This is a genomic window from Natrinema limicola JCM 13563 (assembly GCF_000337475.1).
Taxonomy (GTDB): domain Archaea; phylum Halobacteriota; class Halobacteria; order Halobacteriales; family Natrialbaceae; genus Natrinema; species Natrinema limicola.
The window spans coordinates 1-54,245 of record NZ_AOIT01000016.1 but is presented as its reverse complement, the minus strand read 5'-3'; the positions used below and the strand labels follow the sequence as shown (position 1 = coordinate 54,245).

Annotated in this window: 63 protein-coding genes and 1 tRNA gene (1 of these 64 running past the window's edge); 34 read left to right on the top strand and 30 right to left on the bottom strand. The window is 63.0% G+C overall.

Features of this window, described 5'->3' with window-relative positions; all coding sequences use genetic code 11:
• Together C476_RS02045 and C476_RS02040 are read right to left on the bottom strand one after the other, a co-directional pair.
• On the bottom strand, positions 1-7 hold the beginning of the coding sequence (locus C476_RS02045) for a hypothetical protein (protein ID WP_008009360.1). Its footprint begins 209 nt before the window's first position; the window shows 7 of its 216 coding nt (coding positions 1-7); its start codon is at positions 5-7; its stop codon lies off the left edge, out of view.
• Positions 8-65: 58 nt separating this feature from the next.
• Positions 66-1,166 (bottom strand): archaeosine biosynthesis radical SAM protein RaSEA, encoded by a 1,101-nt coding sequence (locus C476_RS02040; protein ID WP_008009357.1) that lies wholly within the window; start codon positions 1,164-1,166, stop codon positions 66-68.
• A 135-nt stretch (positions 1,167-1,301) separates the two neighbouring features.
• Between C476_RS02040 and tgtA the strand changes: the two genes are divergently transcribed.
• The 5 genes from tgtA to C476_RS02015 all read left to right on the top strand — a co-directional run bounded on the left by tgtA (position 1,302) and on the right by C476_RS02015 (position 6,832).
• The gene (gene tgtA / locus C476_RS02035) at positions 1,302-2,777 is read left to right on the top strand and encodes a tRNA guanosine(15) transglycosylase TgtA (protein ID WP_008009355.1); all 1,476 of its coding nucleotides are present in this window, start codon (positions 1,302-1,304) and stop codon (positions 2,775-2,777) included.
• A gap of 57 nt (positions 2,778-2,834) precedes the next feature.
• Positions 2,835-3,197 carry a TRAM domain-containing protein gene (locus C476_RS02030; RefSeq protein ID WP_008009353.1) on the top strand — a complete coding sequence of 121 codons (363 nt, stop codon included), beginning with the start codon at positions 2,835-2,837 and terminating at the stop codon, positions 3,195-3,197.
• A gap of 77 nt (positions 3,198-3,274) precedes the next feature.
• Positions 3,275-5,212 carry a NosD domain-containing protein gene (locus tag C476_RS02025; protein ID WP_008009351.1) on the top strand — a complete coding sequence of 646 codons (1,938 nt, stop codon included), beginning with the start codon at positions 3,275-3,277 and terminating at the stop codon, positions 5,210-5,212.
• Entirely contained in the window at positions 5,205-5,942 is a 738-nt protein-coding gene (locus C476_RS02020) for an ABC transporter ATP-binding protein (protein ID WP_008009349.1), read from the top strand. The genes C476_RS02025 and C476_RS02020 overlap by 8 nt, the downstream gene beginning before the upstream one ends.
• Positions 5,939-6,832 carry an ABC transporter permease gene (locus C476_RS02015; RefSeq protein WP_008009348.1) on the top strand — a complete coding sequence of 298 codons (894 nt, stop codon included), beginning with the start codon at positions 5,939-5,941 and terminating at the stop codon, positions 6,830-6,832. The genes C476_RS02020 and C476_RS02015 overlap by 4 nt, the downstream gene beginning before the upstream one ends.
• A 167-nt stretch (positions 6,833-6,999) precedes the next feature.
• Here the strand turns inward: C476_RS02015 and C476_RS02010 are convergent, their stop codons facing one another.
• Positions 7,000-7,620, bottom strand: a complete 621-nt coding sequence (locus C476_RS02010; RefSeq protein ID WP_008009346.1) for a nitrous oxide reductase accessory protein NosL — start codon at positions 7,618-7,620, stop codon at positions 7,000-7,002.
• A 311-nt stretch (positions 7,621-7,931) separates the two neighbouring features.
• Between C476_RS02010 and arcS the strand changes: the two genes are divergently transcribed.
• Together arcS and C476_RS02000 are read left to right on the top strand one after the other, a co-directional pair.
• Positions 7,932-9,683: an archaeosine synthase subunit alpha gene (arcS, locus tag C476_RS02005; protein WP_008009343.1), complete on the top strand. Its 1,752-nt coding sequence runs from the start codon at positions 7,932-7,934 to the stop codon at positions 9,681-9,683.
• Positions 9,684-10,012: 329 nt separating this feature from the next.
• Positions 10,013-10,615 carry an HdeD family acid-resistance protein gene (locus tag C476_RS02000; RefSeq protein WP_008009339.1) on the top strand — a complete coding sequence of 201 codons (603 nt, stop codon included), beginning with the start codon at positions 10,013-10,015 and terminating at the stop codon, positions 10,613-10,615.
• A 58-nt stretch (positions 10,616-10,673) separates the two neighbouring features.
• Here the strand turns inward: C476_RS02000 and C476_RS01995 are convergent, their stop codons facing one another.
• Together C476_RS01995 and C476_RS01990 are read right to left on the bottom strand one after the other, a co-directional pair.
• Entirely contained in the window at positions 10,674-12,362 is a 1,689-nt protein-coding gene (locus C476_RS01995; RefSeq protein ID WP_008009337.1) for a bacterio-opsin activator domain-containing protein, read from the bottom strand.
• Entirely contained in the window at positions 12,359-12,823 is a 465-nt protein-coding gene (locus C476_RS01990; protein WP_008009336.1) for a response regulator, read from the bottom strand. Before C476_RS01990 ends, C476_RS01995 begins: the two co-directional genes overlap by 4 nt.
• Positions 12,824-14,392: 1,569 nt before the next feature.
• Here C476_RS01990 and C476_RS01980 point away from each other — a divergent pair.
• From C476_RS01980 to C476_RS01930, 11 genes are all read left to right on the top strand, one after another.
• A complete protein-coding gene (locus C476_RS01980) occupies positions 14,393-15,262 on the top strand; it encodes a GNAT family N-acetyltransferase (RefSeq protein ID WP_008009334.1) in 870 nt (289 codons plus the stop codon).
• Between the two features lie 63 nt (positions 15,263-15,325).
• On the top strand, positions 15,326-15,712 hold the full coding sequence (locus tag C476_RS01975) for a hypothetical protein (protein WP_008009333.1): 387 nt from the start codon (positions 15,326-15,328) through the stop codon (positions 15,710-15,712).
• A gap of 175 nt (positions 15,713-15,887) precedes the next feature.
• Positions 15,888-16,370: a hypothetical protein gene (locus C476_RS01970; protein ID WP_008009332.1), complete on the top strand. Its 483-nt coding sequence runs from the start codon at positions 15,888-15,890 to the stop codon at positions 16,368-16,370.
• Between the two features lie 105 nt (positions 16,371-16,475).
• On the top strand, positions 16,476-16,826 hold the full coding sequence (locus C476_RS01965) for a hypothetical protein (protein ID WP_008009331.1): 351 nt from the start codon (positions 16,476-16,478) through the stop codon (positions 16,824-16,826).
• A 179-nt stretch (positions 16,827-17,005) separates the two neighbouring features.
• Positions 17,006-17,284 carry a ubiquitin-like small modifier protein 1 gene (locus C476_RS01960; protein WP_008009330.1) on the top strand — a complete coding sequence of 93 codons (279 nt, stop codon included), beginning with the start codon at positions 17,006-17,008 and terminating at the stop codon, positions 17,282-17,284.
• A 163-nt stretch (positions 17,285-17,447) separates the two neighbouring features.
• On the top strand, positions 17,448-17,744 hold the full coding sequence (locus C476_RS19290) for a hypothetical protein (protein WP_008009329.1): 297 nt from the start codon (positions 17,448-17,450) through the stop codon (positions 17,742-17,744).
• Positions 17,741-18,532 (top strand): AzlC family ABC transporter permease, encoded by a 792-nt coding sequence (locus C476_RS01950; RefSeq protein WP_008009328.1) that lies wholly within the window; start codon positions 17,741-17,743, stop codon positions 18,530-18,532. The genes C476_RS19290 and C476_RS01950 overlap by 4 nt, the downstream gene beginning before the upstream one ends.
• A complete protein-coding gene (locus tag C476_RS01945; RefSeq protein ID WP_008009326.1) occupies positions 18,522-18,842 on the top strand; it encodes an AzlD family protein in 321 nt (106 codons plus the stop codon). Before C476_RS01950 ends, C476_RS01945 begins: the two co-directional genes overlap by 11 nt.
• Positions 18,843-18,912: 70 nt before the next feature.
• Positions 18,913-19,173, top strand: coding sequence for a hypothetical protein (locus C476_RS01940; RefSeq protein WP_008009323.1), 261 nt, complete (start codon positions 18,913-18,915; stop codon positions 19,171-19,173).
• Positions 19,174-19,539, top strand: a complete 366-nt coding sequence (locus C476_RS01935; protein ID WP_008009321.1) for a hypothetical protein — start codon at positions 19,174-19,176, stop codon at positions 19,537-19,539.
• Positions 19,540-19,668: 129 nt separating this feature from the next.
• Positions 19,669-20,115 carry a pyridoxamine 5'-phosphate oxidase family protein gene (locus C476_RS01930; protein WP_008009319.1) on the top strand — a complete coding sequence of 149 codons (447 nt, stop codon included), beginning with the start codon at positions 19,669-19,671 and terminating at the stop codon, positions 20,113-20,115.
• 64 nt (positions 20,116-20,179) lie between these two features.
• On the opposite strand, the gene C476_RS01925 is transcribed toward C476_RS01930, so the two are convergent.
• Together C476_RS01925 and C476_RS01920 are read right to left on the bottom strand one after the other, a co-directional pair.
• Positions 20,180-20,332 (bottom strand): DUF7560 family zinc ribbon protein, encoded by a 153-nt coding sequence (locus C476_RS01925; RefSeq protein WP_008009317.1) that lies wholly within the window; start codon positions 20,330-20,332, stop codon positions 20,180-20,182.
• A gap of 153 nt (positions 20,333-20,485) precedes the next feature.
• Positions 20,486-21,145 carry a helix-turn-helix domain-containing protein gene (locus tag C476_RS01920; protein ID WP_008009316.1) on the bottom strand — a complete coding sequence of 220 codons (660 nt, stop codon included), beginning with the start codon at positions 21,143-21,145 and terminating at the stop codon, positions 20,486-20,488.
• 152 nt (positions 21,146-21,297) lie between these two features.
• Here C476_RS01920 and C476_RS01915 point away from each other — a divergent pair, with 152 nt between their 5' ends.
• Entirely contained in the window at positions 21,298-21,675 is a 378-nt protein-coding gene (locus tag C476_RS01915; protein ID WP_049911559.1) for a helix-turn-helix domain-containing protein, read from the top strand.
• A 180-nt stretch (positions 21,676-21,855) separates the two neighbouring features.
• Here the strand turns inward: C476_RS01915 and C476_RS01910 are convergent, their stop codons facing one another.
• The 4 genes from C476_RS01910 to C476_RS01895 form a co-directional block, all read right to left on the bottom strand.
• Positions 21,856-22,413, bottom strand: coding sequence for a YIP1 family protein (locus C476_RS01910; RefSeq protein WP_008009313.1), 558 nt, complete (start codon positions 22,411-22,413; stop codon positions 21,856-21,858).
• A 152-nt stretch (positions 22,414-22,565) separates the two neighbouring features.
• Positions 22,566-24,488, bottom strand: a complete 1,923-nt coding sequence (locus tag C476_RS01905) for an aldehyde ferredoxin oxidoreductase family protein (protein WP_008009312.1) — start codon at positions 24,486-24,488, stop codon at positions 22,566-22,568.
• 218 nt (positions 24,489-24,706) lie between these two features.
• The gene (locus C476_RS01900) at positions 24,707-24,892 is read right to left on the bottom strand and encodes a DUF1328 family protein (protein WP_008009309.1); all 186 of its coding nucleotides are present in this window, start codon (positions 24,890-24,892) and stop codon (positions 24,707-24,709) included.
• A gap of 108 nt (positions 24,893-25,000) precedes the next feature.
• The gene (locus tag C476_RS01895) at positions 25,001-26,902 is read right to left on the bottom strand and encodes a bacterio-opsin activator domain-containing protein (RefSeq protein WP_008009308.1); all 1,902 of its coding nucleotides are present in this window, start codon (positions 26,900-26,902) and stop codon (positions 25,001-25,003) included.
• Positions 26,903-27,009: 107 nt separating this feature from the next.
• Here C476_RS01895 and C476_RS01890 point away from each other — a divergent pair, with 107 nt between their 5' ends.
• Together C476_RS01890 and C476_RS01885 are read left to right on the top strand one after the other, a co-directional pair.
• Positions 27,010-27,201 carry an HVO_0649 family zinc finger protein gene (locus C476_RS01890; protein ID WP_008009306.1) on the top strand — a complete coding sequence of 64 codons (192 nt, stop codon included), beginning with the start codon at positions 27,010-27,012 and terminating at the stop codon, positions 27,199-27,201.
• 243 nt (positions 27,202-27,444) lie between these two features.
• Positions 27,445-28,695 (top strand): putative sodium/potassium/calcium exchanger, encoded by a 1,251-nt coding sequence (locus C476_RS01885; RefSeq protein ID WP_008009304.1) that lies wholly within the window; start codon positions 27,445-27,447, stop codon positions 28,693-28,695.
• 68 nt (positions 28,696-28,763) lie between these two features.
• Here C476_RS01885 and C476_RS01880 read toward each other — a convergent pair whose 3' ends face one another.
• Positions 28,764-29,333 carry an NUDIX hydrolase gene (locus tag C476_RS01880; protein ID WP_008009302.1) on the bottom strand — a complete coding sequence of 190 codons (570 nt, stop codon included), beginning with the start codon at positions 29,331-29,333 and terminating at the stop codon, positions 28,764-28,766.
• A gap of 197 nt (positions 29,334-29,530) precedes the next feature.
• Between C476_RS01880 and C476_RS01875 the strand changes: the two genes are divergently transcribed.
• On the top strand, positions 29,531-29,806 hold the full coding sequence (locus C476_RS01875; RefSeq protein ID WP_008009301.1) for a PadR family transcriptional regulator: 276 nt from the start codon (positions 29,531-29,533) through the stop codon (positions 29,804-29,806).
• 93 nt (positions 29,807-29,899) lie between these two features.
• Here the strand turns inward: C476_RS01875 and C476_RS01870 are convergent, their stop codons facing one another.
• The 3 genes from C476_RS01870 to C476_RS01860 form a co-directional block, all read right to left on the bottom strand.
• A complete protein-coding gene (locus C476_RS01870) occupies positions 29,900-30,130 on the bottom strand; it encodes a DUF7511 domain-containing protein (RefSeq protein ID WP_008009299.1) in 231 nt (76 codons plus the stop codon).
• 179 nt (positions 30,131-30,309) lie between these two features.
• A complete protein-coding gene (locus tag C476_RS01865; protein WP_008009297.1) occupies positions 30,310-31,038 on the bottom strand; it encodes a hypothetical protein in 729 nt (242 codons plus the stop codon).
• Between the two features lie 165 nt (positions 31,039-31,203).
• A complete protein-coding gene (locus C476_RS01860) occupies positions 31,204-31,443 on the bottom strand; it encodes a twin-arginine translocation signal domain-containing protein (protein WP_049911539.1) in 240 nt (79 codons plus the stop codon).
• Positions 31,444-31,624: 181 nt separating this feature from the next.
• Between C476_RS01860 and C476_RS01855 the strand changes: the two genes are divergently transcribed.
• Positions 31,625-32,014: a pyridoxamine 5'-phosphate oxidase family protein gene (locus tag C476_RS01855; protein ID WP_008009294.1), complete on the top strand. Its 390-nt coding sequence runs from the start codon at positions 31,625-31,627 to the stop codon at positions 32,012-32,014.
• Between the two features lie 266 nt (positions 32,015-32,280).
• Here the strand turns inward: C476_RS01855 and C476_RS01850 are convergent.
• From C476_RS01850 to C476_RS01840, 3 genes are all read right to left on the bottom strand, one after another.
• Positions 32,281-32,353: transfer RNA gene (locus C476_RS01850), tRNA-Pro, on the bottom strand.
• A 92-nt stretch (positions 32,354-32,445) separates the two neighbouring features.
• Positions 32,446-33,048, bottom strand: a complete 603-nt coding sequence (gene trmY / locus C476_RS01845) for a tRNA (pseudouridine(54)-N(1))-methyltransferase TrmY (RefSeq protein ID WP_008009292.1) — start codon at positions 33,046-33,048, stop codon at positions 32,446-32,448.
• Positions 33,049-33,120: 72 nt separating this feature from the next.
• Positions 33,121-33,678 carry a metal-dependent hydrolase gene (locus tag C476_RS01840; RefSeq protein WP_049911538.1) on the bottom strand — a complete coding sequence of 186 codons (558 nt, stop codon included), beginning with the start codon at positions 33,676-33,678 and terminating at the stop codon, positions 33,121-33,123.
• A 264-nt stretch (positions 33,679-33,942) separates the two neighbouring features.
• Here C476_RS01840 and C476_RS01835 point away from each other — a divergent pair, with 264 nt between their 5' ends.
• A complete protein-coding gene (locus tag C476_RS01835; protein WP_008009288.1) occupies positions 33,943-34,128 on the top strand; it encodes an HVO_A0556 family zinc finger protein in 186 nt (61 codons plus the stop codon).
• Positions 34,129-34,205: 77 nt separating this feature from the next.
• Here C476_RS01835 and C476_RS01830 read toward each other — a convergent pair whose 3' ends face one another.
• The 3 genes from C476_RS01830 to C476_RS01820 form a co-directional block, all read right to left on the bottom strand.
• Positions 34,206-34,394, bottom strand: a complete 189-nt coding sequence (locus tag C476_RS01830; protein WP_008009286.1) for a hypothetical protein — start codon at positions 34,392-34,394, stop codon at positions 34,206-34,208.
• Positions 34,395-34,396: 2 nt separating this feature from the next.
• On the bottom strand, positions 34,397-34,588 hold the full coding sequence (locus tag C476_RS01825) for a DUF7511 domain-containing protein (RefSeq protein ID WP_008009283.1): 192 nt from the start codon (positions 34,586-34,588) through the stop codon (positions 34,397-34,399).
• A 263-nt stretch (positions 34,589-34,851) separates the two neighbouring features.
• Positions 34,852-35,961, bottom strand: coding sequence for a S1C family serine protease (locus tag C476_RS01820; RefSeq protein WP_008009282.1), 1,110 nt, complete (start codon positions 35,959-35,961; stop codon positions 34,852-34,854).
• Between the two features lie 169 nt (positions 35,962-36,130).
• Between C476_RS01820 and C476_RS01815 the strand changes: the two genes are divergently transcribed.
• Positions 36,131-37,510, top strand: a complete 1,380-nt coding sequence (locus tag C476_RS01815; protein ID WP_008009280.1) for a tRNA pseudouridine(54/55) synthase Pus10 — start codon at positions 36,131-36,133, stop codon at positions 37,508-37,510.
• 127 nt (positions 37,511-37,637) lie between these two features.
• Positions 37,638-38,309, top strand: coding sequence for a ribonuclease HII (gene rnhB, locus C476_RS01810; RefSeq protein WP_008009278.1), 672 nt, complete (start codon positions 37,638-37,640; stop codon positions 38,307-38,309).
• A 234-nt stretch (positions 38,310-38,543) separates the two neighbouring features.
• On the opposite strand, the gene C476_RS01805 is transcribed toward rnhB, so the two are convergent.
• The 3 genes from C476_RS01805 to lonB are packed head-to-tail and all read right to left on the bottom strand — an operon-like array spanning position 38,544 to position 41,948.
• Positions 38,544-38,888: a hypothetical protein gene (locus C476_RS01805; protein ID WP_008009276.1), complete on the bottom strand. Its 345-nt coding sequence runs from the start codon at positions 38,886-38,888 to the stop codon at positions 38,544-38,546.
• A gap of 24 nt (positions 38,889-38,912) precedes the next feature.
• Positions 38,913-39,845, bottom strand: a complete 933-nt coding sequence (locus tag C476_RS01800) for a CPBP family intramembrane glutamic endopeptidase (protein WP_008009273.1) — start codon at positions 39,843-39,845, stop codon at positions 38,913-38,915.
• The gene (gene lonB, locus C476_RS01795) at positions 39,846-41,948 is read right to left on the bottom strand and encodes an ATP-dependent protease LonB (protein WP_008009272.1); all 2,103 of its coding nucleotides are present in this window, start codon (positions 41,946-41,948) and stop codon (positions 39,846-39,848) included.
• Between the two features lie 305 nt (positions 41,949-42,253).
• Here lonB and C476_RS01790 point away from each other — a divergent pair, with 305 nt between their 5' ends.
• Positions 42,254-42,778 carry a nicotinamide-nucleotide adenylyltransferase gene (locus C476_RS01790; protein ID WP_008009271.1) on the top strand — a complete coding sequence of 175 codons (525 nt, stop codon included), beginning with the start codon at positions 42,254-42,256 and terminating at the stop codon, positions 42,776-42,778.
• 118 nt (positions 42,779-42,896) lie between these two features.
• On the top strand, positions 42,897-43,733 hold the full coding sequence (locus C476_RS01785; protein WP_008009269.1) for an SAM hydrolase/SAM-dependent halogenase family protein: 837 nt from the start codon (positions 42,897-42,899) through the stop codon (positions 43,731-43,733).
• Positions 43,734-43,935: 202 nt separating this feature from the next.
• Here C476_RS01785 and thsA read toward each other — a convergent pair whose 3' ends face one another.
• Entirely contained in the window at positions 43,936-45,480 is a 1,545-nt protein-coding gene (gene thsA, locus C476_RS01780; RefSeq protein WP_008009268.1) for a thermosome subunit alpha, read from the bottom strand.
• Between the two features lie 188 nt (positions 45,481-45,668).
• On the opposite strand from thsA, the gene C476_RS01775 reads away from it, so the two are divergent.
• Together C476_RS01775 and C476_RS17675 are read left to right on the top strand one after the other, a co-directional pair.
• Positions 45,669-46,496, top strand: a complete 828-nt coding sequence (locus C476_RS01775) for an amidohydrolase family protein (protein ID WP_008009266.1) — start codon at positions 45,669-45,671, stop codon at positions 46,494-46,496.
• A gap of 132 nt (positions 46,497-46,628) precedes the next feature.
• Entirely contained in the window at positions 46,629-47,108 is a 480-nt protein-coding gene (locus C476_RS17675; protein ID WP_083857017.1) for a hypothetical protein, read from the top strand.
• Between the two features lie 162 nt (positions 47,109-47,270).
• On the opposite strand, the gene C476_RS01770 is transcribed toward C476_RS17675, so the two are convergent.
• Positions 47,271-48,632, bottom strand: coding sequence for a glycerate kinase type-2 family protein (locus tag C476_RS01770; RefSeq protein ID WP_008009265.1), 1,362 nt, complete (start codon positions 48,630-48,632; stop codon positions 47,271-47,273).
• Between the two features lie 145 nt (positions 48,633-48,777).
• Here C476_RS01770 and C476_RS19285 point away from each other — a divergent pair, with 145 nt between their 5' ends.
• Positions 48,778-49,098: a hypothetical protein gene (locus tag C476_RS19285; protein WP_241430461.1), complete on the top strand. Its 321-nt coding sequence runs from the start codon at positions 48,778-48,780 to the stop codon at positions 49,096-49,098.
• Positions 49,099-49,151: 53 nt separating this feature from the next.
• Here C476_RS19285 and C476_RS01760 read toward each other — a convergent pair whose 3' ends face one another.
• Entirely contained in the window at positions 49,152-50,123 is a 972-nt protein-coding gene (locus C476_RS01760; RefSeq protein WP_008009261.1) for a sugar phosphate nucleotidyltransferase, read from the bottom strand.
• Positions 50,124-50,296: 173 nt separating this feature from the next.
• Between C476_RS01760 and C476_RS01755 the strand changes: the two genes are divergently transcribed.
• Positions 50,297-50,587: a transcriptional regulator gene (locus C476_RS01755; protein WP_008009258.1), complete on the top strand. Its 291-nt coding sequence runs from the start codon at positions 50,297-50,299 to the stop codon at positions 50,585-50,587.
• 271 nt (positions 50,588-50,858) lie between these two features.
• On the top strand, positions 50,859-51,227 hold the full coding sequence (locus tag C476_RS01750) for a DUF7344 domain-containing protein (RefSeq protein ID WP_049911558.1): 369 nt from the start codon (positions 50,859-50,861) through the stop codon (positions 51,225-51,227).
• Here the strand turns inward: C476_RS01750 and C476_RS01745 are convergent.
• Entirely contained in the window at positions 51,224-51,673 is a 450-nt protein-coding gene (locus C476_RS01745; RefSeq protein WP_008009255.1) for a Rieske (2Fe-2S) protein, read from the bottom strand. The two genes, C476_RS01750 and C476_RS01745, sit on opposite strands and share 4 nt — an antisense overlap.
• A 97-nt stretch (positions 51,674-51,770) precedes the next feature.
• Between C476_RS01745 and C476_RS01740 the strand changes: the two genes are divergently transcribed.
• Positions 51,771-52,877 carry a saccharopine dehydrogenase family protein gene (locus C476_RS01740; protein WP_008009253.1) on the top strand — a complete coding sequence of 369 codons (1,107 nt, stop codon included), beginning with the start codon at positions 51,771-51,773 and terminating at the stop codon, positions 52,875-52,877.
• Positions 52,878-52,993: 116 nt separating this feature from the next.
• Here the strand turns inward: C476_RS01740 and C476_RS01735 are convergent, their stop codons facing one another.
• Both C476_RS01735 and C476_RS01730 read right to left on the bottom strand, forming a co-directional pair.
• Positions 52,994-53,866, bottom strand: coding sequence for an aminotransferase class IV (locus tag C476_RS01735; RefSeq protein ID WP_008009251.1), 873 nt, complete (start codon positions 53,864-53,866; stop codon positions 52,994-52,996).
• Positions 53,859-54,245 (bottom strand): glutamine amidotransferase-related protein (locus C476_RS01730; RefSeq protein ID WP_008009248.1); only part of this gene is annotated, 387 nt, incomplete at its 5' end. The genes C476_RS01730 and C476_RS01735, both read right to left, overlap by 8 nt.

Below are 54,245 nucleotides of genomic sequence, written 5' to 3'. Positions count from 1 at the left end.
GTGCCATGGCCGCCAGTTCCCGACCGAGCGCAAAATGCGTGGCCCCCCGTCGGCTGCCGTCTGCCTTATCGGGTCAGCGGCTGGTTAAAACTCCGCTCGCGCTCGAGGACTGTCTCCCAGGTCAGTTCACACTCACAAGACACCTGCTCGAAGACCGACGGGTCCTGCCGCAGGTCGAAGTCCTTGATCGCCTTCTGGACGAGATCGTCACACTCCCCGCAGTTGTGCGGCCCGCGATCGGAGCCGTGGCCGACCGGGTCCGAGACGACGATTGCGTCGACGTCGGCCGTTTCCTCTAAGACGTGGGCGACCGACCAGAGCCACGGCGGCCGGTAGCCGTCGTTGAAGTAGAGTTCGTCGACCATCGTGTAGCGCTGGACGTTACACGGGTTCATCGAGACGGTGTGACAGCCCTCGACGTCGGCACAGCGCTCGATCGACGAGATCATGTCGTCGACGGCTTCTGACTCGGTGAGAAACGGCGGCTTCATCAGCAGATAGGCCTTGATCCCCGTATCGGCATCGTCGCCTGCCGCATCGTCGGCAGCCGCGGCTTCGGCGCAGGCGTCCTCGAAGTCCGCGAAGTCGAAGTACTTGTTCACGCAGTCGTGGCGCACCCGGTCGGTCGCCGTCTCGAGGCCGATCGCGACGTCGGTGTCGAGCCCGTGTTGGGTGAAGTCGGCGATCTTCTCGCGGTCGACGAAGTCGGGCAGCGACTCGACGACCATGCGGTCGCGGTCGGCGAAAGTGTCGGCGATCGCCCGGCGGCTTTCGGCACCGACCTCGCGCTCGTCTAAAAAGGAGCCGGAGGTGTAGATCTTGATGAGGTCGGCCGGCTCGTCGCCGTTCTCGGCCTCGTGCTCGAGACAGACGTCGATCTGGTTCATCAGCGCCTCGTGGCTGACAGAGCCACCGTCGACACTTTCGGCGACGTAGCCACACATCGTACAGCCGCCGGCGCGGGCCCACCGGCAGCCGCCGGTGTTGAGAATGATCGTCAGACTCGTCTTGACGCCGTCGGGGGTGTTGTCCTCGTCGAGCCAGACGCGAGTCGGCTCGTGGGGATCGTAGCTGGCCTCCTTGCGCGAGCGGATCTCGCGCATGACCTTGTTGTGGGCGTCCATGCCCTTGCCCTGCTCGTAGACGTCGGGCGTGGGTTTGCTCATTAGGAGACGCAAGCGGGCCAGCGCGTAAAGCGCCTTCGTCTCCCCTCGTGTCGACGTTCAGGGGATCGCCAGTAACTCGCGTTCGGCGGGTCGAAAACCGTCACGTCTTACGTCCGACCGCCCAACGGCAACGCAATGCGTGAGTGCTTCGAAATCCGGGATACCGACGCCGGCGGGCGGATCGGCGAACTCTCCGTCCCCCGTGCCGACGTCACCGTCGAAACCCCGGCGCTGTTGCCGGTAATCAACCCGAATCTGGACACGATCAGCCCCCGCCGGCTCGCCGACGAGTTCGGTGCCGAGATCCTCATCACGAACTCCTATATCATCCACGGCGACGACGACCTCCGTGAACGCGCCCTCGCGGACGGACTCCACGACATGCTGGATTTCCCGGGCGCGATCATGACCGACTCGGGCTCCTTCCAACTCTCCGAGTATGGCGAGATCACCGTGACGACCGAGGAGATTCTCGAGTTCCAACACGAGATCGGCTCCGACATCGCGACACCCGTCGACATTCCAACCCCGCCGGACGTCCCCCGCGAGCAGGCCGAACGGGAACTCGAGACCACCCAGGAGCGACTCGAGATCGCCGAGGACGTCGACACGGGCGAGATGCTCGTCAGCGCGCCAGTGCAAGGCTCGACGTATCCCGACCTCCGTGAGCGAGCGGGCCGCCACGCGGAAGGGACCGACCTCGACGTCTTCCCGGTCGGCGCAGTCGTCCCGCTGATGAACGACTACCGCTACGACGACGTGGTCGATGTCGTCGCCGCTGCCAAACGCGGCCTGGGAGCCGATGCACCCGTCCACCTCTTCGGTGCCGGCCATCCCATGATGTTCGCGCTCGCGGTCGCGATGGGTTGTGACCTGTTTGATTCGGCGGCCTACGCGCTCTACGCCCGCGACGACCGGTATCTGACGGTTCGGGGCACCCAAGCGCTCGAGGAGATCGACTACTTCCCCTGTTCGTGTGCCGTCTGTACGGACCACTCGCCTGACGACCTTCGCGCGCTGCCCGACGACGAACGCGAGTCGGAACTGGCCGCCCACAACCTTCACGTCACGTTCGCCGAGATCCGCCGGATCAAGCAGGCGATCCGCGCCGGCAACCTCCTGGAACTCGTCGAACAGCGCGCTCGCGCCCACCCGACGATGCTCGACGGCTATCGAACCCTGCTCGATCACGCCGCCCAACTCGAGCACTCGGACCCCGTCTCGAAGGGCTCGTTTTTCTACACCTCCCACGAGAGCGCGCGCCGACCGGAAGTCGTGCGCCATCACGACCGCCTCGAGCGGCTGTCGGTGCCGGACTCCCTGCTGCTGACTGAGGGGGACGCGCCGCGTGGCGACGAGTACGACGATTCCTGGCGCGTCGAACCGCCCTTTGGCCCCTTCCCGCGGGCGCTCTCGAAGAGCTATCCGCTGACCGCCGAGGTTCCAGATCGGACGGATCGCGCCGCTCTCGCGGCCGCGGCCGATGGCGTCGCCCGACTCGTCGACGTGAATCCGGACGCCGACATCACGCTCGCTCACGACGGGTGGCCCGCGGCTATCCTCGAGCGCGTCCCCGACGACGTTGCGCTGGTCGATCTCACTGCGGCGTAGTGCGACCCGTCATCCCGGATCGGAACACCGAATAGCGAGGCGTCGACCGATTGGGGTATGCTCGATCCCGGCCCCGAAACGCTTGCTGTTAGTGCGTTCGTCGCCCTCCTGATTGGCTCGTGGCTGTTCACCCGCGTCCGCGGTGGCTCCGCGGGAGAGCGACAGTCCCGGAAACGTCACCAGGAAGCTCAACAACGTGAGCCGCCAGTCGACATCGGCGACGTCGAGACGGTCGCGATCCGCGAGTTCACCGATCACCACTCCGGCGAGCGCCGGGCGGTCGGCAAGATCGAGGGATTCGTCGTCTTCGTCGAGGATGTCCCCGACAGTTGTGCGGTGACGGACGTGATCAGGATCAAGATCCTCTCGTTCAATCGTGGCCACACGTCCGCGACGGCGACGTACCTCGAGTCGGCGTAGCGACTGTCAGCACAGTTGACAGTCGGTTCGAGGAATAAACCAGACGATATATTTCCCGTGGAAGCGAACGGGCGACCGTGATCGACCGCTCTCTTAGCACCGTTTTTCTGGGTCTTCTCCTCGTCGTTGCGCTCGGTGCTGTCGGGCTGTTCGTTGTCGACGTGGGATCGACCTCGCCGGATCCCGTCGCCTTCGACGATACGGTGACCGTCGGACTCACCCTCGAGTCCGAGTACGCACTCTCCGACGAGGTCGACCTCCCGCGCGCACAGGTCTTCTATTCGCAGTATCAGTACGTCGTCGGCTACTACGGCGTCGAGACGTTCGTCGATCAGCAGCGCCAGCCCGCACACGAACAGCGGTTTGGCTATCCGCTGACGGTCTACGTTTCCGACTACAGCGAGACCGGTGTCGAACTCAACGAGAACGGCTACCCGGTCCCCGAGTCGACGCCCAGGTGGACCGACGCCGAGACGGCATCGTTCGTCATTGGCAGTGAGGCACAAACGCCGGCCGGTGACACCGTCGTCCCCTTCGGGGATCGCGAAGACGCACAGGCGTTTGCCGACGAGTACGGCGGCACCGTCCACGACTGGGAGTCGGTCCTCGAGCAATCGTTCGACCGCGACGACGCGGCAGTCGCCCGTGACCGCGTGACCGACCGGCAGCAACAGGCGGACGCACGGATCGACAACACGTCCGGACAGCTCGATCGGCCGACCTCGATCGTCGTCGGCGAAGACACAGACTCCGTTCAGGACGCGATCGATCAGGCACCGGCGAACACGACAGTCGTCGTTCCCGAGGGTACGTACGAGGAGAAAATCGAAATCGACCAACCGATCACGCTCGCTGGCGAGGGGAACGTGACGCTTCGCGGTGACGGAAACGGCTCCGTCGTCACCGTCACCGGCGAGCGAGTCGCGGTTCGCGGGGTCGACATTACCGGTGTCGGCAACGTGACACGAGAGGCCGGCGACCTCCCCGTCGACATCAACGAGGAGTCGTGGGACGCCTCCTTCCTGCAGTACTACGCCGGAACTGACGCCGGAATCTCGGCGTACAACGCCACCGACCTCCGGATCGAGAACGTCAGTATCGACACACCGGCAAGCGGCATCATCGTCTATGAGAGTGACGACGCCGTCATCAGAAACGTGACGGTGTCGGGTCCGGACGATCCCATGTCTGGTCTCGCCGGCGTCCTGTTGTTCCAGTCGCCGACCGTCATCGAAGACTCGACGTTCACGGGCGGACGAAACGGCATCTATCTCTATCGCTCGCCGGAGACGATCGTCCGCTCGAACACGATCGAGGATAACTTCCTCGGTACCCATCTGATGCATACCGGCGATAGCCTTATGACGGACAACGACCTCCGCGGACAGGCAGACACGGGCATCGTCATCATGACCGGACCGGAGCGCAACGCCGTCGTCGGAAACACGGTCCGTGACGCGGCAGACGCCCTCAGTCCGGGCGGCAGCGCGAACTACGTCGCGAACAACATCGCCGAAGGAAACGACCTCGGACTCCGCATCGCCTCGACGTCGTCGATCTACGAACACAACGTCATCGCCGGCAACGACGTGGGCGCGGAGGCAAGCGCCATGTTACCGACGAACCGCGTCGTCAACAACGACTTCGTCGGCAACGACGTCCACGCTACCGCGATGTCCGGTCCGCTCCGCATCTGGAGCCATAGCGGCAATGGCAACTACTGGCAGGGAGCCGCCGGTATCGCGAACGGCGACCAGTCCGACATGTCATACTCACCGACTGATCCCACCGACAGCCGACTCCACCGCACCGACGGGACACCGACGCTCGCCCGAGCACCCGCACTCAAAGCCCTCGCCGGACTCGAGGGGTCGGTCCCCGGCATGCGAACCGGGAGCATCGTCGACCGAGCACCGAGTTGCGAACCGAACAACCCCGACCTGCTCTCCCAGACCGAGTGGGAAGACGAAGCCTGGACCTGCTACGAACTGACGCGGACGACGAGCAATGACTGATACGACACCCCTTCTCGAGGCGACCGGTATCGACCACGACTACGGGACGGTCTCCGTACTCCGAGACGTCTCTGTGACCATCGAATGCGGCCGGGTAACGGCCCTGATCGGCCCAAACGGGGCCGGCAAGTCGACGCTGATTCGCGACCTCGCCGGCCTCCACGAGCCGACGGCAGGGACGATCACCTACAACGGCCCCGACACCGCACGGGAGATCGGCTATCTCCCTCAGCATCCGGCGTTTCGGCCCGGCTTTACTGCACTCGAAACGCTGCAATTCTACGCGTCACTCGTCGGCGACGACGAGACCGACGCGATGGCCCAACTCGAGCGGGTTGGCCTCGAGAACGCAGCCGACCGACCGGTCGAAGCCCTCTCCGGCGGGATGACTCGGTTGCTCGGCATCGCACAGGCGACGATCGGCGACCCACCGATCGTCATCTTAGACGAGCCGGGCAGCGGGCTCGATCCGAGCATGGGGTTGCACGTCTTCGACGTCGCTGCCGATCTCGCCGACGAGGGGATCGCGGTCCTGTTGAGCTCTCACGACTTAGAGCTCGTCGAGCAGGTCGCCGACGACCTGCTGATCCTCGCCGACGGCCGCGTCGCCGAACAAGGATCGATCGCCGACGTTCGGGCTCGAGTGGGTGGCAGCTCCCTGCGACAAGTGTACGAGCACGCCGTCGGCGGCCACCGCGATACCGTGCAGGTCGTGGGTGATCACGCATGAGCGGCGACGTGAACACGCCGAGTGACTCCACCCGCGACCGGCCCACCGAACAGTTCGGTCGCTCGCAGTCGACCGCACCCGGCCCGAGACACATCCTCAGGACGATCATCGGACGGGAACTCCGGACGCTCGTCCGGACGCGGACGTTTTTCATCCTCACGCTCGCCTTTGCCGCCGTCGTACTCGGGATTAGCTCGGTCAGCGGGAGCGTCCAGGGCGGATACGTCCCGACGCTGGTCGACCTGCTTACCCCACTCGAGTTGCTCGTTCCGGTCGTCGCTATCGCGTTTGGCTATCGCGCGATCCTCGGCGACGCAGAGCGTGGCGAACTCGACGTCCTGAAGACGTATCCCGTCTCGAGTCGTGAGATCGTTGCCGGCGTCTACGTCGGGCGAGCGATCGGTCTGCTCACTGCGATCGTGGCTCCGCTCGTCGTCACCGTGCTACTCGTCTTCGTCGCTGAAGAGGAGGGGCGGACCCTCTATGCGTCACACTCCGGCGTCGATTCGCCGATCCTGTTCGGTCGGTTCATCGTCCTGACGATCCTCTTTGCGTTGACGGTCCTCGCTATCGCGATCGCGATTTCGGCCGTCGTCAGTGGGACACGGAGTGCGATCGCGCTGTCAGTCGTCGCGCTCGTCGTCTTGCTTGTCGGGTTCGATCTGGCGCTCGTCTACGGGTTTTCGGCTGGATCGATCGGCGACGGCAGCCTCGTATATGCGCTTGCGCTCAGTCCGCTGAGCGCATACCGAGGGCTCGTCTTCGAGAGTGCGATCGTCGTCGCGTCAGGGACCGGGCCGGCAGCCGCATCACCGATCGCGAGTCTCGTGAGCCTCGTCGTCTGGACGGCCACGTCGCTGGGGATCGCGACGTGGGTCCTGAACCGCTAGACGGCCATCAGAGACGTATTAGCGTTTCCGGAGCGAATAAAAACGTTCACATACCGATCGCACAGCAGCCGTGCGATCGGGTGTGCCTCGACGTTCGGTACTAGTCTATCGAAACCAGAACGGTGTTGGAGTATCGAACGCGATCGATCAGAAGCAAGCGGCCGCGCTTACATCCCTCCGGACATCATCGAACTGACGAGTTCCTGCGTAATTTCGCTGTGCTCGTAGATGTCGCCACCGTATTCGGACTGGAACTCGTTGGCCTGGTCTGCGTCACTGAACGGAACGATAGACTCACCCATCGCTCCCTTGACATCACTGTTTGCGACCATCGTGAGTTCCGTCACGTCGCCGAACGCGTCGGCCTCGAGATGGCGGGAAATGGTAGTTTGAGCAGTGCTTGTGTCGACCTCGTACTCAACGGCCGAATAGTCCGTCAAGTGGCTTACTTGCGGTTCGGACTCGTGATTGAACGTGAACATGTACGTACAGAGTGAGCTACAGAACTGTGCCGGGCGGTCTTCGTCAAGTTCCTCAAGTGCTGTCGGATCCTCGTAGTGGGACTGGCCGGCGGGTCCGTCATAGTTCCCGATGATCATCCCGCACTGATCACACTCTTTCCCTTCGTCGATACTGATCGGATCGGGGACCGACTCGGACCCGTCACCGTTCCCACTCCCACCGAAACACCCGGCAAGCGTTGCGAGAGAGGCAGCACCCACGCCGCCCAAGACCGTTCGACGGGTGATACGTCGGTCGTCATCTGCACCGACAGTTGGGACGTTCATACGGGGCGTTGGCTAGCGACCAATAAACAAGATGTGGTCCAATTCCCGAAATAACAGTAACCGAGAATACTCGTCCAGTTTGACTGCCGGTGTCGCTGTTCTCCGATACCGTCATCCGGCCAGCTGTTAGCGCTATAGGGGCCGCTGAATTTTGAACGGCCATAACGGTTAATATCCCAAGTTTTTCTATTAGATTCTAGTTCGGACTATCAGTGATCGATAGAGACACGGGCATGGTAGTCAATAGCTTTCCGGATCGAGTCCTCACGTGCGATCGACAACCTCTTTCGCCCGCCACGGTCATATCGAGTATGACCGACTATTTCGAAGTACACGAGCGCGATGGGGCCGCGCGCGTGGGCGAACTCCGTCTGTCCTCGCCACGATCGACGCCCGCACTCGTCGACGATGTCCTCGAAGACGGGGGCTCGCTCTGGAGGCAGTCCCGCGAGATTCCCGACGGCGACGAGTCGACACTGACCATCCTTCCCCACCGGGCGTTCCCCGGCGGGACCGCCATGGAGGTCCAGGAATCCTTCGCTGTCGACGTCCCCGACGTCGACTACCCGAGCGTCGCCGTCGTCTCGAGCGAGCACGTCGACGACCACGGCACGGACGCCTATGCCCTCTCGAACGTTCAGTCGGTGATGGGCCACGGCGCGGCACTCGTCGAGGCCGTCGTCGACGTTCGCGAGGCGATCCCCGCCGACACTGCCCTGCTGTTCTCCGGCGTCGCGACGCCGCGAAACGTCGCGCTGCTGGCCTATGCCGGTGTCGACCTCTTCGACGCGACTGCAGCGGTCGTCAAAGGAACCGAAGGCCGCTATCTCACGACCGACGAGGCGTACTTCCTCGAGGATCTCGACGAACTGCCCTGCTCGTGTCCAACCTGCCAACAGCCTCGCGAGGAGTTTACCCGCGAGGATTGTGCCGAACACAACCGAAACGCTCTCGAAGCCGAATTAGCGATCGTCCGTCGGCGGATCCGGGACGGTCGACTTCGGGATTACATCGAGGGGCAGGCACGTCACGACCAGTGGCTCACTGCCGCGATGCGCGAACTCGACTCGCAGTGGGGCTATCTCGAGGAACGAACGCCGATTCTGCGGGACGCCCAGATCGACGCGGCGACCGAGGACACGCTTCGCCGGGTCGAGATCCAGCGCTTTGCCGACCGGGTGACGACGCGGTATCGCAACCGGTTCGACAATCCGCTCGTGCTCGTGCCCTGTTCGGCTACCAAGCCCTACAGCGAGTCCCAGAGCCACCGCCAGTTCCACGACGTCATCCAGTGGCGCGGTCACCTCGTCTCGATGACCAGCCCCATCGGCGTCGTCCCGCAGGAACTCGAGACGACCTATCCCGCCCAACACTACGACACCGTGGTAACGGGTCGCTGGTCGGAAGACGAAAAGCAGTTCGTCAGCGAAGTCCTCCGGCGCTATCTCGAGCGCAACGAGTACCCGAAGATCATCGCCCACGTTCCCGACGAGGGCTACCGCGACATCGTCGAGCGCGTCGAGAAACGACTCGATCTCGACGTCACGTACACCGTCGACGAGCACCCGACCGACGACCAGTCGCTTGCGAACCTTTCCGAGGCGCTGTCGGGGGAACTCAAGTATTCCAAACGCGAGCGCGAGCACAACACCGTCCGTGCCATCGCTGACTACCTGCTCGGTGACGGCGCTGGCGATGCCCTCTTCGTGGACATCCAGACCACGAGCCGGTACCCGAAGATTCAGGTTCGAGACAGCGAGGACACCCAGCTCGCGACGATGGTGCCCCAGTATGGCACACTGTCATTTACGCTCGAGGGTGCAAAGCGTTGGCTCGCAAGCGATGCGCCGGTCAAGCGCGTCGAGATCGATGGCTTCGTCCCCCACGGCAGCGTGCTCGCGCCGGGGGTCGTCGACGCCGACGAGGAGATCCGCGTCGGCGACGAGGTGATCGTCGAGGGACCGAAGGCCTTCGCCGTCGGCCGCGCCGAGATGTTCGGCCGCGAAATGGCCGAGAGCACGCGCGGGATCGCCTGCGAGATTCGCCACGTCGAAGAGCAGTAACCGACTCGAGTGTGATCGATCCCCGACCTCGCTTGCAGTCTCAGCGACCGGGACACGACTTGAGCAGGTGCTCGTGATAGACAGCCGCCGGCACTCGCTCGCCACAGAGGTCACACGTGCGATAGTCGTCGCGATCGTCTGTCACGGCTCGAGGTATCACACCCGTCGGGATAGTCGCCGTGGTTCGACGACCACCGAGTTCGATTGTTGTGAGTCGATCTGCTGTCGCCGTTCGTCCCCGTTTCGGACTGGTCTGTGCCCGTGAGCTACTGTCAAACCGTAGAATTGTGTTATATACACACACGACGTACGTAGTAGTGGTGAATATAATGAGCAGTGAAACAGCAGACACCACGTACGCCGAGGGGGTCTCCCTCGAGAACGACTGGCGGCCGCTCGCGATCGCGGGTGGGATCGTCGGGCTGATCGGCCTCCTCGCGATTGCCGCTCCGGTCGTCACCGGGCTCTCGGTATCGATCGTGCTCGGCGCACTTCTCGTCGTCGGCGGGGTCGTCCACGGCGTTCACGCGTTCACGGCACGCGGGTGGCGTGGCTCGCTCTGGCAGGTCACGCTTGCGATCGTCTCGGTACTCGCCGGGCTGGCCGTCCTCGCAGCGCCCGCTGTCGCGCTCGTTACCCTGACGCTGGTGCTCGTGGCGTACCTCTTCGTCGACGGTATCGTCGAACTGGGGATGGCGCTGTGGATGGGATCGGCCCCGGGACGGCTCTCGATCGCCGTCAGCGGCGTTATCTCGCTGGTCCTCGCTGGCCTCCTCTGGGCCGGCTTCCCGGCCACGGCAGCCTGGGCGATCGGGCTGCTCGTGGGCGTAAGTCTTCTCGTGACCGGCTTCTCGATGGTCTCCGTCGCGATGGCGTCCCGGCCAGTCGAAGACGTGACCCCGCCCGCGACCGAACCTCGCGGTGCAGCGTAAACAGACTCCTCGTTTTTAAAACGCGCTCGAGCGAAGCTAGCGACCGCGACGCCGACCACTACTCGCCGAACACCGATTCGAAGAACTTCCGCTCGGCTGTCCGGAGGTGCTGGTTGAACGTCGCCGGTGCGATGCCCAACCGATCGGCGATTTCCTCGCCAGTGCTCTCTCGGGGCCAGTCGAAGTAGCCACCGAAGTAGGCCGTCTCGATTGCGGCCCGCTGTTTCTCGGTGAGTTCGTCCTCGAGAACGGACACTGTATGGGTCTCGCCGCGTTCGCTCCGTTCGGTCGTCCGCTGGGCGAGGTAGGTAACGTCGTCACGCCGGTCTTTGATGAGTTCGATCATCTGGCGCGTGTCTCGGCCGCGCGGGAGTTCGACGATGAATCGAAACTCTCCATCGTCGATCGTCGCTCCAGCGACGCGGCCGCCATGGGTCGCAATCGTCTCGAACAGGGAGACAGCCGTCGGTGCAACGAGTTCGAACTCGAATTCGTCGCGTCTGCTTGTCAGGATTCGGATGTCGCTGATGCCGTCGGTTCGCTCGACAGCATCGATAAACGCATCGTGGGAGACGTCCCGTGCCGAACCGAACGCCAGAAGCGCCTCGTCACCACTGATCAGTTGCTCGAGCGTGATCGTACAGCCTTCGGAGACCGATAGTTCGACCAGGGGTTCGGCGAGTGCTTCGACGCGAAACTCGAGTTCGATGACGGCGTCGCTGACTAAGGCATCCCGGCGCTCGATGGCAGTAATTGCGTGCGCGATGACGTCGCCGATACGGACGAGAACAGCCGTTTCGGGTTCCCTGAACGCACGTGATGATGAAGAGTAGATACACAAGACGCCATAGACGAGGTCTTCGTAAACGATCGGGACCGCTGCCGACGAGAGATAGCCACGGGCGTGTGCCTGCGTTCGCCACGGCTCGAATTTGGGATCGGTTCGAGCGTCGTTCATCACCTGAACCTGCTCAGTTCGAATCGCCGTGCCCGCTGGCCCCTGTCCGCTCTTTTTGTTTTCGTCAACGGTGACCTCGATCTCGTCGAGGTAGCCGTCTTCGACGCCGGCCGCCGCCTTCGGGGAGACGCGGTCGCTGCCCGGGTTGACCTCGCCGATCCACGCGAACCGGTAGGCGTCGGATTCGGCCAGTCGGTCACAGACCTGTTGTTCGAGTTCCGCGCGCGTCTCAGTCGTGATCACCGCGTGGGTAATATCGTGGCCGATTCGGTTCAGCCGGTTGAGCGCCTCGAGTTGCTCGCGCTGCTGACGGCGGTCCCGCTGTTGGCGGGCCCGCTCGATCGCGTGGTGGATCGTCCGAATCAGGAGTTCACTCGTCACCTCGTCTTTGACGAGGAAATCCTGGGCACCGCGCTGGATCGCCTTGACGCCGATCTGCTGATCGCGGACGCCGGTCAGGACGACGATCGGCGTCTCCGATACTTCATGGGTCGTCTCGAGTGTCGACAGTCCCTCGCTGTCAGGGAGATTGAGATCGAGAAGAACGATGTCGATGTGTTCGTCCGCGAGGGTCTCGAGGGCCTCTTCGAGGCGCGTCTCGCATGAAATTTCGGGTGTCCGCCCGGACACCTCGCCAAGACGAACCCGCTTTGCGAGTTCGTCGGTCTCGTGGAGCATCTCCTGAATGAGGCGGGCGTCACCAGGATTGTCCTCGATCAGGAGGACCTGAAGCGCCTCGTCTGCCGCTGCGTTCGTCTCCTCGCTGGGTTGGGTATTCGTTTCGCTCATGAGGTCTCTTCCGCCGGTGGTAACCGGACAACCGAGAACCAGAACTGCTCGAAGGCACGGACCGTCTGGCTGAACTCGTCGGGATCGACTGGCTTCGTCAGATACGCGTTGGCGTGGCGTTCATAGGATCTGGCGATGTCTTCGTCGGCGCTCGAACTCGTCAGGACGATCACCGGGATCGACCGGAGTGTGGGATCGTCTTTGAGTTCCTCGAGGACGTTTTCGCCGTCTTTCCCCGGCAGATTGAGATCAAGTAAAACGAGATCCGGACGTGGTACGTCGGTGTACTCACCGTCCCGTGAGAGAAACGAAAGTGCCTCACTCCCATCGGAAACGACATGCAGGTCGGTTTCGATCTGCCCCTGTTCGAATGCCTCCGTGGTCAGGCGGACATCGCCAGGATTGTCTTCGACCAACAGGATCTGTGCTGGCTCCGCCTGAAACGTGTGTGACTCACTCATCGGTTACGTGTTCCGTCGCGATTGCACTGGCGATGTGGATCGGTGTCGAGCACCCGTTATCGTCCGTGTCGAGGGCCACCAGCAATACGCAAAGGCGTTGCTCAGTCCAGTTCGGCGTCGACGCTGTCTATACCGTTGTCCCATTCTGCGCCGTCCCGCTTTGCTCTCTCGCGCACGCACTAGTTCGTTCATTGTGTGTCTGTGCTATCAGTTGGCCATCACTGAGACTGTGCGTCGGGCCCCTATTTCCGATGGGTCACTCGCCCTCAAGCACCGTCCACGACAGCTCGAGGGGGCCGACTGCGAAATCGTGCCGGACCCGTGTCGGGTCGTGTGCACTGACGACGGTATCAGTTAGTGGTGACTGCCATACTACAATCCAGAACGTCCGCGGACGGTGTAAACCTGCCGACGAAATCTCTGTTTTTCCAACCGATTTTTCTCAATCAGTCGTTTCTTTAAATTGATGCCAGATTCGTAAACAAGACGACGGGCAAACGCAACGACCAGTTCAGGAGCCGTATACAGTCGAGTTAGCCCGATCCCTCCCGTCGCTCCAGAAAGCGAGACGTCTCTCGAGGGCTGTGCCCGCATTCAGTCGACAGAGTACCAATTCGATATATCAACATTAGGTTTACACTCATCTAAAACGAGTTGCTGCTCTCGAGGAGCGACAGAGTGATCACCCCGATACCGTGGGTCGATAGCGCGAACCGGGCGACAGTCCCAGCGATGGGCCGTACCGAGAGTGACACACTGATGCAGGGCCATCGTGCAATCAAGTGTGTACTGCCTGATTGCGAAGCAGACGCGATCGCACAGTCCCGAATCCCAACGCCGTGGCGACCGGACGAGATACGCCACTCAGCCATCGACGTCGCAGCGACTTCTGGCGACGTGACGCTCACACCGCGAAACCGCACCACAGCAGGACGGGCACCTGTGACGTTCGACGATTGCTGACGAATGGGAATCACAGGCAGCCGAACCGACAGTAGGGTGGATGGCCAGGCAGTCGGTGCAGCCACACGTACGAGTATCGGTCCTCTGCGATTGGTGCCAAACGCCGTGCCACAGCTCAGCACGACATACTCGAGTGCCCGATCCGACGGTCGATCAGAAATATGACTCGAGTGGGACGAAGTACGTGGCTCGGACACCGCTTATGGGAGGCCGAACACCGACAGACGTTGATCGATGGCCGGTCACGTGTTTCACGTCCTCGAACCCAATCGAACAATCAGCTACTCGACCGCGGGATCGATTCCAGTTCGTCGTCGATATCGACTGTTACGGCTCGTATTTCGGATCCGTCACAGCTGGCGTGAGCGGCCCACCACCAGTGTAATAAATCATATATCGCGATAGTAAATCCCAGCCCGCCGGCGTCTACCGATGCCGGCAGTGACGAGGACGCGTCGCTAACGACTGATTTCCGGACGTGACGGGCGTCGGTATCGTTCGAAACAGTCTGATCTCGAGTACAATGACGTACTTCGCTACGGCGGCGGGCAGACCGGCGCTGATACGAATCGCATACTAATACCGTCTGTTCGCGCGGTCGTTGCTATGAGCGTGTACCCCACCGGCTCGTTCGAAAACGAACTCCAGCGGCGCATCTACGAGTACGTCGAGCGAAACGGGGCCGTCACACTGGCCGAGCTAGCGCGGTCGATCGAAGTCGACGGCGGCCACTCGGACTCGAAACCGGCTCGATCGAGGGCGTACACCGAGTCAGTGCCACCCACCGAAGACGAGTTGCAGTCGTGTCTCGAGACACTGCAAGCCGAGGGCTACCTGACCGACATCGACGGGAAGTTTCGGATCGCGCTCTCGGCGACGACGGCCGACCTCGAGTGCGAGGAGGGGGCCGTCGTCATCCGACCGGCACGTGAGGAAGATCGGGCTGGGGTCGTCGAAACGATGCGGACGGTTGCCGAGGACGGAACGTATGTCGTCGCCGAGAACGTCGCGATGGAACTCGATCGCGAGTCGGCACTCGTCCGGGCTAACGAGGCGCGGTCGCGGATCGTCTTCGTGGCAATTCGTACGCCGGAGCCGGACGCGGACGAGGACGATACCGAGTCATCCGAGGAACGAACCGAGCCCACGGCGACGGACGGCGACGTCGTCGGCTGGCTCCACATCGACGCGCCGGCACTCCCGGCACTGCGTCACACGGCTGAACTCACCGTCGGGGTCGATCCGCAGTACCGGCGACAGGGCATCGGCTCGGCACTGCTCGAGTACGGCCTCGAGTGGGCCAGCGATGCTGGGTATCAGAAACTCTATCAGAACGTGCCCGCGACAAACGATGTCGCACTCGAGTTCTTGGCAGAACACGGCTGGCAGCGGGACGGCGAACACGAGGGCCAGTACTGTCTCGACGGCGAGTTCGTCGACGAAGTGATGCTGGCGACGTGGCTCGACTCCCAGTAGCCACCTGTCGGGGTTGCCCGGAGAGGAAACAGTTTCTTGCCAGCCGGCCACATAGCACGTCGCATGGACGAAATCACGCTTGGTGTTCCGGAACCGATCCTCGAGCGACTGCCCGACGACGACGAGAGCGCGGCAGCCGACATGCAAAAGGCCGTCGCAGGCTGGGAAACTCGGCTCAACCGGGCGCTCGAGGACGCCGACGACGAGCGCGAGGCCGCGGGCCGTGTGCTCGAGGCGATCGATCGCTTCGAGGAGCGATACGAGACCTACGACGAACTGATACCGGAGCTGCGGGCGTGGGGGCAGTCGCCGATTTACGCGATCGCATGGCGAACGCTGTACGCCGACGTGATCGCACAGCTCTACGAACACGACGACCTCGCGGATCACCTCGATCGAGAGCGAAACGCTCGGTTGGTGGCAGACGGCATTCGGTTACGGGATCTGTGACGAGTGGCGGTACTGCTCGAGCGATTTTATTCAGAACTTGTCATGTTTGAGTCTGTTCTATATAGTCATGCTTTCGGTTTTGTACGCCTGTATCCTCGCTTTACTCGGCCAGCATCACAGAAGCAAAATCTATCTGATAGTAACGATTTTGTAGTCGGACTCGAGAGTGAGACGTGTGGCGACGACTGACCGACCGACACCGGACGGAACTGACGCGATCGATCTGACGACTCGCGTCCGCCGTCGACTCCTGCCGGCGCTCCATCGGCTCAAAGAGCCTCTCGGTGGCTACGCCATTTGCAGACAACATCCAGCGGAGTACGTCGGCACCGTCAAGCGCACCCTGGATACGGTGCAGTCGATACTCGCGGAGCTGGCGTTCGAGTCGGAGCCGATCGCGTCGCTGAAGGTTCACGACGACGGCCGACGCTCGGCGGGGAGTTGGGTCCGCCGTGAATCACCGCTTGCAAAGTGGCAACTACACGTCACCCTGTTTCGGACGGACGAGGGAGCTGTCGAGGTGTTCGCCCATCGCGAACATTCGTGGCTTCGCCATCCGTACAAACACTACACACAGGATGGGTGGGACATCCAGGGTGGCGTCGACCGGATGCGATCGATCCTCTCGGAGCACGGTGTTCCGTTCTGGGTCGAGTGACGACTCCCACGACTGCAGTCGTGGGCTTTCTCCTCGAATCTGTGTAAGGACTTGCCGTGTTAATTCATCCCAAGCATTGAAAGTCCAGGCCTCCTTAGAGGTGGCATGGAGTTCGCTGTGTCCCGAACAGGGACGACGCTCGTGACGCTTCATGGCGGATCCGATACGACCGCCTGTGACGACGCGATGTCGACACTTGCCGACACCCTCGAGACCCTCGCAGCCGAGGGGACGATCACCGACTGGGACGTTACCGACGCCGACGTCTACGAACACCCGACAGCGCCGTTCGATCCGTACACGATCGCACTCGAGTTCTCCGTGACGGTCACCACCGAGGCTGACGACGAACGCGAGGCAGCCGAACGCGGCGCGAGCGTGATCGACGACGCGCTCGCAACTGCCGATGTCACGTCGGTTGCGTACACGACGTCGCCAGCGGCCTCGGCTACCTGAATACGGAACGCTGTCCGTCATGGTTGGCGCACCCGAGATCTATCATGCGGTTGCGTCGGTACATCAGTCCAGCAAACCGTATGAACCGGCGGTCACCGCCCGGCCAACCGACACACACCGCGAGACTCGGTAGTGGGACCACCGCCCGGACTTATGTCGTCAGACCACGACCCTCCTATATGGACATCGATCTTCGGTTTTTCGCCACGTTCCGGGAAGCCGTCGGGGAGAAAGAGCAAACACGAACGGTCGGAGACGAAGCGACCGTCGGTGACGTACTCACCACCCTCGAGGGAGAGTACGACGGCCTCGAGGGGCAGTTACTCAAGGCGGGACAGATCCGGCCACAGTTGAGCGTGCTGAAAAACGGCCGCAACGTGGTCCATATGGCCGGGGCCGAGACCGCACTCGACGCAGGTGACGTCGTGTCAGTGTTCCCGCCGGTTGCTGGTGGCTAGTGGTCCGTCACGCCTGACGTTGCGGGTCGAGCCGATCGCGGTTCTCTGGTTGGACCCGCACGTCGACGCGTGACGGAGTACTAGCGTCGGGGCGGCAGTTCCGCCACTGCGCTCCGTACCCAGTCTCCCCGACAGATAGTGTCAACAGACCATGCGATCGTGCATGCTCGATGAAGCCGCCGAGTTCCGACTCGAGTTGGACGTCGACTGGCTCATCGACCGCGATGATCGAACGATGCGCAAGCAGATGTATCTCTTTCTCGGCGTCGTCGCCATCCTTGCCGCGATCGTCCGCATCGTCGTCAGTGGCCCGTTGTACGGCGTCGCTGCGGGAACCGTTTTGTTGGCACTGCTCTTTGCGGTGTGTGAACGAGCCGTCAGGGAGTGCTCGAGTCACCCAAACACGGTGACGGCGGTTTCGAGAACGCTTTACGCATCGTTCGACTCACAGCAACCGTGACGAAACTCGACGGGAGCGATGCTGATCGCGACCATAGCGGACACATCAGAGAATCATCGGACGGGCCGGTCGATGACCCACAGGCGACAGCAGTCGAGCGCGAGTCACTCACGTTCGGTCGAGAGGGAATCCGCGCCGGCTTTCTCACCTGTCTCCCGGTTGCGCTCGGCGTCGGCGGATATGGCGTCGCGTTCGGGATGCTCGCCCGCCAGGCAGGCCTGAGCGTCGCTGAGGCAACACTGATGAGCGCGACCGTCATCGCGGGTGCCGCCCAGATCGTCGTTGTCGAACTCTGGACGGAGCCGCTGCCGGTCGCAGCGATCGTCCTCACGACGCTGGCAATCAACCTTCGCTACTCGTTGATGGGGGCGGCGTTGGGACCGTGGTTCGAACGGCTCTCACCGCGCCAGAGCTACGGGAGCCTGCTGGTGATGGCCGACGAAAACTGGGCGCTGACCATGCGAGAACTCAAGTCCGGCAGTGGCCGCGGCGCGTTCCTGCTGGGATCCGGGATCGCGATCTGGTGTTGCTGGGTCGGCGCGACGATCATCGGGGCGACCGCCGGTGGCGTGATCGGCGATCCGGCCCAGTACGGCATCGACTTCGTCCTCGCAGCGGTCTTCGTCGCGCTTGCGGTCGAACTCTGGGACGGACGCCCGACGCTCGTCCCGTGGCTCGTCGCGCTCGTGACGGCCATCGCCGCCGTGACGTTCGTTCCGGGTCGGTGGTATATCCTGCTCGGTGGACTCGCAGCCGCCACAGTGGAGGTGATCCGCTATGATCAGTGACGGTGCGCTTGCGCTCGACCCGCTCGTCGTCGGCGTCATCCTCGCGATGACTGTTGTGACGGTCCTCACGAAAGTCGGTGGCTTCTGGCTGCTGCGCCGAATCGAGATCAGCGAGCGACTCGAGGCCGGACTGTCGGTCCTGCCGGGCGCGATCGTGATCGCGATCCTCGGGCCGGAACTGGCGGCCGGCGGACCGGCAGAGTGGGGCGCAGCGGGCGTCGTCGTGCTGGTGATGTGGCGCACGGAGAACATCCTGCTGGCGCTGTGTGGCGGCATCGGTGCGGTGGTCCTCTTTCGCGCGCTTGGCTGATCGCGACGATCACGGTGTCGACGACCGCGCAGGCCCGACAGTATATCCGTCCGGCAGCCGAATCGAATGTATGACCGTGCGTCTCGAGCGATCCTTTCGCGGCATCTCCGAGCGGCTCGTGGTCCGGTATCTGACGAATTTGGGCGGCGAGCGAGTCGCCGACGATACCGTCGCGGGCGACGACTGGACAGCGACGTTCTCCTCGGAGACGATCGGCGTCGGCCCGTCGTTGCAACTCACCGAGGTGACGGTCGTCTTCGAGGGCGAGGAAACCACGCTCGAGCCTCTCGTCGAACAGTTCGCACAGAAAGCGATGCGTGCAGGCGGGTAAATGGCGGGCGAACCGATCGAGGGACAGATCCTCCTGCTTACTGCCGCCAAAGCGAGCGTCGCGCCGACCCGACTGCCGGAGCTGATCGACCGCGCACAGGCGGTGCTCGGATCGGACCGCGAGCGATACCGCCGGGAGTATGAACGGCTCTATGCTGACGCCGATCTCGAGGTCTTTCTCGTCGAGTGGGGTCACTGGGACGACATCGGCGCACGCCTCGACGTCACCGACCGCGAGCTGTCTGCGATCCGTCGCGCACACGAAGAACAGCTGTTACGGCTCGGACGGCGGACGGACCGCGAGGCCGAGTTCGAGACGGCACTCGAGATCCGGGACCCAGTCGTGATCGGTACCGACACGTCTTGACCCGGCGATCGCACCGAGAGAGCCCGACAGGAGGTTCAATATCGATCGATAATGCAAGTTCAACGGCGTGTCTCGCCGTCGATGACAACTATAAAGATAGTGTTTCACCTTTGGCAAGCTACTGAGACGATGGCCATCGAACAGGAGACCGAGATGACCGACGCGGAGATCGACGATTTCCTCAGTCGGCATGAGACGGGAGTGCTGTCACTTGCGCGCACGGACGAGCCCTATGCGATTCCGATCTCGTACGGCTACGACGACGATAACCGGGACTTCTATCTGCGGCTGGTGTCGACACCCGAGAGCGAAAAGCGCCAGTTCCTCGAGTCCTCGCCAGCGGCACGCCTCGTCGTCTACGACGAGGCGGAGTCATCCTATCGCAGTATCATCGCGACGGGCAGCCTCGAGAGCATCGAGCCGTCGGAACTCACGCCCGAGGAAATCGCCCAGTATGGCGAGGCAAAGCGACCGCTGTTCGAGCTCTGGGCAGACGGGAAAGAAGACCTCGCTATCGAACTCTATCGCCTCGAGCCGGCTACGTTAAACGGCCGCCGGACCACAGTCGATCGATAGGCTTAGAAAGAGTGTGGCCGTCGGCACAGGCGGCGTCTCGAGGGGGATGTCGCGTGCGCAGCACTCAGTTCTCGGTCGGTTGCTCCGCCACGAAATCGGATGGCGTCACCGACGCTGCACAGACCGGGCAGCCGTGTGTCAGCGTGGCTTCGCGCATCGATTCGTTGACTTCGATCGCCTGCCCACACTCGGGGCACGTGAATTCGTATCTACTCATGGCGGAGTGGGTCGGACAGGACCCTCGCTTGTGTTGTGTACGCTATAGCTCACGTCCAGTATATATATCATTGCGGTTCGCTGCCGATTATCTGTAGGACCCGACACGTTCTTACGCCTTGACGTGGATCGGCCGCCGGCTGCGACGAAACGCCTACTCATGATCGAGGATCGCATCCAAGAGCTTGGTCTGCGCTGCGGCGAGGTGTTCGGTCAGCGTCGTTCCGGTGATCCCGAGCTCGTCAGCGACCTCGCCGGCGTTGGCCCGCTTTGGATGTTCGAAGTAGCCCATCCGGTGGGCCGTCTCGAGGACCTCCGCCTGCCGATCGGTGAGCGTGTTCCGATCGACGAAGACGAGGTTTTGCTCGGTGTGTTCTTGCTGGGACTGGAGCAGTCGCTGGACGTCGAGTGTCGCATACCGCTCGCGCAACGCACCGATGACCGCCTGCAGTTGTGCCATATCCGGCGCATGAAAGGTCAGATACAGTGCCGCACCATGTGCACGGACACCGACGAGCGGACAGTCGAACTGCTCGATGCACGCACAGGGACAGTCGCCATCGAGGTCGCGCTCGAAGCGATAGACAGTGCTCGAGCCGTACGAGAAGATCGACGAGAGGTCGGCGTCGACGTCGAACTCGTCGGGTTCCGTCTCCGCCTCGAGCATGAACTCGACGGTCACGCGCTCGGGCGCTGACGGGTTGGTGCTCTTCGAGACGGAGTGGGCCCGACCGCTCGTCTCGGCTGCGGCCTGTGCGACGATACAGTCGGGTGGATCGTCGATCTTTATCTCCGCGCGAATCCCCGCTGCCATTACGCACTGGTGGGACGCAGACATCCTAAAGCCTGCGTCCGCAAGCCCCGAATCGTCCCATCGAGCGACGGATTCGACACCGGATATAAAGCCCCCTGTATTTATTGGGACTCATTTGGAGGGGGTCTGGTTGCTACTACTGGATGAAACAGATGTCCGCTATGAACTCAGATACCCGGCGACGAGGTTGGCAACGTGACGATTCCGTCGATCCGCAGGCCGTGCTCGCGGCCCTCGACGACGACGCCTGCCGGGCCATTCTCGAGGCGACGGCCGAGACTGCGCTGACGGCGACGGAACTCTCCGAGGAATGTGAGATCCCGATGTCGACAGCCTATCGGAAAGTCGAGATGCTGACCGAGGCCGATTTAGTCGCAGAGCAGGTCCGGATCAACACCACCGGAAAGCACGCGACAGAGTACCGCAAGAACTTCGACGATGTGCTGGTCTCCGTCGCCAACGGGGGCGTCGAAGTCGAGCTGACGAAGCCGAACGGCGAGGCCGCCAGCTACGCTGTCGCCGACGACTGATCGTCTCTACGGAGTCGGCTGTCGCGGACATGATCCGCCTCACACCGTCGCAGAGGCGGACGGAGTTTCTCTACTTCTCGATCGGTTCCATCCGTTTTGCACAGCGTGGCTGGCAGTTGTCCGTGACTGTGCTTCGACAGGGGAGTGGCGACAACGGCGGGCGATCGATCGTCCCAGCAGCTACGCGACAACCTCGAGGGCGAGCATGGCCGACTGGGGCGCTGGCTGGCTGCCGAGATCGAGGACGAACGCCGCGATCACGGCGGCGAGGACGACGAACACGGGAAGCAGATACAGGACCGACGCGAGGAGCGCGACGATCGCGGCTTTGCCCGTCGAAAGATCGTGAAACGCCGCCAGCCCCTTGATCTGGAGGTAAAGCCCGTAGAGTCCGAGACCGAGGTTGACGAGTGGAATCCACCACAGACAGTATCGAACGACGACCGGAAACGCGTACGCCTCGAGCGTCTTCGTCAGCCCACGGGCACCGAACAGATACGCGAGGCCGTGAGCGACGAGCGCTTCAACGATGCCAGTAACCCAAAACAGGATGCCAAATCCCAGCGTAATACCCACTGCAGCCGCGATCTCAGTCGGGTTCGTGATGCTCACCACCGCGATGAGGAGCCCCAGTGGCACCACGACGGCGAAATACGACGCTAACATGAACGCGATGGGGTAGCCGATGCCATGTGTTTCGTCGTACTCCGCGAAAAACGTCCCCGGGTCCCGCAGCATATACCTGTTAACGCCTGTCCACTGTTTTGTGAATTTCATACCAGATGATAATAAATAATCATATATGTATTCATCGGTAAGGAATACAGTGTGTACTGCTAATCAGATGGCCGTGAGTCGAGCACCGCAAAATACGTGCGAGGCGACGGCGATCAGTCGTCGCTCGAGACCGCTGCCCCGCCCTCGCTGCTGACACCGGTGCCGGGGCCAACGTCGATGCCGAGTTCGTCGAGTTTCTCGTCGGGGACGACGCCGTCGACCCAGCCGCGGTAGTCGTAGTACTCGTCTTTCATCTCCTCGAGTTCGCAGTATTCGCCGTCGCTTGCACCCTGCCCGCGGATGCCGTCCTCGAGGAAGCGCTCGGGCAGCGAGTCGTCGCTCCCATCGAAGCCGATGAGGTTGTTGTAGTACCGCTCTAAGGTGTACACTCGTTCGCCGGCCTCGAGGAGTTCGTCTTCGGTGACGTCGCGGCCGGTCATCCCGTTGTACTGGGTGACGTACTCCTCGATGCCTTCGGCGAAGGCGTTGAACTTGCAGATGTCGAAGGAGTCACTGATGGCGTGGAGGTCCTGGAATTGGGCGGTGAGTTCGCCTTTGCCCTCGTACTCGTAGGGGTCGACCTTCTCAGGGACCCCCAGAATCTCTGCAGCGGGGGTGTACGCCCGCAGGTGGCAGGCACCACGGTTCGAGGTGGCGTAGCCGATGCCCATGCCTTTCATACAGCGCGGGTCGTAGGCCGCGATCGTCTGGCCTTTGACCGCCAGCGAGTTGTCGTGGGCCTCCTTGCGGTCGGCGACCCGGCGTGGCCCTTCGGCCAGCAGGTCCGCGAGGTCGTCCTCGCGGCGGGCGATCCGGTCGATCATGTCGATCATCGTCTCGGTGTCGCCCCACTCGAGGTCACCTTCCTCGAGTTTGCCCTCCTCGGACATCTCCATAGCCATCGCCATCATGTTGCCCGTCTCGATGGTGTCGACGCCCATGTCGTTACAGCGCTCGATCATCACCGCGACGGCGTCGCGGTCGGTGTGGCCGGAGTTCGGGCCGAGCGCGTAGGCCGATTCGTACTCGTAGGATTCGGTCCGGACGTTCAGCTCCTCGCCTTTGTGCATCGTCTGGACTTCGACTTCCTTCTTGCAGGCAACCGGACAGGAGTGACAGGTCGGCTCGTCGACGAGGATGTTTTCGCGGACGTTCTCGCCGGAGACGCGTTCGGCGTCGATGTCGACGCCTTCCGCCTCTCGCATGCTTTCAGTCGAGGTGTACTTCCCGTTTTTCGTCGGGAGGCCGTCCATCTCCTCGCCGATGTTCATCAGGACGTTCGTCCCGTACATCGAGAGGCCGCCCTCGTTGGGTGCAGTGACATCCGATTCCTGGATCGCCTGCATCGCTTGCTGGTGGCCCTCCCGGAAGGTCTCTGGGTCAGCCGGCTGGGGCATCTTCGTCGTGGACTTGACGACGACGGCTTTGAGGTTCTTCGACCCCATGACACAGCCGGTCCCACCCCGACCAGAGGCGCGGTCGTCCTCGTTGATGATACAGGCGTATTTGACCTCGTTTTCCCCGCCAGGGCCGATCGCCATGATCGAGAGGTTCTTGCCGTAGGACCCCTCAACTTCCTCCTCGATCGTCTCACGGGTTTCGTGGACGCCGTTCCCCCAGAGGTGAGAGGCGTCCCGGAGTTCGATCTCACCGTCCTCGACGACGGCGTAGACCGGGTCGTCGGCCTGGCCTTCGAAGAGAAGGCCGTCGAAGCCGGCCCACTTGAGCCGGGCCCCTGACCAGCCGCCGTGGTGGCTGTCGGTGACGGTACCGGTCAGCGGCGATTTCGTACAGACGGCGATCCGGCCGCTCATCGTCACTTGCGTCCCCGACAGCGGCCCGTTCATGAACGCAAGCAGGTTATCCGGCCCGAGCGGATCTACCTCCGGCCCCTGATCGAAGACGTACTTTACCCCGAGCCCCCGCGCACCGATATACTTCTTTGCGTCCTCGTCGTCGATCGACTCGTAGGCAACGTCCCCCTCCGAGAGATCGATGCGGGCAACCCTGTCTTGAAATCCGCCGAGTTCAGTCATGGTAAGTGCTCACCGTTATCTACGACGCCCAGCGTGTTAGGACTTCTCAACCAAATGTAACCAGTATCGGTTACCGAAGACAGGTTCTCGAGGCCGGCATGATCGTCGGATGACGCTGGACCGGATTCTGTCGGTGCGCTCGCCGCTGCTGACGACTGCCGTAGCCACGTAACCAGCACTGATCACGTCAATACGGTAGCACGACCGCGTGCCCGCAGTCACAACAGGAGCGCGACCACCGCGAGGATGATGAAGATCAACACGAAGATCCGTGCGATCTCCATCGAGATCCCGGCAACGCCACGTGCGCCGACCGCGGCGGCGATGATCGCGAGGACGAAGAAGACAAGCGCCCAGTAGAGGAATCCACCACCGGTCTGCAACGGCGTTGCGAACGCGAGCATAACTGCCCACTCACACGACAGTGTATATAAACGATGGCGACCGTCCACGGCCGTTCTCGTCGCTAAGTCACGACTACCGGTTTCGAGCCGTGATACTCTCGCGTCCTGCTATGCGTCACCGAAGAACGCCCGACACAGTTTCGCCTCCGCCGTCCGCAGGTGTTCGTGGAACGTCGGCCGCGAGACGCCCATCGACTGGGCGAGTTCCTCGCCGGTCGTCGGTCGCGGCCATTCGAAGTAGCCGCCGAGGTAGGCTCGCTGTAACGCGCCGAACTGGCGGTCGGTCAGCGCCTTCTCGAGCCCGGCTGCGAACTCCTCGCGAGTCTCGGCCTCGCGCTCGCGCTGCTGGAACGAGACGATATCGGTGCCCGCATAGCGGTCCTCGACGGCTTCGACAACCGCACGGACGTTCGCCGAGCGGGGGACCTCGAGCGTGATGCGCGCTCGGCCCGCGTCACTTTCGATCGCCTGGGTGCGAACGCCGCGCTCGGAGAGCCACCCGACGAGGTCGTCTGCACCGGTCAGTTCGATCAGCGACTCCTCGTCGCGTTCGACGACAACGCGACAGTCGACGTCGGACAACTCCGCGGCAGCCGCAGTGAGTTCGTCCGCGCTCGCACCGGTTGCGGTAAACAGCGACGTCGTCTCGTCGCCCGTACGGTGGACCGACCGGCGATACTCGAGCCGACAGTCGGCGTCGGCCGAGAGGGCGACGGGTGCGAGCGAGCGATCCGTCACGTCGAGTTCGACGGCGACGACAGCGTCGGTCGTCAGCACGCGACTGGTTTCGCGGGCGTTGACCCCGCTGGCGACCGCACGAGCGAGTGCGGAAAGGATGACGGTTTCGCGGTCGTCGACAGCGCGTGTCCGCTCGGTCCGGACGGTCAACACGCCATACTCGATCTCGTTGTACGAGAGCGGGAACGCGATGTGGGTCGTTCCGTCGACGGTAGCAACGGCGGGCTCGCCGGTTGCGAGCGTCTCTGCGGCAGGGTGGTCGTCATCTGTCCTGAGCCGGTCGTGCTCGGGGCCATCCCCCGCGCGCGAGCGCACGTCGATCGTCTCGGTCGCCGGGTTGCGCTCGCCGATCCAGGCCCCGTCGTAGGCGTCTTCCGCGGCGATCCGGTCACAGACTTCAGCCTCGAGTTCTGCGCGGTCGGTCGAGCCGGCGACGACGTCGGTGACGTCCTGCATCAACCCCTCGATGCGATCTAAGATGTACTCGAGTTCCTCGGTCCGGCGCTCGAGTTCGAGTTCGGCCTCCTTGCGCGCGGTGATATCGTTCTGGAAGCCGACGTAGTGGGTCACACGGCCGGCTTCGTCACGGACGGGGGCGATCGTGACCTCGTTCCAGAATTCGGTGCCGTCCTTGCGGTAGTTTTTGATCTCGACAGTGACTGGCCGATCTTCGTCGATGGCCGCTGCCATCTCGGCGATCGCGTTCTCGTCGGACTCCTCTCCCTGTAGGAACCGGCAGTTTCGGCCGACGACCTCGTCGTACTCGTAGCCGGTGATCTCCTCGTAGGCGTCGTTGACGTACACCAGCGGGTTGTCATCGAGATCGGGATCGGAGATGGTGACTCCAACGGGGGCTTCCTCGAGTGCGCGATCTTTCACCAGTCGGTCGCTCGTTCCCGGCAGCGACCCCTCCGGTGTGTCGGCAGCGTCGCCGTGGGTGGCAGACGGCCCGCGATCGAACGTGATCGTCGCTCCGTTGGCACCGCGGTGGATGCGCGCACCGCCGTCGTCTTCGTCGAGGTCGATCCGGCGAGCGGTCCCGACCGTCGTCTCGTCGATCGCCGTCGCGAGCCGATTCCAGCGCGTTCCGAGTGCGGTCGCCGCGTCGCGGTCGGCGTTACCGATTTCGAATGCATCACGGGCGGCCGGGTTCGCGTACGTGATCGTCCCGTCAGCGACCGCCACCACCGGATCGACCACGTGCTCGAGTGCACGCGCCGCTCCGGCGGCATCACCGAGGCCACCGCCGCGATCCGCATCGACATCGTCCATACGCTGTACTAGGGAGTGATGCCTAAGAATCGTTGTGATCGGAAGACGGTACAGCGAGTCACTGCCGAGCCTAGTATATTATATGCTACCACGACATGTGTTCACACATGCCAGTACACCGTTCGCCGTTCGAGCGACTCCGCGAGAAGTTCGACGAATCGGAACTCCGCTGTCAGTCGTGTGGCTACGTCGACACCGACGGGAAATGGCGCGTCACCACTTCGGGCGGGCGAGTGCGCTACCGGTTCGTCTGTCCGGTCTGTGACGCCGTCGAGACGCGCGAACTCCAACTCGAGTAACGACGGCCGTGATCGGCTGCGGGCGACTCGAGGCAACGCTTGTGTTTCGAGGGACAACCAAAGGTTTTGACGCAGGGTCGCGGGTAAGCATCTGCTTGGAACCCACCAGGGCACCGCGGCGGTGAGGGATTTGTCCGGATGCTCGGAGCAGAGATGTCGAGCCGTTACAATGGGTGTTTTCGGAGACATAATCTCGTAACGGTCGGCTCATTTTAGCTCGGAAACTGCCGTCGTTCGACCCGTATGGATTCACGACCGCAAACACTCGGTGTCGCGTTCGTCGCGCTGCTGGTCATGCTCGCGGGGGGTCCCGCCCTCGTCGGTGGCACGACCACGGCGACGAACGACGACGCCGGAGACATGAGCAATCGTGTGACGCTGCAAAACGTCCAGGTTGGCACGCTGGAACTCGAGAACGTCACGATCGAGAACGCGACGATCGAGGAGTTCACCGCCCAGCAATTCGACGTCGAGAACATCGACGCGGAACTGGAGGACCAACTGAACGAGACCGCGGACAACCAGTCCGCGGGCGAGGACTCCGAGGTGATGATCTCGGATGTCACCTTCGAGTCACTCTCGCTCGAGAACGTCTCGATTGAGGAACTCGACGGCGCGACCGAGAGCGACAGCAACGAAACTGCCGACGAAAACCAAACTGACAACGAGTCCACGTCGGAGCTCCAGGAAGTCGTCGACGAGAACGCCAGTACCGTGGCAGTGCAGAACCTGACGATCGAGTCGATGACAACCGAACAGCTGACGATCGAAGACCTGTCCTCCGAAGAGGCCGACGGGGGCGGCGGAGTTCTCTCTGGAATTTCCGATTTCATCGGCGGGCTATTCGGCGGTGACGGTGATGACGGCGGCAACGAGACCCAGACCAACGACACCACGACCGACGGAAACGAAAGCGTCCAGGAGATCGAATCGCTGACCATCGAGCAGTTCGACGTCAACGAAACCACGATCGAATCGATGATCGTCGGCAGTCTCGAGAGCCAACAGGAAGATGCCGAGGCGGACGACGAGACTGCAAACGAAACCGCCGACAACGAAACCGCCGACGACGAAGCCGATGATAACGAGACAGTTGACAATGAAACGGCCGACAACGAAACCGCCGACGACGAGACGGCCGACAACGAAACGGCTGACGGCGAACCCACTGCGGACGACACCGAAATGACGACAAGTGAGACCATCTCGTCGGTCTCTGCAGGATCGATGACGATCGAAGAAAGCGCCGTCGACACCCTCACGCTCGGTGAAACGACGGGACTCATCGACGCACTTCAGGAGCCAGCCGACGGCGAAGCGAACGAAACCGATACTGCGACGAACGAGACCGAGAACGAAACCGACACCACGACGAACGAGACCGAGAACACAACGACCGACACGGAGAACGAAACGAACGAAACCGACACCACGACGAACGAGACCGAGAACACAACGACTGACACGGAGAACGAAACGAACGAAACGGAGTGACGACCCAAGCGGACCCAAGCGGCACCGGTGGCACACGCCACTCGAGCGCCGCGGTTCGCTATCGGTCGCTATTCGTTGGCTGGCCCACACGCTGGCTCGACCAGCCGATAGTAAGAGACGGCGAGCACCGTTCGACCGTCGTGGATCTCGCCGGCTGCGACCGCGTCGGTCAGGTCCGCAAACGAGAGTTCCGTCGGTCGAATGCTCTCGTTGTGATCGAGTTGCTGTTCGGCAGTTGGCCGGCAGCCGTCGGCGACGAAAACGTGCAAGCGCGTATCCGCGATTCCGTTTGCGGGTTCGACGGACACCAGCGGCTCGAGTCGCTCGGCTTCGTAGCCGGTCTCCTCGGCGAGTTCCCGTCGGGCCGCAGCCTCGAGATCGTCGTCGTCGGGTTCGACGCCGCCGACGGGGAGTCCGCGACTGATTCGGGAGACGGCCTGTCGCCACTCCTCGATGCAGACGACGTTGTCGTCGGGTGTAAACGGTAGGACACAGACACTTGGCGGCTCCGAGAGGTAATCGAAGTCGGTTTCCGTGCCATCGGGCAGTTGAACGGACTCGTTAACGACGTCGAAACCAGGACAAGAATAGGCTACTCGGCGCTCGCGCGTTTCCCAGGCCAGTTCATCGGTTGGCATAGCGACCGATACGGCAGTGATCGTCAAAAGCGCCGCGTCACGTCGATGCGTGTCTTCGATGGCGTCGTGTGGCGGCTCTCGCTGGCACTCTCGACCGACAGCAGTTATATGGGGCGCATTCGGGGGTAGCTCGATCGGTGTACCCGTTCTATAACAAAACCACAGAGCGGTGAAGGTCGTCACTCAGAGGGTGATCCATGGATCAGCTAACTGGCTTCCAGCGCGACTTGCTGTACGTGATCGCAGGAAAGGATCGGCCGTCGGGCCAAGAGATCCTCGACGACATCAACGACTACATCGACCAGCCGGTCACACACGGTCGGCTGTATCCCAATCTCGACACGCTCGTCGAGAAAGAACTCGTCGAGAAAGGTGAACTCGACCGTCGAACGAACTACTACGCGCTGACGCCGAAAGGCAGACGCGCGCTCCAGCGCCGCCAGAAGTGGGTCGACCAGTACGTCGACGTCTAGCTTCTGGGATCGCTTTTCGGGTCCGCTTCACCGCCAGCGTCTCGCTTCCTATCGCTCCCGGCACCAGGTTCAGCGAGCTTCCGGCAGCCGTCGTCAGCGGGCATCGTCGAGATCGACGACCGTCTCGAGGTCTGCGGTCAGCCAGGCGTTCAGTTTCTCCGTTGTCGAACCCTCGTGGGGGACGAGTGTACAGCGATCGCTGCCGGATTCGTATCGAACGACGATGGCATCGAACAGTACCGTCTCGTCGGCGTCGACCGCGTCGGTGGCAGCCGCGTACTCGTGGGCAGTACCCTCATCGATCCGGTCAGTAGAGCCATCCATGGTAGTCCTGGCGACCGTCGTCGCCACCAGTTCCTATGCCGAGACGGTACAAAACGGCTACTAGTTCCGGTATAGAGGGGTTGGGTCCGCTGTATATCGCTCCGAAGCCGCCTCGAGAGCCGACGCAGTCGTGTCCCTCACAGCGGCTCGCTCGTTGCCGCTGAACGACTGGGTAAGATTCAATCGTCGCCGAAACTGACCTGCGCGAGATCAGCCTCGAGATCGTCGACGTGGTCGTTGAACGCGGCGACGAACGCCGGGACGTCGGCAGCAAACCGGCGAACGTCAGTAGCTGCTGGCGGCCCGTACTGTGAAAGGAGGTAGGTACCGTTGGAGCCGCCGATGCGTAGGTACGAAGCCACGTCGCCGTCCCACTTCAGCTCCCAGCGGGTGCCAGAGACCGTCGTTGCGTAGGTGCCGTACTCGCCGTCGTACCGATGGAGTTGGGCAGCCATCGCGTCACAGACCTCCCGAATACGGTCGACGATCCGATCCCGCTCGGCGACCAGCTCCGCCGTCGACTCGACTGCCGGAAACTCCTCGGGCACGTCCGCGAACAGCCCGTCGAACGAACGAACGTACTCGTTGTACGCCGCGACGAACGCCCCGTAGTCGGCCATCGCCGTCTCTAAGGCCTCAGGTTCGGGTGGCTGCTTGCTCGAGACGACGTACGTCTCCGAGCCCGAAGTGGGGTCGAATCGCAGATACTGGACGTCGCCAGCCTCGTACTTGATCGTCCAGCTACCGCCGTCGGTATCGAACGTTTCCTGCCCGTAATCGCCACCCTGCAACACGGCGAGTTCCCGCGCAATCTCGCCAGCGTGGGTCCGTACGCGAGCAGCTAACTCGTCTCGTCGCTCGGCGATTCCGTCCAGTCGTTCGACGTCCGCCTCGAGTCCGTCGGTCATTACTCGAGCGACGAGACGTGGACCGGTAACGGTTGCGTCCCGGTTCGGTGGCCACCCTTGCTGACGGCGGGGTGCCGGCCTGACGATCGCCGGCAGTTCGACGGGCAGCTAGCAGGATGGGCTGTGGACGCGAACGAATTCGGGTGGGTGTCGGAGAAAAAGCGCTTACTCGGTGTCGTTGGTTTCGTTCATCCCGGTCTCGTTCGTTTCGTTCGTCTCGTTGGTTTCGTTCGTCTCGTTCATCTCAGTCTCGTTGTCAGCTTCGGCCTCGTCGTCCCCATCCTCTTCCGTCTCGTTTCCGTTCCCGTTCCCAGGACCGCCACAGCCGGCCACGAGAGCGGTCGATGCAGCGGCTCCTGTGAGTTTCAGTACTCGACGACGAGTTGGCGACTGCTGGTCAGTCATACGAGATTACAGACACTTTCAGAGATCATAAGCCGTCAGCCGTCATCTGCATGGTCGCTATCCGTCTCTCTCGAGTGGCCCCCGTTCCACGCCGCCGAAAACAATCAGTCTCACGGTCTGTTCGACTGGTGTAGGTGTTGGTACCATACACAAGACCAATGCGGGTGAACGATACGGTGCCATGGCCGCGATCCCCGACGACTTCCACGACCTCTTCGAGAAGAAAACGTTCGCCCACGTCGCGACGCTGACTCAGGAGGGATTGCCACACGTCACACCAGTGTGGATCGATTACGACGCCGACGACGAACGCCTGCTGGTCAATACCGAACGACATCGACAAAAAGCGAAGAACGTAGCACACAACCCCGCCATCGGCGTCAGCGTGACCGATCCCGACGACCCCTACCGACGCCTCTCGGTGATCGGCGAGGTCGAGGAACGGACGACCGACGGCGCTCGAGCACACATCGACGAACTCGCCCAGCGATACATGGACGTCGACGAGTACCCGAACCCGATCGAATCCGAGCGGGTAATCTTACGGATTCGTCCGGATCGAGTCATGTGAGCGGCCATCCGATCGGCCCTGTTGCCGCCGGTCGGCATCGACTGTGTCTATCCACCGAGAACCGTGTCTCTGATCTGTTTGCTTCGCTCGTCGTCGTGGAATGCGGGAGAAAGTGGGCCGGCGCAGATGCCGAACGACGCCCGAGAACCTGCGCTCCGCGCAGAACCTCGGTCTAATTCGAATCTGCGCGCCGTCATCGACTCCCGCACTTCGGATGCCTTGCGTCGCAGCCGCGCCGCTCGGCGGTTTGAAGTGCGGGAGTAGTATGGGCCGGCGCAGATTCGAACTGCGGTTACGGCCACCCGAAGGCCGAAGGATACCAAGCTACCCCACCGGCCCGCATTCGAACGGAGTGGGTCGGATCCTTTAACGCTTCCGAATGCACACTCATCGAGCCGCCGGCGTGGTCGTCGTCTCTTCGCACACCCCGCTCAAAACTGCTCGTAGCCGTCCGTATCGAGATACTGGTGGGCGACCGTAATCGCCTGATCGGCGTGGAGCAACTGTGGGCCGAGTCGAAGTCGCTGATCGGCATACTCCTCGAGCACATCGGCTTCGTCCGCGGTGAAATCACGATGATCCGAGAGCACGAACACCGCGTCCGCAAGCCGCTCCGCGCCGACGTCGACGACCGCCTCGCCATCCTCGTGGAGCTGGACGATCGGGCCATCGTCGGCGAGTTCCTCGAGCGTTCTCTCAAATCCGCGTCGGTAGAGTTCGACCCCTGGGCTGGGTTCTGCAGGCAGCGCACCGATGGCTTCGTTGCGGTGCTCGAGGGCGTTCCGAACCAATGCAGCAGTGCTTCGCTCGTCGGGGTTGAGCCGCTGGAGGTCGCTGCCGTCGAAGGTGATGGTGAGTTCGTCCTGGGCGATCAGGTGGACGCGGACGTCCTCACGAATGCCGTGGGAGGTGACGAACGCGGCGGTGATCGACCGACAGAGCGCGTCGAGGCGGCCGGCTCCGCCCGCGAGATCGTCGAGTGAGAAGTCAGGCGTCGTCGGCACGTCGTGACCGATGAGTACGAACTGGCGCATATCAAAGCGTTGCCGGCCGTCGGGATAGCCCCCACGATCCGACGATCGAGCAGCGGGCGCAGCCGCCGGCGATCAGGACTCGACGCCGAGTCGGCGCTCGAGCGAGGCCGAGACAAGGCCGAGCCCCGGCATCCCGTCGCGGTACCAGGCGAGGGCGGCGACCGCAAAGAGGCCGAACTGCACCCACTCGTAGGGCCCCATCGTGTAGTAGTGAAAGATCGCATCGAAGATGCCGGCGACGGGATCCTCTGGTGGTTGCTCGAGTACCGGCCAGAGGAGGTAGGCGGCGTATGCAAATTCTCCCGAAAGGACCGCTGGCGGGATGTCCGCCAGCAGGTGCGACCCGTAGCCGACGAGAAAGCCGACGCCGACTGCGCGACCCTCGAGTCGACCCGCCACGAGCAAGACCGCAGGCACGAGGCAGGCGACGACGAAAAGCGAGTGGGCCAGCGTCCGACCGCCGGGCAGGACGCCGAAATTCCACGCGAGTGGTTTGTCGATCAGATCCGGCATCTGCGAGCCGACGGCGAGTGCGATCGCCGGCCAGGCACGCGGCGGGCGGCCGAACCGGCGGTGTGTGACGACGGTAAAGAGCAGGTAGGCGACGGCGAGGTGTCCCCAGGGCCACATCGAACGGCCGTTCACCGGTCGCGGGCATAGCTGCTTCGACTCGTACTGTCGGTCGGAGTCGAGATACCCAACCGTGGGTCGCGGTCGTGCCGGGACTGATATGGATTCCTGTCAGTCATGTCCGGCGCACCCATGCCAGGTTGCAGGTGCGCCGGGACCAAATGACAGCAGACCGTATGACGACCAACCGACGATATCAGGGACCCATTGAGGCTGCATAGGCATGGCCAACCGTTACCCCTATCTCCGGTATGCAGTGACTATATGGCGAAATCAGAGTCGTCGCAGTCCGGCGGTACGCAGCAGTTGCTCGCGATTCTTACGGGGCAGTCCTGTCCCGACTGTCCCAACGGCGAACTCGAGCGAGCCAGGTACAAGGACAAGCAAGCGGTCGTCTGTGACTGCTGTGGAACGCCGCGAGCGCAGGTCTGGTCGGTCTCGCTCGAGTGAGCGGTCCCGTCGAACCGTCTCGAAGGCGAGTGTGGCAGACGAACTGAGAGAGCGATCGCAACCGGTTCATGAGGCCGTCAGCGCGATCGCGATCCCGCATAGTCGTGGCCGACGACGAGAGCGAGTGCGTGCACCGCCAGCAGGGCGATAAGCAGCGAGAGTCGCCCGATCGAATCGATTCCGGCCAGAATAACGGGCACGTAGGCGATCGGCAGCAGGGTGCCGAGCCAGAAGCCGACAGCGGTAACGGAGTGATTCAGGTACATTGTTAGTGCATCGACTCGAGGTCGACGAAGTCGCCTTCGTGCGCCGAGATCCAGGCGGTCAGCAGCTCCGTCTCGTTGGCTTCGAGCGGGAAGATCGCACACTCGTCCGGCGCGCCGTCGTTTTCGACCACGACGTGGTCGAGTTCGAACGTCGGTTCCGTGTTATCGGTGTCGGAGGTGTCGGCGTCGGTCATGCGACATCAGGTGGGTACTCGCACCGAATGTGATCGCTACAAGCATGTACATTGTTATCAAGCCACTACTATGGAAGTCCCGATGGTAGCGTTCGGTTCCAGCTCGATCGCTCGCGTGAGAAAGAACGTAACGAGCCCTAATGTGTATGATCGTGCTATAGTCCGAAACGAACGCACAGTAGCGACAGTAACGACTCGTTTCGGCGGGGCACGACAGCGGAGCGCCATCGGCCGAACGCGACGCATGCAGCGTCGCCAGCCGCCTACGCCGATGGCCAGGAATCGAGCGTTAGGTCTTGCGTACGTAGCCGCCCGTTTCGCAGGAGTCGAACCTCGATCGTATCCCCGGGACTGGTCTCGAGCGCGAGATATGTCGAGAGGGCGTGTCGGTCGGGAATCGGCGTGCCGTCGAGTTCGCGGATGACGTCACCGCCGACTGGAATCCGTTCGCCGCGTCGCTGAACGGCCCGCGTGGCCGGTTGGAGGACACCATCGGCAGCCGAGCCATCGATGACGCCGGTAACCATGATGCCGGCCGCCTCCGAAATGTCGTTTGCCTCGGCGACGAGTCGATCGACGGTTCGCAGGCCGATTCCCAGATACGAGTGCTCGTACTCGCCGGTTTCGATGAGCGCCGGTACGACGCGTTTAGTGAGCGCCGCAGAGATGGCGAAGCCGATGTTGTCGCCACCGGCAGCGTTGATGACGCCCACGACTTCCCCATCGAGGTCGACGAGTGGACCACCGCTGTTCCCGGGGTTGACGGCAGCGTCAGTCTGGATGACGTTCGGATACGAGAACCGCTGCTGGGGGTGGTCGAGTGTTCGGTTGACGCCGCTTACGATCCCTGTCGACATCGACCCGTTGAGCCCGTATGGGTTCCCGACGGCGACGACCTGCTGGCCGACAACCGGACGCTCGTCGGCCATCGAAAGCGGTGCGACCCCCTCCGGCACGTGATCGACCTCGAGGACGGCCAGATCGCTCTGGACGTCGCGACCGACGAGCGTGGTGCTCGTCCAGTCGCCGTTCGTATATTGGAGGTCGGCCGCCTCGCTGTTGGCGATGACGTGGTCGTTGGTGACGACGTGGCGGTCGTCGTAGAGAAAGCCCGATCCCTGCCCGCGTCCCTCGGCACCGGTGGTCGGGTTCTCGACGCCGAAGACGCGAACCTGTGTGACCGATTCGATGACCGCGTTATAGATCTCGGTAAACGCCGAGCCGTCGGCGAGGTCGTCCCGATCGATGGTGGCTGAGGAGTCTCCCTCGATCGAATTCTCGGCGCGGGGCTCGGCACAGCCGGCGATGGCACCGGCGAGTCCGGCACCTGCAACCCCAAGAAAGGATCGACGATCCAGTCGGTGATCGCTCATGCGTGGAGGGTAGGACCCGATCCATTTGAATTACCTGGCTATGACTTGCACAAGCAAGCACGGGCACACCGGCAGCGCGAGTCGAGACGGTCGATACTCGCTGCAATCGAGTCTTACACCGTCGCTGCGAAGGGAAAACGTGTTACCCGCGCCGCCCTACTCCCGAGACATGATCACGGACGACGCCCGCGAGTTGCTTTCGACGGGCTCCATCTGCGATTCCTGTCTCGGCCGGCCCTTCGCCGACCGGAGTTTCGGACTGACAAACGCCGAACGCGGCCGAGCGTTGCGCACGACGGTCGCGCTAGCCGATGACGAGGACTTCGAGCCCACCGATCCCGCCGATTGCTGGGTCTGTGAGGGGTACTGTGGCACCTTCGATGCAATCGCCGAGACGATCGTCGACGAACTCGCAGACGTCGATTTCACGACCTACCAGGTCGGCACCCGCGTCCCGCCGCTGGTCGAAGAAAACGAGCGCTTGCTTCGAGAAGACGCCGACCTCGAGCCAGACGTCGGCGAATCGATGAAGCGCGAAATGAACCGCGAAGTCGGCCGGCGCGTCGGCGCGATGACCGACACCGACGTCGACTTCGACCGGCCGGACGTGCTCGCCGTCGTCGACCTCGAGGGGTTCGACCCGCTCGAGGCCCTCGAATCGGACACCGTCACGAGCCATGCGGTCGACGTCCAGATCAATCCCGCGTTCGTCTACGGCCGCTACCGGAAACTCGAGCGCGACATTCCCCAGACCGAGTGGCCCTGTCGGGAGTGTGGCGGCAGCGGCGTCCAACTGGGCGACGACGGCGAAGAGCCGTGTGACTACTGTGGCGGCTCCGGCTACATGTACGATACCAGCGTCGAACAGGTCGTCCGCCCCCACGTCGTCGCGGCGATGGACGGCGAGGAGGGGACCTTCCACGGCGCGGGCCGCGAGGACGTCGACGCCCGCATGCTCGAGGACGGCCGACCGTTCGTCCTCGAGGTGAAACGACCCCGTGTCCGTGACCCCGACGTTGAGGCACTCGAACGCGAGATCAACGACGCCGCCGAAGGGAGTGTCGAAGTCGAGGGCCTGCGGCTCGCGACCTACGAGATGGTCGAGCGCGTCAAGGAACACGACGCGAGCAAACACTACCGGGCCGACGTCGCGTTCGGAGAGCCAGTCGAGGCAGACGCGTTCGATGCCGCACTCGCAGAACTCGAGGGGACGACCGTCGACCAGTACACCCCCGAGCGGGTCGACCACCGGCGGGCGGGGCTGACCCGTGAACGGACGGTCTACGAAATCGACGGCGACCTCTACGAGCCGACCGAGGCCGAGGTGCGCCTCCACGGTGAGGGTGGGCTCTACGTCAAGGAGTTGATTAGCAGCGACAACGGTCGTACCGAGCCGAGTCTGGCAGGCTTGCTCGAGACCGACGCCGAAGTAACGGCGCTCGACGTCACCGGTGTCGAAGGGGAAACCGAGCCGTTCGAGCTCGAGGAGTACTTCAGAGACGAGCCGCGAGCGGCATCCGACGACGAGCTCGCGGAGACAGCCGACTGACGACGAGTCATACGGTCTGCTGTAACGAGCCTCCGGTGTACCCGCAGTGTGGTCGTGGGTGCATCGGAACCCACCGACAGGAGTCCGTATCACAACGACTTTTGTCTCCGCAGTCGACCCTCGTGGTATGCCATTCGGCGTCGACGAGGCCGGCAAGGGCCCTGCGCTCGGATCGATGTTCGCCGCCGCTGTCTATCTCGAGGACACGGATGGCCTCCCCGACGGCATCAGGGACTCGAAGCGACTCACGTCCGAGCGTCGCGAGGAACTGGCGGCGACCTTACGGGACGACGATCGGATCGCGATCGGCGTCGCCGAGATCACGCCGGCGCGGATCGACGACCCCCAAACGGACATGAACTCGCTTGCGGTCACGGCCCACGCCGAGGCGATCGAGGACGCCGTCGCGGATCTCGAGCGATCCGAGGATTCGAGCGAGCCAGTTTCAGGACTCTGTGACGCCTGTGACACCGACGCCGAGCGCTTCGCCCGCCGGGTCAGCGACACCTGCTCGCTCGAGCGACTCGCCGTCGACGCCCGCCACGGTGCCGACGACGACTCGCCGCTGGTCGGCGCGGCCAGCATTATCGCCAAGGTCGAACGTGATGCCCACATCGCCACATTGGCCGCTGAGTACGGCCCGATCGGTAGCGGCTATCCGGGCGATTCGACCACCCGTGCGTTTCTCACATCGTACGTCGACGCACACGGCGAACTCCCACCGTTCGCGCGTGAGTCGTGGTCGACCTGTGAGGACGCGCTCGCCGAGGCCGAACAGACGGGACTCGAGCAGTTTTAACGTCATTTCGTTCTCGGCACTCGTCGGACTGCCTGGGTTGGTCGCCGGTGCCCTGCTCGAAGCCGTGTTCTCGTGTTCCGATGGCTATCGACAACTGTCATCACAAGTGGCTCGAGAGTGGAACGTGTCCTCGAGCGCTGTCCTCATACGGTCTGCTGTACCGATTTCCCGGTGCAACCGCAGTGCGGGTCGCGGTTGCACCGGCAATGACTGACAGTAGTCCATATCAATCGATCAGGTCGCGGACCAGACGGCATAGATGTAACTGCCGACGCCGAGCACCACGAGGACTGACGAGAGCAGATCGATGGCAGCCATTCCCGTGAGAACGCTCCCGAACGCGAGGAGTCCACCGGCGACGAGACACACCGCAGCCACGGTTTGTGCCGAGCGCCAGTCCGTCGCTCCGTCGTACAACATCGTCCCGACGGCGATCGCGATGACGCCGAAGCCGACTTCGGCGACGGCGGCCGCCAGCGGATCGTTCGCGATCGTCGCATAGACCAACACGACGAAATACCCGAGAATCAGGGCACTGATCGCTCGAGAGCGGGCCGTCGACCCGGCGGTCACGTCCATACCGTATCCACCCGCTCGCTGGCCTTAGTGTTCGAGGGTCTCGGCCCACTCGAGGCCGATCCCCTCGTGGACGACGAACTCGAGGGCGTTGATCAGATAGTGAGCGACGACGACGACCAGCAGGTTCCCGGTGACGATGAAGATAGCCGCGAGGACGAACCCGAGGAGGCCAGTGACGACAACGCCGACCGAGCCCTGCATGCCATGGCCGAGTGCGAACGCGATCGAGGAGCCAACCGCGAGCAGCCACGGAGAGAGGCCGAAGCCGGCGGCGGGAACGCCGATCAGCGCCGCGCGGAAGAGAAACTCCTCGAAGACGGCGATGATCGGCAACACGCCCAGCAACAACACGAGCCAGCCGCCGACCGAATCGGGAGCGAGCAGCTCTCGAAGCGTCTCGTCGTGGTCGAAGCCGAAGTGGGTCGCCGTCGCAGCGGCGAGTTCGTTCAGGACGTAGATGATGATTCCAGCGGCCACCCCAATCCCGATCCCCGTTTCGAGGTACGCGACCGAGAACTCGAGACCAAGCGCCCCAGCCGGGATCGCGGTGTAGACTGCCGCGCCGACCAACAGCAATGCGAACGTCCCCTGTGAGAAGGCTACGTTCGCGAGGAGTGCCCCAGTCGACAGCGACGCCGGATCGACCGCTCGGTCGGCGTGCTCGGGCTGAGCGGGAGTCGACGCGGCTCCATCTCGTGGTCGGCTCTCGGTATTCGTGGTGGATCGATCGTCGTCGAGCGGCTCCGGAACGTTCGGGGACGGGTGCGGTGCTGACGACTCAGCGGGCGCTCGAGCGGTCCAGTCGGTATCGTGGTTCGCTGTGTCGAATCGGCCATCGACGCCGTCGCTGGCGTCGCCGGTATCGTCGTGAAACGCGGATTGAGTCAGATGAGATAAAACGAGCAGCAAGACGAGGACGACGCCCGTCAGTCCGAGGAACGTCGTCCACTGCGGCATTTACTGCGGGCTCGGGTTCGAGCCGCTGGCGGAGCCGACGGCACCCTGGTCGAACGCTGCGTCAGTGATCGACTTGAGGCGGTCGACCAGCGAGTCCTTCTTTGGTTCGCCCATCAGGGCGACGTCTAAGACTTCGCTGATGTTCGAACAGGGGACGATATCGACCATCTCTTCGTACTCTTCTTCGATCATCACGTCCTGTTCGTTGGCCTTCGGGATGATAACCGTATCACAGCCGGCTTTCGCGGCGGCCTCGATCTTGTGGGTGACCCCACCGACTGGGAGCACGTCGCCACGCACCGACAGCGAGCCGGTCATCGCGATCGACTGATCGACCGGGATGTTCTCCAAGGCGCTGATGACGGCGGTTGCCACCGTGATGGAGGCAGAGTCGCCGTCGACACCCTGCTGGCCGGCCTGGACGAACTGGATGTGGATGTCTTTCTCCGAGAGGTCGACGTCGGAGAACTTCTTGATGATCGCGGAGACGTTCTGGACCGACTCCTCGGCCATCTCCTGGAGTTTGCCGGTCGCGATCACCTGTCCGCCACCCTGAGCGGGGGCGATCTCGGCCATCACGGGGAGCATGATACCGGAGTCCTCGCCCATGACTGCAAGGCCGTTGACACGGCCCTGAACGCCGTCTTCGGTGACCTGCAGTTCGTAGTCCTTGCGGCGCTCGATGTAGTCGTCGGCGAGCTGTTGCTCGATCGACCGGGAGCGCTGTTTGGCCTGCAGGACGTCCTCGCGGGTCGTGTAGTCGCGGTCCTCGGCGCGGGCGATGTCGCCAGCAACGCGGACCAGGCCACCGAGGCTGCGGAAGTGCAGCGTTAAGTGATTCTTCCGGCCCGAGCGACGCTTGGCCTCGAGGATGAGTTCCTCGACGGCGTCGTCGGTGAAGTGAGGCAGGCGGCCGTCGCGTTCGACCTCCTGCGCGATGAAGCGGGCGTACTTGCGCCGCATCTCGGGGGTGTCCTCGATGGTGTCGTCCATGTAGACCTCGTAGCCGTACCCTTTGATCCGGTTGCGGAGCGCGGGGTGCATGTTCTCCATCGCATCGAGGTTCCCTGCAGCGACCATGATGAAGTCACAGGGGACGGGTTCGGTCTGGACCATCGCACCCGAGGAGCGCTCGGACTGGCCCGTGATGGCGAACTCGCCTTCCTGGATGGCCGTCATCAGCTTCTGCTGGGTACGGATGTCGAGCGTGTTGATCTCGTCGACGAACAGCACGCCCTTGTTCGATTTGTGGATCGCGCCGGGTTCGACGCGGTCGTGGCTCGGGGTCTCCATGCCACCGGACTGGAAGGGGTCGTGGCGGACGTCGCCCAGCAGCGCACCGGCGTGGGCACCGGTCGCGTCCTCGAAGGGAGCGACGCGCTGATCGCCGTTGTTGACGATCATGTTGGGCACCATTGCGTCGGACCCACGGGACGTATACCGGAAGATCAACCAGATGATCCCTGCCGCGAGGATGCCAAGCAGCGGACTGGTGCTGCTTAAGATTGCATAGCCGATGACGACTGCGATGATGATCCACATGAGGATCGACCGCATCTGGTTGCGCTTGCGGGCTTCCTCCTTGTGGGCATCGATGATCTGTTCGCCCTTCCCGGCGGGGACAGTCCGGACCTTTGGCTCGTTCCCGTCATCGGGGTTGTGATAGACTAAGACGTCCTGAAGGTCCTCTTTCGGCAGCAGTTGGCTCATCGCCTTCGCCAGCATCGACTTGCCGGTCCCCGGCGAGCCGATCATCATGACGTGCCGGCGCTGTTTTGCCGCCTTGATAATGATATCTCGTGCTTCGTCCTGACCAATGACCTGATCGACGAGTCGATCGGGGACTTCGATGTCCTCCGTCGAGTCGATCTTGAGGCCGCCGAGAAGGTCGTCCTCGGCGATCTCCTCATCGACCTCGACGCCGGGATCGACCTCGACCGTACTGCCGAGGTCTTCGACGGTTTCGATTTCGTCGTCGACGTCGGTACGACGGTCGCCGTCCTCCTCGAGCGGCGACCGCTCTCCCTGACGCTCGGATTGGTCCCGGTCGGGACCAGTCGAAGCGTCTTCAGGAGGGTCGTCAACGTTCGTATCGTTACTCATAGAACTCTGTTCGGTATCTGTGTCGAAGGGATTGGCACTGATATACTTTCTCCATACGGAGGATGGTGTCAGTTGTTGATACCGGGAGGCACAGCGGTCGACGGGGCAAATCAAGCGAAGTCGTTGACGTGTTTAGACAGGTGTAACCTGATGCGAATATATCGTTTCAGGACCGGTATGGAGCCGAATGTATCATGCGTGGCAAACACACGTGTGAAAGCATGCCTGCCATGCTATGCTGTGTCGCAAGACGCAATTCGGGGTGACTCGCCACGCTTAAGCGTGCTGCTCGAGCAGTATCCGGCATGACTCGGGGGTTCTATATCGGCCGCTTCCAGCCGTTTCACAACGGTCACTTGAGTATGGTCGAACAGATCGCTGACGACGTCGACGAACTCGTTCTCGGGATCGGGAGCGCCGACGACTCCCACACGACCAGAAATCCGTTTACTGCCGGCGAACGGATCATGATGATTACGAAGTCATTGGTCGGCTACGACCTCGTGACCTATGCCGTCCCAATCGAAGACTTAGAGCGCAACTCGGTGTGGGTCAGCCACGTCCAGAGCATGAGCCCGGATTTCGACATCGCCTACTCGAATAACCCGCTAGTCATCCAGCTCTTTCGGGAAGCCGGGATCGAGATCCGCCAGTCACCGATGTTCAATCGCGAGGTCCTCGAGGGATCGGAGGTTCGCGAGCGGATGATCTCCGGCGGCGACTGGGAGTCGCTCGTTCCCGAAGCCGTCGTCGACGTCGTCGAGGAAATGAACGGCATCGAGCGCATTCAGATGGTCAGCGAATCGGACTCGAACACAAACGACAGCTGACGACTGACGTGATACCGCCGGGTGGACGTCCGCTCCGGTATACGCACGGCCAGTCGTGCGGTCGTGACGCGAGACAGTTCCAACCGGCATTATGGGACGGCAGTTCGTAGCGGCAACTATGATCACGCTCGCTTCGGACTTCGGCACGCCGTATCCGGCAGTGATGAAAGGTGTCCTGCGACAGCGAACGGACGCTAGGTTGGTCGACGTCGCCCATGACTTCCCCCGACAGGACGTCCGGACGGCCGCCTTCTGGCTTCGCGAAGTACTCCCCTATTTTCCGCCTGCAACGCATCTCGTGGTCATCGACCCCGGTGTCGGGACCGACCGCGATGCGATCGTCGTCCGTGCTGGCGATCACACGCTCGTCGGCCCGGACAACGGCGTTTTGCTGCCTGCTGCGCGGCGGCTCGCAGGCGATGCAGGCCGACTCGAGGCCTACCTGATCGACGAGGACGGTCTCGACCCCGTCGAGCCGACGACTGACCAGTCCGAACCAAACAGCCGTAGCCAGCACCCGCCACAGGGCCGAAGCAGGACGTTCCACGGGCGGGACGTCTTCGCACCGGCTGCCGCCGCGGTCCACGACATCACGGATCTCGAGTCATTCGTGTGGCTCGAGCCGACGACAGCCGATGTCGACCTCGAACTCCCGACGGCGACACTCGATGCCGAGCGAGCGGTCGGCGAAGTGCTGGCCGTCGACGGCTTCGGGAACGTCATCACGAACGTGCCGGGGTCGGCGCTCGAGAGCCGAGAACGGGTCCGAGCCAACGGCGAGCCCATCCCCGTCGGCGAGACGTTCGCGGCCGTCCCCGTCGGCGATCGACTGGCGACCGTCGGCAGCCACGGCTACGTGGAACTCGACGTCAATCAGGGCCGTGGTGACGAGGCATTCGACCTCGAGCCCGGCGACCGGGTCGTCCTCGAGCCCGTACCGGGTGACGACGGCTGACGTGAATTGCCGCGGACGAGTCACGACTCCCTTCTCTCAGCTGCCTATCGGGGCAGCGTGTCGGCGTGCGGGGCCGATCACAGCTCCCCGTTGGCGCGGATCGTGACAGTACACTCCGAGAAGGTAACCAAAATCGAGCCGTCGCCAGTCAGCCCCGATCGAACACAACCAACAAAATAAAACAGGAGTCGCGACAGCGACGTTACTCGGCAGCGATGACGTCGTCGATGCGGACGATCATCGTCGCGGCTTCGGTAGCGCTCTCGACGGCCTCGCGCTTGACGTCGGCGGGGTCGACGACGCCGTACTCGAAGGGATCGGCGATCGTGACCTCGTCACCGTCGGTGATCAGGCCGGCCCGACCCTCGGACTCGTGGGCGGCACGGAGGTCCACGAGCGCGTCGATTGGGTCGCGGCCGGTGTTGGCTGCGAGCGTCCGTGGGACGACGTCGAGCGCGTCGGCAAACGCCGTCACGGCGAGTTGCTTGCGGCCCTCGATACCGGCGGCTTCCTGCCGGATCTTGTCCGCGATTGCGATCTCGGTCGCACCTGCACCGGGGACGACTTCGCCGGACTCGAGCGCCGTCGCGACGACATCGAGTGCGTCGCCGATGGCACGCTCGAGTTCGTCGACGACGTGTTCGGTACCGCCGCGGACGAAGACGGTGACCGTCTCTGCGGCCGCGCCGCCTTCGACGAACGCGAGGTCGTCACCGCCGAAGGTTTCGGTGTGGATTCGGTCGGCGGAGCCGAAGTCCGATTCCTCGAGGTCGTCGAGTGCGCCGACGCGGCGGGCACCGGTCGCGGAGGCGACCTGCCGGGCGTCGCTGTCACCGAGGCTCTCGAAGACGAGGATATCCTCGTTGGCGAGCGCGGTGGCGACGCGGTCGTTGACGTCCTCGGTGGTGAAGACGACATCGGCCCCGCTGTCGGCGATGGTTTCAGCGTAGCCCTCGAGTTCGCCTTCCTCGGCGTCGATTGCGGCGTTGAGCTGGTCGATCGAGTCGATGGCGTACTCAGCGTCGACGTCGCCGGTTCGGACGTCGAGTTCGACGTCCAGGATAGCGATCGACGCGTCTTCGACCGTGCTCGGCATGCCGTCGTGGGCGGGTTCCTCGTCGACGATGATTCCGGGGACGAGTTCGGTCGCGTTCGAGGAGGCACCGATCTGGGTGTGGACGGTGACGTTGTCGCGTGCGACGCCCTCGTCGGTTTCGACGTGGCTGATCGCCTCGACGACCGTCTCGGCCAGGGAGGCGGCGGTGAGCCCACCGGTTCCCTTACCGGTCATGCTCGACTCGGCGACCTGCTGGAGCACCTCGTCGTCGACGTCGGCCTCGCCGACCTCCTCGGCGATGGCCTCGAGGGCGATCTCGGCGGCCTCGTGATAGCCCTCGACGATTGTCGTCGCGTGGACGTCCTGCTCGATCAAGTCCTCGGCCTCGCCGAGCAGGTTGCCGGCGAGGACGGCCGCGGTCGTCGTGCCGTCACCGACTTCCTCTTCCTGGGAGTCGGCGACTTCGACGATCATTTGGGCCGCGGGGTGTTCGATATCCATCTCGTTCAAAATGGTCGCGCCGTCGTTCGTGATGACGACGTCCCCGCCGGAGTCGACGAGCATCTTGTCCATGCCACGGGGGCCGAGTGTGGTGCGTACCGACTCGGCGACGGCCTTGCCGGCCATGATGTTCGACGATTGGGCATCGCGGCCCTGCGTTCGCTGACTGTCCTCGCTCAGAATGAACATAGGCTGTCCGCCCATGCGTCGCTGTTGTGCCATCGTTGATCCTCACTAACCATGTCGTCAGCACTTCTATATAATACTTTCCCTCGAACCACCGCTCCGTCTTGCGATTCTCCGTGTCCCTGAGCCACACAACCGGACGACACCGGCCGGTAGCACAATATATGTCGACTCGGAACTGTCTGGTGGGAATGCTGGAGTTGGAACACGGGTTTCGCGTGGTGGACCTTTCGACGCGATTGCCGTCTCCTGGTGGCGGGGGAGCCCCACAGGGACACACGATTACGGCAGATCGACTCGAGCGGGAGCTGCACCAGGCCGGAATCACGAAAGCGGTCGTCTTCCCGCCGTCGGCACCGGAGACGAGCTACGTCGCGCCGAACAACGGCGTTGCCAGACGCAGCGTCGACCGGCCGTTCGTCTCGTTCGCCCGGATCAACGGCACCCAGACGCCGGGGCAGAAAACGACCGGCCGACTCCGCAACGCCGTCAGCCGCCGCGATGACCACCATACTACTCCAAGCGATATCGAGAAATACGCCTACGACGACCGCTTCCACGGCTTCGTCCTCGATCCAACCGTCGACGACTACCCCGACAACGACGTCCTCACGGCCATGGAGGACGTCGACCTCCCCGTGATCGTCCGCGGCGGCACTAATGCACCGCCAGAAACGCTTGCTGAAACCCTCCTCGAGCGCTCGTTTCCCGTTATCGTCGGTCACTTCGGCGGGTACCCGCTGAATCGCTCGCTGATGACCGAGATGATCGGTCTCTTGGCGGAGTACGACGACTGCTACCTCGAGACGAGCTTCGTCCGCTATCGCGACCAACTCGAGCGCGCACTGCTCGAGCATCCGGATCGCGTCTTCTTCGGCAGCGGCGCGCCGGCCTGTCATCCCAACGTCGCGGTCATGGAGATCCTCACGCTCGACGTCTCGGAAGACCTATTGCGGCGAGCCTTCTCGAAAAACGCCTGTCGCGTGATCGACGCGCTCCGGCCGAGCGTGGAGCCGTAACAGTAGTTGGTAATACAGTTTCGTTATTCAGAGTGGCTCGTGAAATTCGCGTTCAGTACAGGGCGTACAATCATCGTCCCTTCCAACTCCTCACACAGAAACCTTATGCGAATGTGTTGTGGATATAACTATATGCCCTCCCGTCGCGCTACCCTCCAAGCTACTCTCCCTCTCCTCGCTGGTACGCTTTCTGGATGTACTGCCTCCGTTTTTTCCGACAGACATCCTCGTCTCAGCTGTCTCGAACTAATTAATTTAGATACCAAATTGCATACCGTTTACCTGCGTGTCGAATACAAGAATGAAGAAATCCTCTCTGATTCCTATACTATTGACGGTCGTGAAGATGGTGATGCCCGGATTCAGCAACGATGGATTCCACAGGAGTGGCCCGATGAGACGGGGCAATTCCGTGTCCATTTTCGGATGGACACACGGTCAGAGTGGGTAACAATCGAATCTGAGGAGGAGTTGGGCGAGTATGCTATCCAGATAGCGTATCGGATTGATTCAGATGGGCACGGGATACCTTTTTGGGAAACACGTGATGCTGATGATGACGAACGAGGTTGTAGCGAATCGCTCGCAAATTCAGTTGAAACTGCCGGCTGAACCAATGGCCCAAACTGAATGTGGTTTCTGTCATTTTCTCCCATAGTCGGTCAGTTCGCACGTGTAGTGACCAAACTACTCGGTTTAGTTTCAGTTAGTATTTATTATAAATAAATTTTACTGCTCTCTACTGATAAGTCACAGCCTTGCGATCGCAGCGGGCTAGGACTGCTCGACGACCAGTATCCGCAGGTCGTTTAGATTCGTTCCCGTCTGCCCCGTCCGGATCAGCGCGTGTCGCGCCTCGAGGAACGGGGAGACGTCGTTTTCGGCGAGTGCCTCGCGTGCGCTCTCGGGATCCTCGACGGTGGTCCCGTCGACGAGCGCGCCGGCCGCGTCGGTCACGCCGTCGATGCCATCGGTGTCGATCGCGGCAACCGTGATTTTGTTGCGGTCATCGTCCCGACCACAGTCTGCATGCCCAGCCGCCAGGTCGAGCGCTGCGCTCGTCGCGAACTCCTGATTCGGGCCGCCCGTCCCGTCGCCGCGGATCGTTACCGTCGTTTCGCCACCCGAGAGGAGTACAGCCGGCGGTGAAACGGGGTTCCCCGTAGCGCGGACCTCTTCGGCGATCGCAACGTGAGTTGTGGCCGCTTCGCGGGCCTCCCCGCGAATCCGCGCGGAGAGGACGAGCGGCTCGTAGCCGCGCTCGGCTGCCGTCTCGCGGGCTGCCTCGAGGACGGTCATCCCGTCGGCGACGACGTGCGTCGAGACGCGCTCGAACGCAGTGTCACCGGGGCCGGGCGTCTCGGCGATCTCGCCGGCCACACCGCGCTCGAGGCGGTCGACAACAGTCTCGGGCGCGTCGATTTCGTAGCGCTCGAGGACCGCAAGCGCGTCGTCGAATGTCGACTCGTCGGGCACGACAGGGCCGCTCGCGATGACGCTTGGATCGTTCCCGACGACATCGCTGAAAAGTAACGAGACGACCGTCGCTGGGGCAACGCGGCGGGCCAGCCGGCCACCTTTTAGCGCCGAGAGGTGCTTGCGGACCGCGTTGATCTCGCCGATGTCGGCCCCGCTCGCGAGCAGTGCGTCGGTCGTCGACTGGAGGGCCGTAAGCGAGACTGCACCGGCGGGTGCGGGCATGAGCGCGCTGCCGCCGCCGGTGATCGCAGTCACGACGAGTGTCTCGTCGGTTGCCGCGTCCGCCGCCTCGAGCAGGTGACGCGCCCCCGCGACGCCGCGCTCGCTGGGCACGGGATGATCGCCCTCGCGAACCTCGACGCGCTCCGTGTCGACTGGATCGTCCGTAACGACCACGCCGTCGTCGATCCGATCGCCCAGTATCCCCTCGAGCGCTGCGGCAACGTGGGCCGCAGCGTTGCCGCCGCCGAGGACGACGAGGTCGTCGTACGCCTCGAGGTCGTACGTCGTATCGGCGACACGGAGGGTTTCGTCCTCGAGTGTGACGGCATCACGGATGACCGTCCGCGGATGGCCGGCCTCGACGCCTGCCTCGAGACAGTCGAGAGCGACCTCGCGGGCCGCGGTCGACGTGAGGGCGTCCCGATTCTCGATCACGCCGGATCACCGATATCCATCACCGGTGGGTTCAGATCAGTGGAACCTCCTCTCATAGGCCACCCGTCGATCGGCATCCGCTAAAGTCCAGTGTCGTGAGCCAGCGCTGTAAACGATACTGCAAGCGGTGTGGATGACGTTTCGAGTGACCGGCCAACCGCTTTGCGCGTTCCTGCTGACAGTCCGCCCATGCACGAGAACGATCGAGGCCAAGCCCACCCCGATCGAAAACCCGACGCTCGAGGGGCTGCAAACTGACCGCGAAGAAATCGTCGGCGACCTGCAGGATCCGATTCTGGGCAATCTCGTCGAGACGGAACTGGGACGGGGGATCGAACGTCTCGCCCTCACGAAACTCGAGACGCTGCTGGCGCTGGCCGATCGGATCGGCCTGCCCGACGAGATCACCCCCTCGAGCAGACCAGACAAGAGGCAGAGAACGGCCTCGAGTGGGTGCAGGAGCTAACAGCGATCTAATCGCGAGCGCACACGGCGGCATGGACCCGCGGTTCGTCGACCCTACTCCGTCCCGTTCGTGATCGTCGTGTGGGCACCGATGAGTGCTCCGGCGAGGTCGAGATCCTCGATCCGAGTGCCCTCATCGATAATCGAGCGGCGGATATCGCCGTTGCGAACCGTCGCGTCCGGGAAGATGACGGTGTGCTCGAGAGCAGTCCCCTCGAGCGTGACGTCCTCCATGACGTGGACGTTCTCGCCGATCGTGGTGTCTTCCAGCGTCGCCGAGTCGGCGACCAGCGAGTCACCATCGAGATGCCAGGCGACGGCATCGAGATAGCTCTCAGGGGTGCCGATGTCGAACCACGCCCCCTCGAAGGTGTAGGCGTAGGTCGCTTCGCGGTTCTGGAGCCACTGGACGAACCAGCCCGGCTCGTCGGGGTTGTTGCCGTCCTCGAGATAGGTCGGCAACAGATCAAGCGATTCCTGCGGGAACGCATAGCAGGCGATCGAGACGAGCGTGCTCTTTGGGTCGTCGGGTTTCTCCTGGAAGTCGACGACGCGGTCACCCTCGAGTTCCACGAGGCCGTAGGATTTTGCCTTCTCGCGGGAGCCGACGTCGTAGGCGGCGAGCGTGGGCGCGTCGTGAGACTGGAAGTAATCGAGAAAGTCCGAAACGGCGAAACTGATCAGGTTGTCGCCGGCGATGATCAGCAGATCGTCGTCGACGTTCTCGCGGTCGATCAGCTGGGCGAGCGCGCCGACGACGCCGAACTTGTCGTCTTCTTCGGTCGTCTCCTCGACCGAGAGCCGAGGTTTGTCGAACTCGCTATCTGCGAGGTGGGCCTCGAAGTCGGGCGCGAACCGCTCGTTGGTGCTGACGTAGACCTCGTCGATGCGCTCGTCGGCCTCGAGCTCTGCAAAGATGCGGTCGATGACGGTCGACTCGCCGATCGGGAGGAACATCTTGGGCCGGTGCTTGGTAATCGGCCACATTCGCGTCGCGTACCCGCCTGCAAGGACGACTGCCTTCATACGCCGGTGTTCACCTGCGGGGTCCAAGTCACTTGTCCTTTCTCGAGTGAGAGGGTCTGACACGCCCGAAACCCCACAGCAGGAGGAAAACTGGTATCGACGACAGAGACGAACGACCTGCGCCGTGACTGCTGTCCGACAGTATAAAAACACACACCGCCTGTAGGGGACGTATGCGCGAGGCCGACGAAACGACGCGACAGAAACTCGCCGATGCACTCCGTGCCGAGCCGGCGACGCCGAGCGAGCTGGCCACCCAGCTCGATCTGACGCCACACGCGGTCGTCCGCCACGTCGAACACGTCTCCCGGTCGGTCGACGGCACTGACGAGCAACTGCTCGTCGCACCGCCGACGTGTCGAGACTGCGGGTTCGACGACTACGACGACCTGCTGAACCTCCCCTCGCGGTGTCCCGAGTGCAAAAGCGAGTCCATCGACGAGCCGACGTTCACGATCGAGTGACTGATACGGTCTGCTGTCAGTCAGTTCCGATGCACCCGCGACTCGTCCTGCGGTTGCACCAGTATATCGTTACAGCAGACCGTATGAACCAGACGTTCATCGACGATCAACTGTCACTCTCCCATGGGGGTTGTCAACTGGATCCGATACTAATATTTGTGGTGCAGGCGAGAACCCGATACGAACTCTCGAGCGAGTGGCGGCGTCACGGCCCGTCGAAGCGGCGTTCGGCTCGGTTCAGTCGCACCTGCTCGAGAACGACGGACCACACATGACTTCCAGATCGCATTCGGAGCGTGACTGCGTCGAGATCGTACGGACGGTACTCGACTGGCTCGATGAGGCCGACAGGCCGGATCCGGCGGCCAAAACGCTCGACGACGTGTTCTCCCTGCTTGCCGACCAGCGTCGCCGACTGCTGCTGTCGGTGATGCGCAGCTACGGCGAGGAGGTGACGCTGCCGGACGCAGCCGAGGAAGTCGCGGCCCGCGAAACGGGCCACACCGTGCGAAACATCTCGGCCGAACGCGTCAAAGAAGTCTATCTGTCACTCTACCACGACCATCTGCCGCGGCTGGTCGACGCCGGCCTGCTCGAGTACGATCAGGAGCGTGACCTGGTCGCGCCAGCCACCATCTAGAACTCGACGTTCGAACTCGAGGCGCGATCACAGTCGTCAGTCTCGACCGGGCCGAGCCCGACGAACGCGTAGTCGTCGTCAGTCAGATAGACGTCGCCATCCTCGACGGTCACCTCGAGGTCGGTGAGATAGGCACCCTCACAGGGACCGAACGTACAGCGACCGGAGTCGGCCGCGAAGTACGCGCCGTGATTTGCACAGACGACTTCCCCATCTCGCATCGGCGCGCCTGACCCCTTGTCGAGTTTGATGTGTGTGAAATGCTGACAGTAGTTCAACCAGCAGGAAACACCGTCTTCAGAGACCGGGTCGCCGCCGTCGGTCGCGACCGGCGCGGTCCTGACGAGAATCGCCTCCTGTGTCTCGTCCGAGTCGTCGGTCACGCGGAAACAAACCGTCGAATCGGTGGGCACATCCGACAGCGCCGTGATCCGTTCAGCGTCCATCACCGCATCCGTTGGAAGTCAGCGGTCCTGAACGTTATGCCATCGGGTGAACACGCGTCTGACGGAACTTTAAATCGCTCTCCGACGAACGCGACCTATGGACTCCCTTCTCATCTACGGCTCCTACGGTTACACGGGTCGGCTGATCGCCCGCGAGGCCGTCGCACGAGGGGGATCACCCGTCGTCGCTGGCCGGGACGGTCACGCGGTCACACGCCAAGCCGACGCCCTCGGCGTCGACGGTCGCGTCATCGATCTCGAGTCAGAAGACCTCGCGTCCCACCTCGAGCGCTTCGATGCCGTGGTGAACTGTGCAGGGCCGTTCGTCGACACCGCCGAGCCGTTGGTCGTGGCCTGTCTCGAGACGGGCACGGACTATCTGGACATCACCGGCGAGTTCCCGGTCTTCGAGCGTCTCCGCCAGCGCGATGACGCGGCCCACGAAGCGGGAGTTACGCTCCTGCCCGGCGTCGGCTTCGATGTCGTGCCGTCGGACTGTCTGGCGGCTTTCCTTGCCGACCAACTCCCCACTGCCGACCAGTTGCGACTCGGGATCAAAGGTGGCGGCGGGCTCTCGCGGGGCACCGCCCGAACGCTCGTCGAACACCTCGGCAGTGGCGGCGTCGTCCGCCGAAACGGGCGACTCATTCAGGTGCCGACCGGCTACCGAACACGCGAGATCGACTTCGGCGACGGCCCCGAACACGCCGTCACGATCCCGTGGGGCGACGTCGTCACCGCCGCTCACAGCACCGGCATCGAATCGATCGAAGTCTACGCCGCCGCGCCGCCGTGGGCGGCGAGCGGACTGGCGGCCGTCGATTCGCTGGGGTGGCTGCTCGAGCGCAGGCCGGTCGAGCGCCTGCTGAAGCGGGTCATCGACGCCCGTCTCGATGGTCCGGACGGCTCACAGCTGGCGACCGGCAGCGCGGTCGTCTGGGGCGAGGTCGTCGACGACGCCACCGGCCAGCAGGCGCGGGCCCGACTGCGGACGCCCAACCCCTACGCGCTGACCGCCGAAGCGGCGGTGGTAGCCGCCCAACGGGTGCTCGAGGACAGCGCCCGTGTTCCGGACGGATTCCAGACGCCCGCGAGCGCGTTCGGCAGCGAGTTCGTCCTCGAGTTGGCAGAGACAAAGCGGGAGCTCGTCAAGACACCTGATGAATCGAACGAGTCGACACGAGTGCCGGTCACGCCAACGTGATACGGACTCCTGTAAATCAGTGCCGGTGCAACCGCGACCGTCCTGCCGTTGCACCGGTACACCGTTACAGCAGACCGTATGAGCCACTCCCCCGGAGCACGGACTGGTGGACTCGACTACTGGTAACACGTCCGTTCGACCCGCTCGTCGTAGCGCCGTGAGAGCCGTTCCGTGACTGGACCGCCACCGATCGCATGGCCGTCAAGCGTCGCGATCGGGCGCAGCTCCCAGGTCCGATTGGTCAGAAACGCCTCGGCAGCGCCGTGAACGTCGGCTGGCTCGTACGACCCCTCGTGGACTGCGATGCCAGCGTCCCGAGCGAGCGCGAGTACGATTTTTCGGGTGATCCCCGGCAGCACCGGCCCGTCGATCGTCGGCGTGTAGAGTTCGCCATCGCGAACAAACCAGAGGTTGCTCGTTGCCCCTTCCGCGATGTAGCCCTCGAGGTCGCACATGAGCGCTTCGTCCGCGCCAGCACTGAGTTCCGCGCGCGCGAGGATCCCGTTCAGGTAGTTGTGGGTCTTGGCTACGGCCGGAATCGCCTCGTCAGGGACGCGACGAGTTGTGACCGTCTCGACTGTTGCCGGGTCGTCCCAGACGGACTCGCCCGCGAGCCCGCCGCGGGGCAGCGGGTTGGTGTAGACGACGACCGTCGGGTCGACGTCGGGCTGGGGCGTGAGTTTCCCCGGCTGGACGCCACGTGTGATCGAGAGCCGGACGTAGGCGTCCGCGAGATCGTTCGCCACGAGCGTCTCGTCGATTCGGCCCCGGAGGTCGGCCGCCGTCAGCCCGTGCTCGAGCGAGAGGGCCTCGCAGGTTCGCTCGAGACGCTCACAGTGGGCGTCCCACGCGAAGATCGTCCCGCCGTAGGCCCGTAGCGTCTCGAAGGCGGCGTCGCCGTAGCGAAACCCCCGATCGTCGACGCTGACGGTTGCCTCACTGGCTGGGACGAGGTCGCCGTCGACGTGGTAGTACAGTTGCTCAGCCATCGTGGGCCTCCGCGTTCCGGTCGGCCGTTGCGGCGAACCGACAGAAGTTTTCGATCAGCTGCTTGCCGAGTGCGAGCGAAATCTCTTCGCCGGTGCCGTCGTCCGTCCCGGTCACCGTATCCGGCTGTGCCCGCGTGAGGATACTCTCTGGATGAAATTGCACCCCGATATGGGGCTTTTCGCGGTGGCGCACTGCCATCAGAACACCACGCTCGTCTGCCGTCTGGGCAGTTTCCTCGAGCGAGGCCGGTAACTCATCGCGCTCGACCGCAAGTGAGTGATAGCGCCCGACCTGGAACGTCGACGGAAGTCCCGCGAAGATCCCAGTGCCGTCGTGGCTGATCGTCGACCTGTCTCTTATACACATCTCTGATGGCGC

Coding starts and splice junctions, on each gene's coding strand:
- C476_RS02040 (WP_008009357.1), bottom strand. CDS start 1,166: ATGAGCAAACCCACGCCCGACGTCTACGAGCAGGGCAAGGGCATGGAC.
- tgtA (WP_008009355.1), top strand. CDS start 1,302: ATGCGTGAGTGCTTCGAAATCCGGGATACCGACGCCGGCGGGCGGATC.
- C476_RS02030 (WP_008009353.1), top strand. CDS start 2,835: ATGCTCGATCCCGGCCCCGAAACGCTTGCTGTTAGTGCGTTCGTCGCC.
- C476_RS02020 (WP_008009349.1), top strand. CDS start 5,205: ATGACTGATACGACACCCCTTCTCGAGGCGACCGGTATCGACCACGAC.
- C476_RS02015 (WP_008009348.1), top strand. CDS start 5,939: ATGAGCGGCGACGTGAACACGCCGAGTGACTCCACCCGCGACCGGCCC.
- C476_RS02010 (WP_008009346.1), bottom strand. CDS start 7,620: ATGAACGTCCCAACTGTCGGTGCAGATGACGACCGACGTATCACCCGT.
- arcS (WP_008009343.1), top strand. CDS start 7,932: ATGACCGACTATTTCGAAGTACACGAGCGCGATGGGGCCGCGCGCGTG.
- C476_RS02000 (WP_008009339.1), top strand. CDS start 10,013: ATGAGCAGTGAAACAGCAGACACCACGTACGCCGAGGGGGTCTCCCTC.
- C476_RS01995 (WP_008009337.1), bottom strand. CDS start 12,362: ATGAGCGAAACGAATACCCAACCCAGCGAGGAGACGAACGCAGCGGCA.
- C476_RS01990 (WP_008009336.1), bottom strand. CDS start 12,823: ATGAGTGAGTCACACACGTTTCAGGCGGAGCCAGCACAGATCCTGTTG.
- C476_RS01980 (WP_008009334.1), top strand. CDS start 14,393: ATGAGCGTGTACCCCACCGGCTCGTTCGAAAACGAACTCCAGCGGCGC.
- C476_RS01975 (WP_008009333.1), top strand. CDS start 15,326: ATGGACGAAATCACGCTTGGTGTTCCGGAACCGATCCTCGAGCGACTG.
- C476_RS01965 (WP_008009331.1), top strand. CDS start 16,476: ATGGAGTTCGCTGTGTCCCGAACAGGGACGACGCTCGTGACGCTTCAT.
- C476_RS01960 (WP_008009330.1), top strand. CDS start 17,006: ATGGACATCGATCTTCGGTTTTTCGCCACGTTCCGGGAAGCCGTCGGG.
- C476_RS19290 (WP_008009329.1), top strand. CDS start 17,448: ATGCTCGATGAAGCCGCCGAGTTCCGACTCGAGTTGGACGTCGACTGG.
- C476_RS01945 (WP_008009326.1), top strand. CDS start 18,522: ATGATCAGTGACGGTGCGCTTGCGCTCGACCCGCTCGTCGTCGGCGTC.
- C476_RS01940 (WP_008009323.1), top strand. CDS start 18,913: ATGACCGTGCGTCTCGAGCGATCCTTTCGCGGCATCTCCGAGCGGCTC.
- C476_RS01935 (WP_008009321.1), top strand. CDS start 19,174: ATGGCGGGCGAACCGATCGAGGGACAGATCCTCCTGCTTACTGCCGCC.
- C476_RS01930 (WP_008009319.1), top strand. CDS start 19,669: ATGGCCATCGAACAGGAGACCGAGATGACCGACGCGGAGATCGACGAT.
- C476_RS01925 (WP_008009317.1), bottom strand. CDS start 20,332: ATGAGTAGATACGAATTCACGTGCCCCGAGTGTGGGCAGGCGATCGAA.
- C476_RS01920 (WP_008009316.1), bottom strand. CDS start 21,145: ATGGCAGCGGGGATTCGCGCGGAGATAAAGATCGACGATCCACCCGAC.
- C476_RS01915 (WP_049911559.1), top strand. CDS start 21,298: ATGTCCGCTATGAACTCAGATACCCGGCGACGAGGTTGGCAACGTGAC.
- C476_RS01910 (WP_008009313.1), bottom strand. CDS start 22,413: ATGCTGCGGGACCCGGGGACGTTTTTCGCGGAGTACGACGAAACACAT.
- C476_RS01905 (WP_008009312.1), bottom strand. CDS start 24,488: ATGACTGAACTCGGCGGATTTCAAGACAGGGTTGCCCGCATCGATCTC.
- C476_RS01900 (WP_008009309.1), bottom strand. CDS start 24,892: ATGCTCGCGTTCGCAACGCCGTTGCAGACCGGTGGTGGATTCCTCTAC.
- C476_RS01895 (WP_008009308.1), bottom strand. CDS start 26,902: ATGGACGATGTCGATGCGGATCGCGGCGGTGGCCTCGGTGATGCCGCC.
- C476_RS01890 (WP_008009306.1), top strand. CDS start 27,010: ATGCCAGTACACCGTTCGCCGTTCGAGCGACTCCGCGAGAAGTTCGAC.
- C476_RS01885 (WP_008009304.1), top strand. CDS start 27,445: ATGGATTCACGACCGCAAACACTCGGTGTCGCGTTCGTCGCGCTGCTG.
- C476_RS01880 (WP_008009302.1), bottom strand. CDS start 29,333: ATGCCAACCGATGAACTGGCCTGGGAAACGCGCGAGCGCCGAGTAGCC.
- C476_RS01875 (WP_008009301.1), top strand. CDS start 29,531: ATGGATCAGCTAACTGGCTTCCAGCGCGACTTGCTGTACGTGATCGCA.
- C476_RS01870 (WP_008009299.1), bottom strand. CDS start 30,130: ATGGATGGCTCTACTGACCGGATCGATGAGGGTACTGCCCACGAGTAC.
- C476_RS01865 (WP_008009297.1), bottom strand. CDS start 31,038: ATGACCGACGGACTCGAGGCGGACGTCGAACGACTGGACGGAATCGCC.
- C476_RS01860 (WP_049911539.1), bottom strand. CDS start 31,443: ATGACTGACCAGCAGTCGCCAACTCGTCGTCGAGTACTGAAACTCACA.
- C476_RS01855 (WP_008009294.1), top strand. CDS start 31,625: ATGGCCGCGATCCCCGACGACTTCCACGACCTCTTCGAGAAGAAAACG.
- trmY (WP_008009292.1), bottom strand. CDS start 33,048: ATGCGCCAGTTCGTACTCATCGGTCACGACGTGCCGACGACGCCTGAC.
- C476_RS01840 (WP_049911538.1), bottom strand. CDS start 33,678: ATGTGGCCCTGGGGACACCTCGCCGTCGCCTACCTGCTCTTTACCGTC.
- C476_RS01835 (WP_008009288.1), top strand. CDS start 33,943: ATGGCGAAATCAGAGTCGTCGCAGTCCGGCGGTACGCAGCAGTTGCTC.
- C476_RS01830 (WP_008009286.1), bottom strand. CDS start 34,394: ATGTACCTGAATCACTCCGTTACCGCTGTCGGCTTCTGGCTCGGCACC.
- C476_RS01825 (WP_008009283.1), bottom strand. CDS start 34,588: ATGACCGACGCCGACACCTCCGACACCGATAACACGGAACCGACGTTC.
- C476_RS01820 (WP_008009282.1), bottom strand. CDS start 35,961: ATGAGCGATCACCGACTGGATCGTCGATCCTTTCTTGGGGTTGCAGGT.
- C476_RS01815 (WP_008009280.1), top strand. CDS start 36,131: ATGATCACGGACGACGCCCGCGAGTTGCTTTCGACGGGCTCCATCTGC.
- rnhB (WP_008009278.1), top strand. CDS start 37,638: ATGCCATTCGGCGTCGACGAGGCCGGCAAGGGCCCTGCGCTCGGATCG.
- C476_RS01805 (WP_008009276.1), bottom strand. CDS start 38,888: ATGGACGTGACCGCCGGGTCGACGGCCCGCTCTCGAGCGATCAGTGCC.
- C476_RS01800 (WP_008009273.1), bottom strand. CDS start 39,845: ATGCCGCAGTGGACGACGTTCCTCGGACTGACGGGCGTCGTCCTCGTC.
- lonB (WP_008009272.1), bottom strand. CDS start 41,948: ATGAGTAACGATACGAACGTTGACGACCCTCCTGAAGACGCTTCGACT.
- C476_RS01790 (WP_008009271.1), top strand. CDS start 42,254: ATGACTCGGGGGTTCTATATCGGCCGCTTCCAGCCGTTTCACAACGGT.
- C476_RS01785 (WP_008009269.1), top strand. CDS start 42,897: ATGATCACGCTCGCTTCGGACTTCGGCACGCCGTATCCGGCAGTGATG.
- thsA (WP_008009268.1), bottom strand. CDS start 45,480: ATGTTCATTCTGAGCGAGGACAGTCAGCGAACGCAGGGCCGCGATGCC.
- C476_RS01775 (WP_008009266.1), top strand. CDS start 45,669: ATGCTGGAGTTGGAACACGGGTTTCGCGTGGTGGACCTTTCGACGCGA.
- C476_RS17675 (WP_083857017.1), top strand. CDS start 46,629: ATGCCCTCCCGTCGCGCTACCCTCCAAGCTACTCTCCCTCTCCTCGCT.
- C476_RS01760 (WP_008009261.1), bottom strand. CDS start 50,123: ATGAAGGCAGTCGTCCTTGCAGGCGGGTACGCGACGCGAATGTGGCCG.
- C476_RS01755 (WP_008009258.1), top strand. CDS start 50,297: ATGCGCGAGGCCGACGAAACGACGCGACAGAAACTCGCCGATGCACTC.
- C476_RS01750 (WP_049911558.1), top strand. CDS start 50,859: ATGACTTCCAGATCGCATTCGGAGCGTGACTGCGTCGAGATCGTACGG.
- C476_RS01745 (WP_008009255.1), bottom strand. CDS start 51,673: ATGGACGCTGAACGGATCACGGCGCTGTCGGATGTGCCCACCGATTCG.
- C476_RS01740 (WP_008009253.1), top strand. CDS start 51,771: ATGGACTCCCTTCTCATCTACGGCTCCTACGGTTACACGGGTCGGCTG.
- C476_RS01735 (WP_008009251.1), bottom strand. CDS start 53,866: ATGGCTGAGCAACTGTACTACCACGTCGACGGCGACCTCGTCCCAGCC.